At 66.3% G+C, this 56,419-nt stretch carries 54 protein-coding genes and 1 riboswitch (1 of these 55 cut by a window edge); of the genes, 24 read left to right on the top strand and 30 right to left on the bottom strand.

Annotated elements, in window-relative coordinates; translation table 11 throughout:
- Positions 1-232: 232 nt before the first annotated feature.
- The 4 genes from AC59GX_RS12320 to dnaK all read right to left on the bottom strand — a co-directional run bounded on the left by AC59GX_RS12320 (position 233) and on the right by dnaK (position 4,418).
- Entirely contained in the window at positions 233-685 is a 453-nt protein-coding gene (locus tag AC59GX_RS12320) for a TM2 domain-containing protein (protein ID WP_426281630.1), read from the bottom strand.
- 72 nt (positions 686-757) lie between these two features.
- A complete protein-coding gene (locus AC59GX_RS12315) occupies positions 758-1,141 on the bottom strand; it encodes a hypothetical protein (protein WP_497301787.1) in 384 nt (127 codons plus the stop codon).
- A 119-nt stretch (positions 1,142-1,260) separates the two neighbouring features.
- The gene (gene dnaJ / locus AC59GX_RS12310; protein WP_426281633.1) at positions 1,261-2,394 is read right to left on the bottom strand and encodes a molecular chaperone DnaJ; all 1,134 of its coding nucleotides are present in this window, start codon (positions 2,392-2,394) and stop codon (positions 1,261-1,263) included.
- Between the two features lie 116 nt (positions 2,395-2,510).
- Positions 2,511-4,418: a molecular chaperone DnaK gene (dnaK, locus tag AC59GX_RS12305; protein WP_426281634.1), complete on the bottom strand. Its 1,908-nt coding sequence runs from the start codon at positions 4,416-4,418 to the stop codon at positions 2,511-2,513.
- Between the two features lie 168 nt (positions 4,419-4,586).
- Here dnaK and AC59GX_RS12300 point away from each other — a divergent pair, with 168 nt between their 5' ends.
- Positions 4,587-5,024, top strand: a complete 438-nt coding sequence (locus AC59GX_RS12300) for a copper chaperone PCu(A)C (protein ID WP_426281635.1) — start codon at positions 4,587-4,589, stop codon at positions 5,022-5,024.
- Positions 5,021-5,500 (top strand): vgr related protein, encoded by a 480-nt coding sequence (locus tag AC59GX_RS12295; protein ID WP_426281636.1) that lies wholly within the window; start codon positions 5,021-5,023, stop codon positions 5,498-5,500. The genes AC59GX_RS12300 and AC59GX_RS12295 overlap by 4 nt, the downstream gene beginning before the upstream one ends.
- Positions 5,501-5,660: 160 nt before the next feature.
- On the opposite strand, the gene AC59GX_RS12290 is transcribed toward AC59GX_RS12295, so the two are convergent.
- From AC59GX_RS12290 to hrcA, 5 genes are all read right to left on the bottom strand, one after another.
- Positions 5,661-5,900: a hypothetical protein gene (locus tag AC59GX_RS12290; protein ID WP_056065145.1), complete on the bottom strand. Its 240-nt coding sequence runs from the start codon at positions 5,898-5,900 to the stop codon at positions 5,661-5,663.
- A 107-nt stretch (positions 5,901-6,007) separates the two neighbouring features.
- A complete protein-coding gene (locus AC59GX_RS12285; protein ID WP_426281638.1) occupies positions 6,008-7,231 on the bottom strand; it encodes a threonine synthase in 1,224 nt (407 codons plus the stop codon).
- Between the two features lie 129 nt (positions 7,232-7,360).
- Complete coding sequence (locus AC59GX_RS12280; RefSeq protein ID WP_268795438.1) at positions 7,361-7,486, bottom strand: hypothetical protein; 126 nt, start codon at positions 7,484-7,486, stop codon at positions 7,361-7,363.
- Between the two features lie 17 nt (positions 7,487-7,503).
- The gene (gene grpE / locus AC59GX_RS12275) at positions 7,504-8,043 is read right to left on the bottom strand and encodes a nucleotide exchange factor GrpE (protein WP_426281639.1); all 540 of its coding nucleotides are present in this window, start codon (positions 8,041-8,043) and stop codon (positions 7,504-7,506) included.
- A gap of 25 nt (positions 8,044-8,068) precedes the next feature.
- Positions 8,069-9,112, bottom strand: coding sequence for a heat-inducible transcriptional repressor HrcA (gene hrcA, locus AC59GX_RS12270; protein WP_093399755.1), 1,044 nt, complete (start codon positions 9,110-9,112; stop codon positions 8,069-8,071).
- Positions 9,113-9,326: 214 nt separating this feature from the next.
- On the opposite strand from hrcA, the gene rph reads away from it, so the two are divergent.
- Together rph and rdgB are read left to right on the top strand one after the other, a co-directional pair.
- On the top strand, positions 9,327-10,043 hold the full coding sequence (rph, locus tag AC59GX_RS12265) for a ribonuclease PH (protein WP_056055360.1): 717 nt from the start codon (positions 9,327-9,329) through the stop codon (positions 10,041-10,043).
- Positions 10,040-10,675, top strand: a complete 636-nt coding sequence (gene rdgB, locus AC59GX_RS12260) for an RdgB/HAM1 family non-canonical purine NTP pyrophosphatase (protein WP_426281642.1) — start codon at positions 10,040-10,042, stop codon at positions 10,673-10,675. Before rph ends, rdgB begins: the two co-directional genes overlap by 4 nt.
- 110 nt (positions 10,676-10,785) lie before the next feature.
- Here the strand turns inward: rdgB and AC59GX_RS12255 are convergent, their stop codons facing one another.
- The gene (locus AC59GX_RS12255) at positions 10,786-11,583 is read right to left on the bottom strand and encodes an EAL domain-containing protein (protein WP_497301783.1); all 798 of its coding nucleotides are present in this window, start codon (positions 11,581-11,583) and stop codon (positions 10,786-10,788) included.
- A 67-nt stretch (positions 11,584-11,650) separates the two neighbouring features.
- Entirely contained in the window at positions 11,651-12,208 is a 558-nt protein-coding gene (locus AC59GX_RS12250) for a CAP domain-containing protein (RefSeq protein WP_056065155.1), read from the bottom strand.
- 43 nt (positions 12,209-12,251) lie between these two features.
- Here AC59GX_RS12250 and hemW point away from each other — a divergent pair, with 43 nt between their 5' ends.
- Entirely contained in the window at positions 12,252-13,424 is a 1,173-nt protein-coding gene (gene hemW, locus AC59GX_RS12245; RefSeq protein ID WP_426281644.1) for a radical SAM family heme chaperone HemW, read from the top strand.
- A gap of 124 nt (positions 13,425-13,548) precedes the next feature.
- Here hemW and AC59GX_RS12240 read toward each other — a convergent pair whose 3' ends face one another.
- Positions 13,549-14,751, bottom strand: a complete 1,203-nt coding sequence (locus AC59GX_RS12240; protein WP_426281645.1) for a penicillin-binding protein activator — start codon at positions 14,749-14,751, stop codon at positions 13,549-13,551.
- 10 nt (positions 14,752-14,761) lie between these two features.
- Between AC59GX_RS12240 and rsmI the strand changes: the two genes are divergently transcribed.
- The 4 genes from rsmI to AC59GX_RS12220 all read left to right on the top strand — a co-directional run bounded on the left by rsmI (position 14,762) and on the right by AC59GX_RS12220 (position 17,869).
- A complete protein-coding gene (rsmI, locus tag AC59GX_RS12235) occupies positions 14,762-15,607 on the top strand; it encodes a 16S rRNA (cytidine(1402)-2'-O)-methyltransferase (RefSeq protein ID WP_426281646.1) in 846 nt (281 codons plus the stop codon).
- A gap of 141 nt (positions 15,608-15,748) precedes the next feature.
- Positions 15,749-16,054, top strand: a complete 306-nt coding sequence (locus AC59GX_RS12230; RefSeq protein WP_426281857.1) for a YraN family protein — start codon at positions 15,749-15,751, stop codon at positions 16,052-16,054.
- A 64-nt stretch (positions 16,055-16,118) separates the two neighbouring features.
- Positions 16,119-17,072 (top strand): glutathione synthase, encoded by a 954-nt coding sequence (gene gshB / locus AC59GX_RS12225; RefSeq protein WP_426281648.1) that lies wholly within the window; start codon positions 16,119-16,121, stop codon positions 17,070-17,072.
- Between the two features lie 197 nt (positions 17,073-17,269).
- A complete protein-coding gene (locus tag AC59GX_RS12220; RefSeq protein WP_093399762.1) occupies positions 17,270-17,869 on the top strand; it encodes a DedA family protein in 600 nt (199 codons plus the stop codon).
- Here AC59GX_RS12220 and AC59GX_RS12215 read toward each other — a convergent pair.
- The gene (locus AC59GX_RS12215) at positions 17,866-18,741 is read right to left on the bottom strand and encodes a tyrosine recombinase XerC (protein ID WP_426281858.1); all 876 of its coding nucleotides are present in this window, start codon (positions 18,739-18,741) and stop codon (positions 17,866-17,868) included. The genes AC59GX_RS12220 and AC59GX_RS12215 overlap by 4 nt on opposite strands.
- A gap of 107 nt (positions 18,742-18,848) precedes the next feature.
- Between AC59GX_RS12215 and AC59GX_RS12210 the strand changes: the two genes are divergently transcribed.
- From AC59GX_RS12210 to AC59GX_RS12200, 3 genes are all read left to right on the top strand, one after another.
- Complete coding sequence (locus tag AC59GX_RS12210; RefSeq protein WP_426281649.1) at positions 18,849-20,306, top strand: sensor domain-containing diguanylate cyclase; 1,458 nt, start codon at positions 18,849-18,851, stop codon at positions 20,304-20,306.
- Between the two features lie 66 nt (positions 20,307-20,372).
- A complete protein-coding gene (locus tag AC59GX_RS12205; RefSeq protein WP_426281650.1) occupies positions 20,373-22,544 on the top strand; it encodes a primosomal protein N' in 2,172 nt (723 codons plus the stop codon).
- Positions 22,545-22,591: 47 nt separating this feature from the next.
- The gene (locus tag AC59GX_RS12200) at positions 22,592-23,668 is read left to right on the top strand and encodes an acyltransferase family protein (RefSeq protein WP_426281652.1); all 1,077 of its coding nucleotides are present in this window, start codon (positions 22,592-22,594) and stop codon (positions 23,666-23,668) included.
- Positions 23,669-23,674: 6 nt separating this feature from the next.
- Here the strand turns inward: AC59GX_RS12200 and AC59GX_RS12195 are convergent, their stop codons facing one another.
- From AC59GX_RS12195 to AC59GX_RS12175, 5 genes are all read right to left on the bottom strand, one after another.
- Positions 23,675-23,929: an ATP synthase F1 subunit epsilon gene (locus AC59GX_RS12195; protein WP_056488477.1), complete on the bottom strand. Its 255-nt coding sequence runs from the start codon at positions 23,927-23,929 to the stop codon at positions 23,675-23,677.
- Between the two features lie 116 nt (positions 23,930-24,045).
- Positions 24,046-25,527 carry a F0F1 ATP synthase subunit beta gene (atpD, locus tag AC59GX_RS12190; protein ID WP_056488474.1) on the bottom strand — a complete coding sequence of 494 codons (1,482 nt, stop codon included), beginning with the start codon at positions 25,525-25,527 and terminating at the stop codon, positions 24,046-24,048.
- Positions 25,528-25,544: 17 nt separating this feature from the next.
- A complete protein-coding gene (locus AC59GX_RS12185) occupies positions 25,545-26,438 on the bottom strand; it encodes a F0F1 ATP synthase subunit gamma (protein ID WP_426281655.1) in 894 nt (297 codons plus the stop codon).
- A gap of 141 nt (positions 26,439-26,579) precedes the next feature.
- Complete coding sequence (gene atpA / locus AC59GX_RS12180; RefSeq protein WP_055873607.1) at positions 26,580-28,109, bottom strand: F0F1 ATP synthase subunit alpha; 1,530 nt, start codon at positions 28,107-28,109, stop codon at positions 26,580-26,582.
- Positions 28,110-28,113: 4 nt separating this feature from the next.
- Complete coding sequence (locus AC59GX_RS12175; RefSeq protein ID WP_121905252.1) at positions 28,114-28,668, bottom strand: F0F1 ATP synthase subunit delta; 555 nt, start codon at positions 28,666-28,668, stop codon at positions 28,114-28,116.
- Positions 28,669-29,000: 332 nt separating this feature from the next.
- On the opposite strand from AC59GX_RS12175, the gene AC59GX_RS12170 reads away from it, so the two are divergent.
- Positions 29,001-29,678 carry a dienelactone hydrolase family protein gene (locus AC59GX_RS12170; protein WP_426281658.1) on the top strand — a complete coding sequence of 226 codons (678 nt, stop codon included), beginning with the start codon at positions 29,001-29,003 and terminating at the stop codon, positions 29,676-29,678.
- 266 nt (positions 29,679-29,944) lie between these two features.
- Here the strand turns inward: AC59GX_RS12170 and AC59GX_RS12165 are convergent, their stop codons facing one another.
- On the bottom strand, positions 29,945-30,790 hold the full coding sequence (locus AC59GX_RS12165) for an oxidoreductase (protein ID WP_426281660.1): 846 nt from the start codon (positions 30,788-30,790) through the stop codon (positions 29,945-29,947).
- 113 nt (positions 30,791-30,903) lie between these two features.
- Here AC59GX_RS12165 and ada point away from each other — a divergent pair, with 113 nt between their 5' ends.
- A complete protein-coding gene (gene ada / locus AC59GX_RS12160) occupies positions 30,904-31,956 on the top strand; it encodes a bifunctional DNA-binding transcriptional regulator/O6-methylguanine-DNA methyltransferase Ada (protein ID WP_426281662.1) in 1,053 nt (350 codons plus the stop codon).
- Here ada and AC59GX_RS12155 read toward each other — a convergent pair.
- Positions 31,932-33,434 (bottom strand): S1C family serine protease, encoded by a 1,503-nt coding sequence (locus tag AC59GX_RS12155; protein WP_426281859.1) that lies wholly within the window; start codon positions 33,432-33,434, stop codon positions 31,932-31,934. The two genes, ada and AC59GX_RS12155, sit on opposite strands and share 25 nt — an antisense overlap.
- A gap of 144 nt (positions 33,435-33,578) precedes the next feature.
- Here AC59GX_RS12155 and AC59GX_RS12150 point away from each other — a divergent pair, with 144 nt between their 5' ends.
- The 3 genes from AC59GX_RS12150 (at position 33,579) to AC59GX_RS12140 (ending at position 38,335) form a co-directional block, all read left to right on the top strand.
- Positions 33,579-35,123: a TadA family conjugal transfer-associated ATPase gene (locus tag AC59GX_RS12150; RefSeq protein WP_056065184.1), complete on the top strand. Its 1,545-nt coding sequence runs from the start codon at positions 33,579-33,581 to the stop codon at positions 35,121-35,123.
- A gap of 537 nt (positions 35,124-35,660) precedes the next feature.
- Positions 35,661-36,884 (top strand): hypothetical protein, encoded by a 1,224-nt coding sequence (locus AC59GX_RS12145; protein ID WP_426281664.1) that lies wholly within the window; start codon positions 35,661-35,663, stop codon positions 36,882-36,884.
- 8 nt (positions 36,885-36,892) lie between these two features.
- Entirely contained in the window at positions 36,893-38,335 is a 1,443-nt protein-coding gene (locus AC59GX_RS12140; RefSeq protein ID WP_426281666.1) for a glycosyltransferase family protein, read from the top strand.
- 15 nt (positions 38,336-38,350) lie between these two features.
- Here AC59GX_RS12140 and AC59GX_RS12135 read toward each other — a convergent pair whose 3' ends face one another.
- Positions 38,351-38,536 carry a hypothetical protein gene (locus AC59GX_RS12135; protein ID WP_426281668.1) on the bottom strand — a complete coding sequence of 62 codons (186 nt, stop codon included), beginning with the start codon at positions 38,534-38,536 and terminating at the stop codon, positions 38,351-38,353.
- Between the two features lie 3 nt (positions 38,537-38,539).
- Positions 38,540-39,082 carry a polyhydroxyalkanoate synthesis repressor PhaR gene (gene phaR, locus AC59GX_RS12130; protein ID WP_056065197.1) on the bottom strand — a complete coding sequence of 181 codons (543 nt, stop codon included), beginning with the start codon at positions 39,080-39,082 and terminating at the stop codon, positions 38,540-38,542.
- Positions 39,083-39,159: 77 nt separating this feature from the next.
- On the opposite strand from phaR, the gene AC59GX_RS12125 reads away from it, so the two are divergent.
- The 3 genes from AC59GX_RS12125 (at position 39,160) to AC59GX_RS12115 (ending at position 44,705) form a co-directional block, all read left to right on the top strand.
- A complete protein-coding gene (locus tag AC59GX_RS12125) occupies positions 39,160-40,155 on the top strand; it encodes an alpha/beta fold hydrolase (RefSeq protein ID WP_426281671.1) in 996 nt (331 codons plus the stop codon).
- Between the two features lie 33 nt (positions 40,156-40,188).
- A complete protein-coding gene (locus tag AC59GX_RS12120) occupies positions 40,189-41,376 on the top strand; it encodes an acetyl-CoA C-acetyltransferase (RefSeq protein ID WP_426281673.1) in 1,188 nt (395 codons plus the stop codon).
- Positions 41,377-41,615: 239 nt separating this feature from the next.
- Positions 41,616-44,705 (top strand): TonB-dependent receptor domain-containing protein, encoded by a 3,090-nt coding sequence (locus AC59GX_RS12115; protein ID WP_497301777.1) that lies wholly within the window; start codon positions 41,616-41,618, stop codon positions 44,703-44,705.
- A 102-nt stretch (positions 44,706-44,807) separates the two neighbouring features.
- On the opposite strand, the gene alr is transcribed toward AC59GX_RS12115, so the two are convergent.
- The 7 genes from alr to AC59GX_RS12080 form a co-directional block, all read right to left on the bottom strand.
- Positions 44,808-45,833, bottom strand: a complete 1,026-nt coding sequence (alr, locus tag AC59GX_RS12110) for an alanine racemase (protein WP_497302051.1) — start codon at positions 45,831-45,833, stop codon at positions 44,808-44,810.
- A gap of 49 nt (positions 45,834-45,882) precedes the next feature.
- A complete protein-coding gene (locus AC59GX_RS12105; RefSeq protein ID WP_426281677.1) occupies positions 45,883-46,662 on the bottom strand; it encodes an ABC transporter ATP-binding protein in 780 nt (259 codons plus the stop codon).
- Positions 46,653-47,621, bottom strand: a complete 969-nt coding sequence (locus tag AC59GX_RS12100) for a FecCD family ABC transporter permease (RefSeq protein ID WP_426281679.1) — start codon at positions 47,619-47,621, stop codon at positions 46,653-46,655. Before AC59GX_RS12100 ends, AC59GX_RS12105 begins: the two co-directional genes overlap by 10 nt.
- Positions 47,622-47,799: 178 nt before the next feature.
- Complete coding sequence (locus AC59GX_RS12095; protein ID WP_426281681.1) at positions 47,800-48,600, bottom strand: ABC transporter substrate-binding protein; 801 nt, start codon at positions 48,598-48,600, stop codon at positions 47,800-47,802.
- On the bottom strand, positions 48,597-50,495 hold the full coding sequence (locus AC59GX_RS12090; RefSeq protein ID WP_497301775.1) for a TonB-dependent receptor plug domain-containing protein: 1,899 nt from the start codon (positions 50,493-50,495) through the stop codon (positions 48,597-48,599). The genes AC59GX_RS12095 and AC59GX_RS12090 overlap by 4 nt, the downstream gene beginning before the upstream one ends.
- A gap of 117 nt (positions 50,496-50,612) precedes the next feature.
- A riboswitch (cobalamin riboswitch) is annotated at positions 50,613-50,828 on the bottom strand.
- A gap of 415 nt (positions 50,829-51,243) precedes the next feature.
- Positions 51,244-53,307: a TonB-dependent receptor gene (locus tag AC59GX_RS12085; RefSeq protein WP_426281686.1), complete on the bottom strand. Its 2,064-nt coding sequence runs from the start codon at positions 53,305-53,307 to the stop codon at positions 51,244-51,246.
- A gap of 48 nt (positions 53,308-53,355) precedes the next feature.
- Complete coding sequence (locus AC59GX_RS12080; protein WP_426281689.1) at positions 53,356-53,820, bottom strand: DUF4126 domain-containing protein; 465 nt, start codon at positions 53,818-53,820, stop codon at positions 53,356-53,358.
- Here AC59GX_RS12080 and AC59GX_RS12075 point away from each other — a divergent pair.
- From AC59GX_RS12075 to msrB, 3 genes are read left to right on the top strand one after another with little or no spacing between them, the layout of a single operon-like run.
- Positions 53,819-53,998: a hypothetical protein gene (locus tag AC59GX_RS12075; RefSeq protein ID WP_426281692.1), complete on the top strand. Its 180-nt coding sequence runs from the start codon at positions 53,819-53,821 to the stop codon at positions 53,996-53,998. The genes AC59GX_RS12080 and AC59GX_RS12075 overlap by 2 nt on opposite strands.
- Positions 53,982-54,743, top strand: a complete 762-nt coding sequence (gene budC, locus AC59GX_RS12070) for a meso-2,3-butanediol dehydrogenase (RefSeq protein ID WP_426281695.1) — start codon at positions 53,982-53,984, stop codon at positions 54,741-54,743. The genes AC59GX_RS12075 and budC overlap by 17 nt, the downstream gene beginning before the upstream one ends.
- Before the next feature lie 16 nt (positions 54,744-54,759).
- Entirely contained in the window at positions 54,760-55,209 is a 450-nt protein-coding gene (msrB, locus tag AC59GX_RS12065; protein ID WP_107961427.1) for a peptide-methionine (R)-S-oxide reductase MsrB, read from the top strand.
- Positions 55,210-55,268: 59 nt separating this feature from the next.
- Here msrB and AC59GX_RS12060 read toward each other — a convergent pair whose 3' ends face one another.
- Entirely contained in the window at positions 55,269-55,745 is a 477-nt protein-coding gene (locus AC59GX_RS12060; RefSeq protein ID WP_426281699.1) for a hypothetical protein, read from the bottom strand.
- Between the two features lie 211 nt (positions 55,746-55,956).
- Here AC59GX_RS12060 and AC59GX_RS12055 point away from each other — a divergent pair, with 211 nt between their 5' ends.
- Positions 55,957-56,419 carry the 5' portion of an L-dopachrome tautomerase-related protein gene (locus tag AC59GX_RS12055; protein WP_497301772.1) on the top strand. 1,577 nt of this gene lie beyond the right edge of the window, so the window shows 463 of its 2,040 coding nt (coding positions 1-463); it begins with the start codon at positions 55,957-55,959; its stop codon lies off the right edge, out of view.

Genomic DNA, 56,419 nt, shown 5'->3' with positions numbered 1-56,419 from the left:
GTTACAAAATTGCGACAGCACGCAACTATGCCCATATCTCGCTTGCCGGATATTGTTCCGGCATCGGAGACCAATCCATGCGCATGTTCGAAACCGTGACCAGCACCATGCTGGCGATCGCGGCTCAAGCGCTGGTGGTCGGGGTGGTCATCACCGCCTTCTGATCCATCGGCCCGCCCGCCCCCTTCCGAGGGGGCGCGGCTAGGCCGGCAGTTTCAAGACCCGCGAATAATCACCGCTTGCGCGGGTAGCGCGCGGCGAATTCCTCGTCGGACATCATCAGATAGCGGATCATGTCGATCAGCGCCCAGGGCGCGCTGATGATCAACCCGATCACGGTGATGCTCAGCACCAGCATGATGATCCCGGAGCCGGTCCGGCCGAGGTAGAAGCGGTGGATGCCGAGCGTGCCGATCACGAACGCCATGACCGCGGCGACGTATTTGTTGCGGTCGTTGGTCGGGAGAGCCTCGGCCGGCACAGCGCGACGGGGGCCCGGTGCGGTCGGCATCGGGAAGACGCTGAGCGCGCGGTCGTTGGCGGCCTCGAAATCGACTTCCAGGCCGATTGCTGGTTCGCCGCGATGCGCCCAGTCTTCGCGCGCGAACCGATAACGCTGTCCGTCCTGTCCCGCGACGAGTCCTTCGCCCGTGCGGGGATCGACGCCTAAAACCTGTCCGCGCATATCATTCCTCGGTGTTGGTTTCGCATTCTGGCGGATGATGCGAATCAGGCAAGCTCGAACTCACCCTCGGTGTCAGGCGGCAAGCGCGGTTTGACGCCAATGCCTGTCGTCGTCGTTGTCTGCATTCGTCGATCGCTTCTTCCGCGAGCGGATCGCGCGCTTGTGCTTTTGTGCAGCCGGGCGGCGAGTGAATACGCTGAGCCGGCGCGTCATGAAGCTCCGGAAACGCAGGCTGGATGCCGCAGCGGCCAGCGCCATGAGAATGTCGACATAGGCCGAAACCTCGAATGTCGTGATCCAGATCGCGACATCGGGGGCGGCCAGAGTAAGCAGCCTGATACCGTCGCCTTCGCCGACGAGCGTGACCATTGCGGCCGTCAGCATCAGCAGGAACATGACGGCAGCATCGCCCCGCGTGAACCGTGCCAACCGGACTGCAGGCTTGTCGATCAGCACCCGACGCAAGGTTTCGCCGATTGGCGTCCGGGGGGCGGTGGCCATGAGCAGCCAACAGGCGAGCGCGATGAAAAGACATGCCAGCATTGCGCCCCCCTTGGTTCAGTATGTAGCCGGGTTTATTCTCCGGCGAACACGCCCTTCAGCTTGGCGAAGAAGCCTTGGCTGGCCGGGCACTCATCGCCCGTTTCCGTCTCGCGAAACATCTCGAGCAGTTCCTTCTGGCGGTTGCTGAGACGCGTCGGGGTTTCGACGTCGATCTGGACGACGAGGTCGCCGTGGCCGCGGCCTTGCAACACCGGCATGCCGGCACCGCGCTGGCGGAGTTGCTTGCCCGACTGGATGCCCGCCGGGATCTTCACCTCGTGTGTGCGACCGTCCAGGCCAGGGATCGACAGCGACCCGCCGAGCGACGCGACCGTGAAGCTGATCGGCGCGCGTGCGAACAGCGTCGTGCCTTCGCGCTCGAAGAGATTGTGCTTGGTCACGTGGAGGAAGATGTAAAGGTCGCCAGCCGGAGCACCGCGTGCGCCCGCCTCGCCTTCGCCGGACATGCGGATGCGCGTGCCCTCGTCGACGCCGGGGGGAACGTTGATCGACAGCGTCTTGGTCTTCTCGACGCGACCTTCGCCGCGGCAATCCGGGCATGGATCGGAGATGACTTCGCCCGCGCCATTACACACCGGGCAGGCGCGTTCGACTACGAAGAAGCCCTGCTGCGCACGAACCTTGCCGTGGCCGCCGCAATGCTGGCAGGTCTTAGCCCGCGTACCGGCTTTCGCGCCCGAGCCGTCGCAGGTGTCGCAGAGCGCGGAGACGTCGATCGTGATCTCGGTCGTCTTGCCGTGGAAGGCTTCCTCGAGGCTGACTTCCATGTCGTAGCGCAGGTCCGCGCCGCGCCGCGCCGCCGAGCGACCGCCGCCGCGCTGCGCGCCGCCCATGAATTCGCCAAAGACGCTTTCGAAGATATCGCTGAAGCCGCCGAAATCCTGCGCGCCGCCACCGTGACCGCCGCCGCCGCCGTTCTGGAACGCGGCGTGGCCGAAGCGATCATAGGCCGCGCGCTTCTGCGGATCCTTGAGGCATTCGTACGCCTCGCTGACCGCCTTGAACTGCGCTTCGGAATCCTTGCAGCCGGCGTTCTTGTCCGGGTGATATTTCATCGCGAGCTTGCGGTAGGACGACTTGATCGTCCCCGCATCCGCGGTCCGCTCGCATTCGAGCAGTTCGTAATAATCTGTCTGGGTACTCATGATCTCAAGCCCTCTCCCCTCCGGGGAGAGGGTTGGGAGAGGCGCGCCACACGCGGCCCCTCTCGGTACTGCCCCTCACCCCGACCCTCTCCCCGACGGGGAGAGGGGGACGTCGGTTACGCCTTCGGGTTGTCGTCGACTTCCGAGAACTCGGCGTCGACGACATCATCGTCCTTCTTCGCCGCGTCGCCATCAGCCGACGGCGAAGCGTCCGCCTGGGCCTGCTTCTCGTAGATCGCCTGGCCGAGCTTCATCGCGACCTGGGCGAGCGCAGTGCTCTTCTCGGTCATCGCGTCCGCATCGCCGCTCTCGACCGCAGCCTTGGTCGCGTCGATCGCGGCCTGGATCTCGGCCTTCAGCGACTCGTCGACCTTGTCGCCATTGTCGGCAAGCTGACGCTCGGTGGTGTGGACCAGCGACTCGGCGTTGTTCTTCGCCTCGGCGCCCGCACGACGCTTCTTGTCCTCCTCGGCGAAGGTCTCGGCGTCGCGGACCATCTGGTCGATGTCGTTGTCCGAAAGACCACCCGACGCCTGGATGCGGATCTGCTGCTCCTTGCCGGTGCCCTTGTCCTTGGCCGAAACGCTGACGAGGCCGTTGGCATCGATGTCGAACGTGACCTCGATCTGCGGCACGCCGCGCGGTGCGGGCGGGATGCCGACGAGATCGAAATTGCCGAGCATCTTGTTGTCGGCCGCCATCTCGCGCTCGCCCTGGAACACGCGGATCGTCACCGCGCCCTGGTTGTCGTCGGCGGTCGAATAGGTCTGCGACTTCTTGGTCGGGATCGTCGTGTTGCGATCGATCATCCGGGTGAACACGCCACCCAGCGTCTCGATGCCGAGCGACAACGGCGTCACGTCGAGCAGCAGTACGTCCTTGACGTCGCCCTGCAGCACGCCGGCCTGGATCGCGGCGCCCATCGCGACGACCTCGTCCGGGTTGACGCCGGTGTGCGGCTCCTTGCCGAAGAACTGCTTCACGACTTCACGCACGCGCGGCATGCGCGTCATGCCGCCGACCAGCACGACTTCCGAGATGTCCTCGGGCTTCAGGCCGCCGTCTGCGAGCGCCTTGCGGCAAGGCTCGAGCGTACGCTTGACCAGATCCTCGACCATCCGCTCCAGATCGGCGCGGGTGATCGACTTCACCAGATGCTTCGGGCCGTTCTGGTCCGCGGTGATGAAGGGCAGGTTGACCTCGGTCGACTGCGCCGAGCTGAGTTCGATCTTCGCCTTCTCGGCCGCTTCCTTCAGACGCTGGAGCGCCAGCTTGTCCTTGGCGAGGTCGATGCCCTCGGCCTTCTTGAACTCGTCGGCGAGATACTGGACGATCTTGTTGTCGAAATCCTCACCACCCAGGAACGTGTCGCCGTTCGTGGCCTTCACCTCGAACACGCCGTCGCCGATTTCCAGCACCGAGATGTCGAACGTGCCGCCGCCGAGATCGTAGACCGCGATGGTCTTGCCGTCCTGCTTGTCGAGGCCGTAGGCCAGCGCAGCCGCAGTAGGCTCGTTGATGATGCGCAGCACTTCGAGGCCAGCGATCTGGCCGGCATCCTTGGTCGCCTGACGCTGTGCGTCGTTGAAGTAGGCCGGCACGGTGATGACCGCCTGCGTGACCGTCTCGCCGAGATACGATTCGGCGGTTTCCTTCATCTTCTGCAGCGTGAACGCCGAGATCTGCGACGGCGAGTAATCCTTGCCACCCGCCGAGACCCATGCGTCGCCATTCGGGCCGCGCGAGATCTTGTACGGGACCAGCTCGGTGTCCTTCTTGGTGATCGGATCGTCGAAGCGACGGCCGATCAGGCGCTTCACCGCGAAGATGGTGTTGTCGCCGTTCGTCACTGCCTGGCGCTTGGCCGGCTGGCCGACCAGTCGCTCGCCATCCTTGGCGAATGCGACGATCGACGGCGTGGTGCGCGCGCCCTCGGAATTCTCGATGACCTTGGGCTTGCCGCCTTCCATGACGGAAACGCAGCTGTTGGTCGTGCCGAGATCGATACCGATTACTTTAGCCATGAGTTCTGATTAGCCCCTCACTTGAAACGAAAATACGAAACCGGTTCCACCCCGTTACGGCAGTGGAACCTTTCTGATGATGGGCGCGATATAGGTGGCCTCGCGCTTGCCGCAAGATTGTACCGGTCATAGGATGCGCAAGTGGTCGGGCCCGGAGAAAAGTAACCTATGCGTATCGTTTTCGGACTGGGTGTTGCCGCGATGGCACTGGCGTCGTGCTCGCCGCCCAAGGAACTGTCCGTCGACGGGGCCTGGGTGCGGCTCGGCGCGGTGACCGGACGGCCTGCGGCGGCGTACTTCATTGTGCATGGGGGGCCGGTGCCGGCGACGCTGATCTCTGCCACGACCGACGTCGCGATCAGGTCTGAGATGCACGAGACGATGGACAAGGGCGGCATGTCGACGATGACGCCGCTCGCGAAGGTCGAGATTCCGGCGAATACGGACGTAGCCTTCGCGCCGGGTGGGCGGCACGTGATGCTCTTCGACATGAACTCGGGGATCAAGCCCGCCGATCGCGTCACGCTCACGTTCGCGTTTGCCGATGGGACACGCATCATCAACAACGCGACCGTGGTCGCGGCGGGAACTCCGGTAGGGAAGTGACCGGAGCAGGCTCAAGGCGCGGGCTTACCGAGGGAGAGACGGCGCTCGCGGCATCGGTGTTCGGGGGTGCGATCGATTACTCTTCGGTCAGCTTGGCACGTCGCAAATGGGCGTTCTTCCAGCCGCGCGATACGGTGATGGCACCCCGCGGCTGTATCCACTTCCACCCCAAGGGCGACCTGTGGTGCGACGACTTCGCGCATGCGAACCTGACGTTGCAGGGACTGTTCGTCCACGAGATGACGCACATCTGGCAACACCAGCGCGGCGTGTTCCTGCCCTTGGCGCGGCATCCGTGGTGTCGGTACGACTATGCGTTCCGGCCGGGGGTGGCGCTGCATCGCTACGGCATCGAGCAGCAGGGGGAGATCGTGCGCCATGCCTTCCTACTGCGTGCGGGAGCGAAGGTGGCGGGCGCGCCGCCGCTCGCCCAGTACGAGACGGTGCTGCCGTTCACGCCGTCAGCGCTCGCCTAGACAGGATCGCTATTATAGTTGGGACCACGCCAAGCCCACCCCGTCACCCCGGACTTGTTCCGGGGTCCACCGTTCCGCGAACTCAAAGACCGATGAGCATGCGGAACGGTGGATGCCGGAACAAACCCGGCATGACGGAAGGGTTCAAACCGATCCGACCTCAGAGCCAGCTACGACCATCCGGCCCGGCACAGCCGTAAGGCGGCAACTGGCCCGGGAACCGTGCCTGCATCTTGTGGCAGCCCCAGGCGCGCATCGGCCCCGGTGCATAGCCGTTCAACGCGATGCCGACCTCGTCATACGGGCTCGATCCGCGCGCGACGTACATGTACCAGCGACCGCCGAACATCACCGCCGCCGCGATGAGCACGACACAAACGACCTGGACGATTTTTTGCATTGGGAACCCTTTTTGTAAAGAAGGGCGCCCCGTTGCAGACAACATGGATCAATTTCAACCACCGATCTGGTAGATCGCGATCCACTCAATCGGCAGAAATCCGCCGTTTACAGCGCGTCGAAATCGATAGGTCGTGTTCTATCAAGTGCTTGCGGCGCCTCGGGCATCGGATATTTCAGTCCGGTCGCGCAGTTGAAAAGAACGACCTTGTCGTCCTCGTCGACCAGCCTGGTGTTCAGCGCCTGATGATACGCCGCCAGCGTCGCGCCGCCCTCGGGGCATAGCAGCAGCCCATCCTGCTTCGCCGCCGCGTCGACCGCCTTCAGGATAGCCGGATCGCCGACCGCCAATGCCTGCCCGCCGCTCTCGCGAACCGCACGGAGGATCAGGAAGTCGCCGACCGCTTTCGGCACGCGAATCCCCGCCGCGACGGTGCTTGCGTCTTCCCAACGCTCGGCATGCTCCTCGCCCGCTTCGAACGCGCGGACGATCGGCGCGCACCCGCTCGCCTGCACGGCGAACATCTTGGGGCGCTCGGAGCCGATCCAGCCGAGCTTCTCGAGTTCGTCGAACGCCTTCCACATCCCGATCAGCCCGGTGCCGCCGCCGGTCGGGTAGAAGATCGCTTGCGGAAGTTTCCAGCCGAACTGCGCGGCGAGTTCGAGCCCCATCGTCTTCTTGCCCTCGATCCGATAGGGCTCCTTCAACGTCGAGAAATCGAACCAGCGGCCCTCCGCGGCGCCCTTCCCGACGATCGCGCCGCAATCGTCGATCAGCCCGTTGACCCGCCAGACGCGCGCGCCCTGCATCGCGATCTCGCGGACGTTGATCTCGGGGGTGTCGTCGGGGCAGAACACGATCGTCTCGATCCCGCACCGCGTGGCGTAGGCGGCCAGCGCCGCGCCCGCATTGCCGTTGGTCGGCATCGCGATCTTGGTGACGCCCAGTTCCTTCGCCATCGCGACGGCCATGACCAGCCCACGCGCCTTGAAGCTGCCGGTCGGGAGGCGGCCTTCGTCCTTCACGAGCACATTGGGCCCGCCGGACTTGGTCAACGGCACCAGCGGCGTCTCGATTTCGCCGAGGCTGACGATGTTGGACGTGTGGCGGACGGGGAGCAGTTCACGCCACCGCCATAGATCGGTCGGCCGCGCTTCGATCGTATCACGCGAAACCGAGGACCGCACCGCGTCGAGGTCGTAGCGGACGAGCAACGGTCGCCCGGCGCGCGACAGCCCATGAAGCTGATCCGCCTCATACCGCTCGCCGGTAATCGAGCATTCGAGATGCGTGACGAAGGTCTGGCGATCGGTCGTGAGGTTCTGGTTCATTTTTTATCCTGACGAGGCCCAAAACCCCCGTCACCCCGGACCTGTTCCGGGGTCCACCGATCCGCGAACCAAGCGGCCGTGAATGCGCGGCGCGGTGGATGCCGGAACAAGCCCGGCATGACGGAGTGTTTAGATGAACATGAAGACGATACCCGTCAGTACGACAACCACCGCCAGCCAAATGAAAAACTGCTTCCACGTATCCGGGATTGCGGCGCCCAGTCCCTCGATCAGCACTCCGACCAGATCGTGCACGCCGCTCTCCCTACAAGTTACCCGGCCTTGGCGACGCCGACCATGGCGGGACGCAGCAGGCGATCCTTAATCATGTAGCCCGCCTGCATCTCCTGGACGATCGTTCCGGCCGGCTGGTCGCTCGGGACTTCGAGCATCGCCTGGTGCTTGTTCGGGTCGAGCATCTGGCCCTCAGCCGCGATCTTGGTGATGCCGTGGCGCTGGAACACGCTTTCCAGCTCGCGACCGGTCGCTTCGAGCCCGGTGACGAGCCCCTTCATCTTCTCGTCCGCCCGCAGGTCCGCCGGGATTGCCGACAGGCCGCGCGAGAGGTTGTCCGCAACCGAAAGCACGTCGCGCGCGAACGCCGTCGCGGCATAGGCGCGCGCGTCCTGCGCTTCCTTCTCGGCGCGGCGGCGGACGTTCTGGATCTCGGCCTGCGCGTAGAGGACGTTCTGCTTGGCTTCGGCGAGCTGGTTCTCGAGCTCGGCGACGCGGTCGTTCGAGGCCACTTCAGGTGCGGCGTCGGCGGTCTCTTCGCGCAGGTCTGCAGGCGTGTTCTGGTCGATGTCGGACATGGTTTTCCCTATAAATTGGGCCGGCTCAACCCATCAACCGGGCGAGCGTTGCAGCCGTGAAATCCACCATGGGCACGACGCGCGCATAGTTCAACCGCGTCGGGCCGATGACACCGACCACGCCGACCACCCGACCGTCCAATCCGCGGAAGGGCCGAGCGATCACCGAAGACCCTGACAACGCAAACAATTTGGTCTCCGCGCCGATGAAAATCCGGGTCGAATCGCCAGCCCGCGCGCTGTCCAAAAGCGACGCGACTTCCTGCTTTCCCTCGAGATCGTCGAGCAGGTCGCGGACCCGATCGAGATCGGCGGCGGCGGCGGCATCGATCAACCGCCCCTGCCCGCGCACGATCAGCACCGGGCGACGATCGGCATCCTCGCTCCACACCGCGATGCCGCGCTCGACCAGCGTCCGCGCCGCGCCGTCGAGCGCCGCCTGCCCGTCCGCCAGCTCACGCTCGATCCGGGTCCGCGCATCGGCGAGCGTCAGGCCGCCGAGCGTCGCCGACATGTAGTTGCCCGCCTCAATCAGAGCGGACGGCGACATGCCCTTGGGCAGTGCGATCACGCGGTTCTCGACCGAGCCGTCCTCGCTGACCAGCACCGCGAGCGCCTGCTCGGGCGACAGCGCGACGAACGCGATCTGGCGGAGCTTCAGTTCGCGCTTGGGGACCATGACCAGTCCGGCGCAGGCCGACAGCCCGGAGAGCGCGAGCGTGGTCGCGGCGAGCGCCTCCTCGACCGGGCCTCCGACGCCGGCACGTGCCTCGATCGTCTGGCGCTCTTCGAACGAGGGTTCCATTGCCTGCATCATGCCGTCCACGAACAGGCGGAGACCACGGTCTGTCGGCATGCGGCCCGCGCTGGTATGCGGGCTGGCGAGCAGGCCGAGACCTTCGAGTTCGCCCATCACGCCGCGAATCGAGGCGGGCGAGAGGCTGAGACCGGTCAGTTGCGCGATCGTCTTCGACCCCACCGGCGTGCCGCTCGCGAGATAGCTGTCGACGACGGCACGGAAAATGTCGCGCGCGCGATCGGTCAGTTCGGTGACGGGGGGCGTGGCCATACGTCTGATCTAGGGCTGATCGACGGGCGTACAAAGAGGAATGCACCTATCCACCCGTCATCCTGACGAAAGTCAGGACCCAGGGTAACCGAACGGTGTCCTGCGTGGCTCTGGGTCCTGACTTTCGTCAGGATGACGGCGGTGGTTGGGCTGGCGAGCGACCAAACGAAAGGCTAGGCAGCGGGCAACCACTCACTCCCGTTAGGATAAGACTATGCGCCCATCCGGCCGCGCCCCAGACCAGATGCGTGCGATCACGATCGAGCCGCGCTTCACCAAGCATGCCGAGGGCTCCGTCCTGATCGGCTTCGGCGATACCAAGGTGCTCGTCACCGCCAGCGTCGAGGAGAAGGTGCCGCCGTTCATGCGCGGCAAGGGCGAAGGCTGGGTGACCGCCGAATACGGCATGCTCCCACGCGCCACCAACACGCGCAACAACCGCGAGGCCGCCAAGGGCAAGCAGTCGGGCCGCACGCAGGAAATTCAGCGACTGATCGGCCGTAGCCTTCGCGCGGTGGTCGACCTGAAGCTGCTCGGCGAGCGCCAGATCGTGATCGACTGCGACGTGATCCAGGCGGATGGCGGCACGCGCACCGCGTCGATCTCGGGCGGCTGGGTCGCGCTTCGACTCGCCATCGATGGCCTGCTGGCGAGCGGCAAGCTGACCGCCGACCCGCTGACGCAGAAGGTCGCGGCGATCAGCTGCGGGATCTACCAGGGCAATCCGGTGCTCGACCTCGACTATATCGAGGATTCGGGCGCGGATGCGGATGCGAACTTCGTGCTGCTCGAAAACGGCAACATCGCCGAGGCGCAGGCGACTGCGGAGGGCGCGACGTATGACGAGGAGGCGCTGCTCCGCCTGCTGCGTCTCGCGCGGATCGGCTGCACGGATATCTTCGCGGCGCAGGCGAAAGCCGTGGCCAAGTGAGCGGCGAAGGCAAGGAACCGCAGGCGATCCGCAAGCTCCAGCCAGGCAAGCTGGTCATTGCCAGCCACAACAAGGGCAAGGTTCGCGAGATTGCGGCGTTGTTGGAAGGCCGGGGACTCGAAGTCGTCTCCGCCGCCGAGCTCGATCTGCCGGAACCCGTCGAGACGGGCACGACCTTCTTTGCGAACGCCGAGCTGAAGGCACGCTCTGCCGCCGATCTGTCGGGCTATCCCGCGCTCGCGGACGATAGCGGGCTGTGCGTCGACGCGCTGAACGGCGATCCGGGCGTCTACACGGCGGATTGGGCTGAGACGCCGAACGGTCGCGACTGGGTGATGGCGATGCAGAAGGTCGAGGACGCGATCGTTGCCAAAGGCCCCGACGTGGGCCGCGGCGCCCATTTCGTCAGTGTGCTGGCACTGGCTTGGCCCGATGGTCATGTCGAATGGTTCGAGGGGCGTGCCGAGGGGACGCTCGTCTGGCCGCCGCGTGGGGATGTCGGGTTCGGGTATGACCCCGTGTTCGTGCCGCTGGGCTACGACCAGACCTATGCCGAACTCCCGCACGAGACGAAGAACGCGATCAGTCATCGGAACGAGGCGTTCAAGTTGCTGGAAGCGGCAGTGTTCTGAGAGACTTACTTCCCGTTCCCCCGCGAAAGCGGGGGTCCAGGAGCCACGAATGTCACGCTCTTGACCCTGGGCTCCCGCCTTCGCGGGAGAACAGCAGGGACCGACCCTGTCTAAACCGCGATCGCCTGCTTCTCCGGCCATATCACCGCAGGCAGCGCTTCGAACGCGGGTTTTGCCAGCAGATACCCCTGGATATACCGCACGCCGAGACCACGCAGCGCCTCGAACTCGCCACGCGTCTCGACCCCCTCGGCGATCACCGTGATTCCCAGCGCCGTGCACATCCGCAGCATCCCCTCGACGATCATCCGCCGCGGCAGGCTCGTGTCGATGTCGCGGATCAGCTCCATGTCGAGCTTGATGATGCCCGGCTGGAACCGCGCGAGCAGGTTGAGCCCGGCATGCCCTGCACCGAAATCGTCGAGCGCGGTACCGAACCCCATCTTCTGATACGTCGCGATGATGTTCGCGACATGCGCGGGGTCGAGCATCTCCTCGTTCTCGGTGAACTCGAAGATAAGGCGGTCGGTCGGCATGCCGACTGCCGCCGCCGTCTTGAGCGTCAACTGGATGCACGCTGCCGGCGAATAGACAGCGTTCGGGAGGAAGTTGATCGACAGCCGCGCGGGCGTGTCTAGCAGCCCGGCCTTCACCGACGCCTCGATCGCGCGCACCCGGCATTGCTGGTCGAACGCGTAGAGATTCTTGGCATCGACCTGAGCCAGCACGCTCGCCGCCGACTGGCCTTCGGGACCGCGCACGAGCGCTTCGTAGGCGAAGACGGTCTCGGTCTCGACGTCGACGATCGGCTGGAACGCCATCGAGAAGGCGAAGGACAGGCCGGCGCCGTCTCGGCATCCGACGCAGCCAGTTGGCCGAGCGCCATCGGGTTTGGATACTGGTATCATTCGACCAGATTAAGCGACGACCGCTTAAGAAAGTGCCACCAATTTGGGTCTAACCGCTTGCTCCAGATCAATAAGCGCGCTCGCCGAAGACGTTGCCGGGGGGCGAGTAGCGGCACACCAGATAGTCGTCGGTCTTGTTGCTCGCCATCGCGCAGCCGACCTGCGTCGAGCCGCGCCAGACGATCTGCGTATAGTGCGCGACGTCCTCGAACTTGCCGGTGCGGCTGAACCCGGGGGTCGGCTGGTTGATGAAATCGCGCTTCTCGGCGACCCAGTGCCCCATCATCTCGGTATACGCATAGGCATAGCGCGTGCCGGTCCACAAATTCTCGCCTTCGCGCGACATGCCCTGGGGTTGCGGCGCGTGCGCGAATTTGCCGGTGCGCGCGAGTTCCTCGGCATAGGCGCGCGCGGTGGTCGCCAGCGTATCGCTCCAGGTGAGCGGCGCCACGCCGACGGCGGCGCGCGCGGCATTGTGGCCGTCCATCATCGCGGTCTTGAGCAGGCTCGCACCGCGCGGTGCCGGCGCCATCGTATCGCGACGCTCGACGACACGCTCGGGGCCCTGCGCGCAGCCTGCCATCAACAGCGCCCCGGCGATCGCCAAACCCATCCGTGCCGTCATTGCGCTTCCTTCGGCCGCCCCGTGCGACCATATGCGCGAGATAATGCCCGTCTTCGAAACACCAAGCCCCCGGTCCGATTCCCCCGGCGACCTCGCGCTGTACGTCCACTGGCCGTTCTGCGTGTCGAAATGCCCGTATTGCGACTTCAACAGCCACGTCCGCGAGGAGGTGGACCAGGCAGCGTGGCGGGAGGCGCTGCTCACCGACCTTGCGCATGAGGCGCGGGTATTGCCGGGGCGCAAGTTGCAGTCGATCTTCTTCGGGGGCGGCACGCCGTCGCTGATGCCGCCGTCGACGGTCGCGGCGGTGCTGGATGCGGCGGAGAAGGCCTGGGGATTCGCCGAAGGGATCGAGATCACGCTGGAGGCGAATCCGTCTTCGGTGGAGGCGGCGCGGTTTGCGGATCTGGCGCGTGCCGGGGTGAACCGGGTGTCGCTGGGGCTGCAATCGCTCGACGATCAGGCGCTGAAATTTTTGGGGCGTTCGCATGACGTGAACGAGGGACAAGCCGCACTGGCAACCGCGCAGAGCGTGTTTCCGCGCGTCAGTTTCGACCTGATCTATGCGCTTCCCGGCCAACGGCTCAACGATTGGCGCGCAGAACTGGCGCGCGCGTTGAGCCTGGGGACGGAACATCTCTCACTGTATCAGCTGACGATCGAAGCCGGCACACGGTTCGCGACCGAGGCGCTGGCGGGGCGGATCGTGATCCCGGATGGCGATTCGGCCGCCGATCTGTTCGAGGCGACGCGTGCGGATACCGCCGCGGCGGGTCTTCCCGCATACGAGACGTCGAACCATGCGCGGCCGGGGTCGGAGAGCCGCCACAACCTCGCTTACTGGCGGTACCAGGATTATGCTGGGATCGGGCCGGGGGCGCATGGGCGACGCGGCGGGCTGGCGACGGTGCGGCGGAAGAAGCCGGAGAACTGGCTGGCGGCGATCGAGCGTAACGGCCACGGAATGGAGGTGGAGGACCCGCTGACGCCCTCGACCCGCGCGACCGAGGCTTTGCTGATGGGGTTGCGGTTGGCGGAAGGCGTCGATCTGGAGCGGATCACGGCGTTGAACGCGGGCGTGGTGCCGGTGGATCTGGCGGCGGTGGCTCAGCTGGAGGAGCTGGGGCTGATCGTGCACTCCCCGGGCCGATTGCGGGTTACCGAAGCGGGGGCGCTCCTACTCGACGCGATCCTGCCGGAAATCGTCACCGCGTAGGCTGATCTTCGATCATCCCCCTCCCTGGAAGGGAGGGGTTAGGGGTGGGTCGGCCAGTTGGCTATCGGTGCGCCCGCCCCATACCGACCCACCCCCTACCCCTCCCTTTCAGGGAGGGGGAAGCTTACTTCCCGAACCCGGCCGGTGCGGGCGAGACCACCGTGGTCGTGCCGCCGCGGATTTCCTTAACCTCGAGCGCGCGCTCGGCGACGCTGTCCTTGCCGAAGCGGAACGCCCCATCGATGCCGGCGAAGCCATCGCCGTCGCGCAGGCGGTTGACCGGGAACGGCGTACCGGGCTTCCAGTCGCGCGCGATGCGGACCGTCAGCAGCACCGAATCATAACCAAGGCTCGACAGACGGTATGGCCCTGCCCCGAACCGCGCGCGGTATTTGGCGGCATATTGGCGGTACAGCGTGTCCGAAACGCTCGCATACCAGGCGCCGTTGAGCGCTGCCTTGGCGGCGATCGCGGTGTCCGAATTCCAGAGTTCGGTGCCTAGGATACGCGTCGAAGCGCCGCTGCCACGCTTGACCATCGCGGCCGCGGAGGCTGCGTTGGCGCCGCCATCGGCGATCAGGACCGCGTCATAGGGGGCCTTCGCCGCAAGCCGCGTAACTGCGCCTGAGATACCGCCGGGGCCCCGCGCGTAGGTCTGGAGCGAGACGACCTGACCGCCCGCGCCTTCGACTGCGCGAAGGAACGCGGTGGACGCACGCTCGCCGTACAGGCCGTTGGGGACGAGGCCGGCGAAGTTGCTGACGCCGCGCTCCTTGGCGAAATCGACGACGCGCGCGATCGACTGGGTCGGGACATAGCCCATCAGGTACGTGCCGCTGCCCGCCACGCCGAGATCGTTGGAGAAGCTCAGCACCGGGATGTTCGCGGCGCGCGCAATCGGCGCGACCGCACGGACGTCGTCGGCGAGCAGCGGCCCGAGGATCAGCTGAGCGCCCTCGGCGATCGCGCGCTGCGCGGCAGCGGCGGCACCGGTCGCGGTGTCGTAGTTGGTAATCCGGACGCGCTGGTTCTGCGTATCGAGCAGCGCGAGCATCGTCGCGTTGGCGATAGAGGTGCCAACGCCGGCATTGCTGCCCGACAGCGGCACGAGCAGCGCGACCCGGTTACGCTCGGCATCGCGCGGGATGCCGGTCTCGACGCCGATCTCGGGGCGATCGACGGGACGCGTGGTCGGGCGCTGCTGCGTCGGCTCGACTGGACCACGCGGGACGATTGTCTGGCACGCGCCGAGCAGGCACGCCGCGACAAGGGTCGCCCATCGCCCTGCAGTACGTGCGGATTGCCCTATCGTCGTCGCGTCTGCCATGACCGTCCCCATGAACCCTGAAACTCTTCTCGATCCCGGCCTCTACATCGTCGCGACCCCGATCGGCAATCTTGGCGATCTGTCGCCGCGCGCCGCCGACATCCTCCGCCGCGCGGACGTGATCGCGGTCGAGGACAGCCGCGTCACCGCCGGTCTGCTCCGCCACATCGGCACGAAGACGCCGATGGTGCCGTATCACGATCACAGCGCGGAAGGCGTGCGCCCGGCGCTGATCGCGCGTATGGCGACGCAGGCGGTGGCGCTGGTGTCGGACGCGGGGACGCCGCTGATCTCGGATCCGGGGTTCAAGCTGGTGCGTGATGCACGCGCGGCGGGGCATCTGGTGGTGACGATCCCGGGGCCGTGCGCGGCCGTGGCGGCGCTTACGCTGGCGGGGCTGCCGACCGACCGGTTCTTGTTCGTGGGGTTCCTGCCGTCGAAGATGCACGCGCGGGCGGAGGCGATCGCGGAGGTGGCCACGATCCGCGCGACTCTGGTGATGTATGAGTCGGGGCCGCGGCTGGGGGCGTGTTTGGCGACGCTGCTCGAAGGTCTCGGCGACCGAGAGGCGGCGGTGACGCGCGAGATCAGCAAGAAGTTCGAGGAGGCGGTGACGGGGACACTCTCGACGCTCGCCGCGCGTTATGCGGATGCGCCGCCGCGGGGGGAGATCGTGATCGTCGTCGCGCCGCCGGGGGAGGCGCCGCCAGCGAGTGCGGAGGATGGCGATGCTGCGCTGGTGGAGGCGTTGACGCGCCTGTCGACCGGGCAAGCTGCGAGCGAGGTGGCCAAGAAGCTCGGGCTCGACCGCAAGGCGCTGTATGCTCGGGCGCTGGAATTGAAGCCCAAGCCCTGATCTCCCCTCCCGCTTGCGGGAGGGGTCGGGGGAGGGCATGCCATAGACGTGCCGCCCCCGCCCTCCCCTAGCCCCTCCCGCAAGCGGAAGGGGACACACGACCGAAAGGCTGCGGAGGCGACCGGCCGTCGCGGCGAGCGGATGGCAGGGTGGTGGCTCCGCCTCAAGGGCTGGAGCATCCTCGATCGCCGAGTCCGCACGCCCGCCGGCGAGGTCGACCTCGTCGCCCGCAAAGGCAACCTCGTTGCCTTCGTCGAAGTGAAAACCCGCGCGACCGCCGCCGAACTCGACTTCGCGATCGACGAGCGCCGCCTCGCCCGCGTCGCAGCAGCCGCGGAGTATCTGATGCCGCGCTACGCCGGACCCGGCGACGACATCCGCGTCGACGTCATCCTGCTCGCCCCCGGCACCCGCCCGCGCCATATCGAGAATGCCTGGATCGGGTGACGCCGCCCGGTGACTTCGCGCCCGCCCGCGCCTACATGCGCTCGACCGAACAGAAGGAAGACGCATGAGCCTCACCGTCGCCGTCCAGATGGACCCGCTCGACAGCATCAACATCGCCGGCGATTCGACCTTCGCGCTGATGTTGTCTGCGCAGGACCGCGGGCACACGCTCTTCCATTACTCGGCCGAGGATCTGAACTACCGCGACGGCCGGGTCTGGGCGAAGGCGCATCCCGTCACCGTGCAGCGCGTCGTCGGCGATCACTTCAGCGTCGGCGAGCCCGTGAACCTCGACCTCGGCGACGAGGCGGACGTCGTTCTCATGCGCCAGGATCCCCCGTTCGACCTCGGCTACATCACCGCGACGCACCTGCTCGAGCGGATCGCCGACAAGACGCTGGTCGTGAACGATCCCGCGCAGGTGCGGAACGCGCCCGAGAAGGTGTTCGTCCTCGATTACCCGCAGTTCATGCCGCCGACGCTCGTCACCCGCTCGCTCGACGAGGCGCGGAAATTCCTCGCCGAGCACGGCGCGATCGTCATCAAGCCGCTGCACGGCAATGGCGGCAAGGCGATCTTCAAGGTCGAGTCGGACGGCGCGAACCTGTCGGCGCTGATGGAGGTCTTCAACATGACGTGGCGCGAGCCGCACATGGTCCAGGCGTTCCTCCCCGACGTGGCCAAGGGCGACAAGCGCATCGTGCTGATCGACGGCGAAGTCGCGGGCGCGATCAACCGCCTGCCGGGCGAAGGCGAGATCCGCTCGAACCTCGCGGTCGGCGGCTCGGCGGAGAAGTCGGTGCTGACCGACAAGGAGCGCGAGATCTGCGCGGTACTCGGGCCGGAACTGAAGAAGCGCGGGCTGTTGTTCGTCGGGATCGACGTGATCGGCGGCACATGGCTGACGGAGATCAACGTGACCTCCCCGACCGGGATCGTCGCGATCTCGAACTTCGATGGAACGGATCTGGCCGCCATGATCTGGGATGCGATCGAGGCGAAGGTCGCGGCGCGGTAACCGTCCGAATCTGTTCGGCACTTACCCCCTGAAACAGGGGAAGCTTGTTTCCCCGCGAAGGCGGGGACCCAGACTGGGCTCCCGCCTTCGCGGGAGAACAAGGAAGTGCAGACGGTCATTCAACTATTGTCGGTGATCGATCATGCGGAACGGTGGATGCCGGAACACATCCGGCATACCGGCAGTATGTGATACCCATGACTGAATTCATCCTCGATCTCATCGCCTGGGGCGGATATTTCGGTATCTTCCTGTTGATGGCGCTCGAGAATATCGTGCCCCCGGTGCCGTCCGAGGTGATCATGGGCCTCGGTGGCATGGCCGTCGCGCGCGGCGACATGAGCGTCGTGCCGCTGATCGCCTGGGGCACCGCGGGCTCGGTCGTCGGCAATTACTTCTGGTATTATATCGGCCGCAACATCGGCTACGAGCGTTTCCGTCCGTTCATCGAGCGCAACGGCCGCTGGCTGACGATGGAATGGTCGGACGTCGAGAAGATCCACCGGTTCTTCATGAAGCGCGGCGGCTGGGTAATTTTCGTGTTCCGGTTCATGCCGACCTTCCGCACCGTCATCTCGCTCCCCGCGGGAATGACGCGCATGCCGATCTGGCAGTTCGTGATCTGGACCGCGGCGGGCAGCGCGATCTGGAACACCGTGCTCACCTATGCCGGCATCCTGCTCGGCTCGCATTTCGAAGAACTCGATCGCTATGTCGGACCGGTCGCGGTGGCGACGTTCGTCGTCATCATCATCGGTTATGGCTGGCGCGTGCTGACCTGGAAGCCGAAGGGCTAGACGCCGCCATGCGGGTGGGCGTTGCGATAGACGTCCATCAAATGCGCGGCATCGACCTGCGTGTAGACCTGCGTCGAACTCAGGCTCGCATGGCCGAGCAACTCCTGTAGCGCGCGCAGGTCCGCCCCCCGCCCCAGCAGATGAGTCGCGAAACTATGGCGCAGAGCATGCGGCGTCGTCCGATCGCCCAGTCCCAGCCGCGCCCTCGCTGACTGCACCGCCCGGCGGATCATCACCGGCGACAACGCCCCGCCCTTCGCCCCGCGGAACAGCGGTTCGCCGCGCGTAACCGGCCACGGCGTCTGCGCGACATACGCTTCGATCGCCGTACGAACCTGCGGTAACAAGGGCACGACGCGCGTCTTGGCGCGCTTGCCCGTCACCCGGATCGTCTCGCCGAGCGGCAGGATATCGCCCCGCAGCGTCAACGCCTCGCCGATTCGCAAGCCTGCGCCGTACAGCAGCATCAACACCGCCCAGTCGCGCGCGCTGATCCACGGCTCGGCCGCATCGTCCGCCACCTCCTCCGCCAACGCGACCACCTCGGCCGGCGAGATCGGTCGCGGCACGCCCGCCTTCACGCGCGGCCCCCGCATACGCGGCTGCTCCGCGCCTTCGTTCGCCCAGGCGAGAAACCCGCGCACCGCGGACAATTCCCGCGCCGCCGACGCGTTACCCAACCCGGCTTCTCGGCGTTGCGCCAAATACGCTCGCAGGTCTGTCGCGGTTACTCGTGCGAGCGCCCCGCGCGTGATCCGCTCCCCCCAATGTCCGACCAGGAACGCCGTCAGCCGTTCGGCCGACGCCCGATAAGCCCGGATCGTGTGGACCGATCGCCGACGATCGCGCTCGAGGTGCTCCGCCCAGAGCATCGACGGCGGCAGAATTTCCAGCGTCTGGTCTTTATCGGTGGGCATGTGTGGACAGTAACGCCCCGAACAGGCAAAGAAAATTAACCCAGCCGCTATATTCGAGTTTCATGTCGCCTGTCGATCTCATCACAGACAACTTTTCAGACGAAGCACGGCGCGTGGCTGCGCTTCAGGCCTTGGCGTTGCTCGATAGCGAACCCGAGCTTGAATTCGATGCATTGGTCGCGTTGGCCGCAGAAATGCTGGGTTGCCCTAACGCTTTGCTAACACTCGTCGACAGCAATCGGCTCTGGATCAAGGCGGCGAGCGACGGCGAACGCGGTGAGATCTCCCGCGAAATCGGCATGTGCAATTACACGATCCTCGGCAAAGAACCGATGGTCATCGAAGACGTGTCGAGCGATTTTCGATTCGCGGCCAATCCTCGGACGCAACCGCCTGACGGTATTCGGTTTTACGCTGGCGCGCCGGTTAATGCGCGCGACGCGAGCGGTGAATATTATGCGATCGGCTCGATCTGCGTCGTCGATACTGTACCGCGCTCGCTGAACGATGCCGGGCGCAAGGCGCTGACTCATCTGGCGACCCTGGCAGAGGCGATGATCGCCGCGCGGTCCGCTGCACGCGAGGCCATCGCGATTGCGACGACCGCGGATCGCCAAGCGGCTGCGCTGGCCCGTCAGGACCGCGTTTTCCGGCAGGCGGAACGGATGGCGGCGATCGGATCGTGGCGCGTGTCGCTGGCCGACGACAAGCTGCAATGGTCGGACGGCGTCTATCACATTCACGGCCTGCCGATCGGCGACCTGCCCGAGATGCCGGTGGCGATGGAATTCTATCCGCCGCATGCCCGCGACGAGATGAACGCATCGCTTCGGCGGACGATCGAAACCGGTGCGCCGTTCGATATCGAAGTCGATTTCAAGAACGCGCAGGGTGAACAGCGCCGTGTCCGCGTGCTCGGCGAGTGCGAGACCGTCGACGGCCAGACCATAGCGTTGGTCGGCGTCTTCCAGGACGTAACGGAACGCCACGCGCTCGAGGTCAATTTGCGACGCTCGGCGAATACCGATTCGCTGACCGGCATCGCCAATCGGGCGGCGTTCGATCGTACGCTCGATGCAGCCATGACGCGGTCGCATGCCGACGGCACGCCGTTGTTGCTCGCGCTGGTCGATCTCGACGGGTTCAAGGCGATCAACGACACACTTGGCCATACCGCGGGCGACGACGTGTTGCGCGGCGTCGGCCGGATCCTGAAGGCTCCCTGGCTCAAGAACAGCTTTGCCGCCCGCGTCGGTGGTGACGAATTCGCGATCCTGATCGAGGATCCCGGCATGGCCGCGAACCCTGGCTATATCTCTGCCCGGCTGGAGGAAGCGTTACGCTTTCCGATCGCGCTGAACGGCCTCGCGATGGTCAGCGCGGGCACGGTCGGCATCACCGCTTTGGACCGCGACTGCCTTTCGGTGCGCGATTTCATCCACCGCGCCGATACGATCCTGTACCAGGCGAAGCGCGCGCGTGTCGGCGAACGACGCCGTCCGAACCGCGACGCTGCGTAAGGCGGCATCGACCGACCCGACGTAAGCGGTTCACGCGGAGTCGATCTGTCCCCATATACCGACACGATGTCGTCCCGCGCCCGTGTCCTGATCCTCAACGCCGCCCTCGGGCCGCTCGACTACCGCGTGCCCGCCGGCATGAGCGTCGAGCCGGGCTCGATCGTGGTCGCCCCCCTCGGACCGCGCCAGCTGCTTGGCGTGGTGTGGGAGGCGGAGCGGATGCCATCCGATGCGGAGGTCGGCGACAACCGGTTGCGCAACCTGCTCGCGGTCGCCGACGTACCGCCGCTGGGAGCGCCGCTACGGCGACTGGTCGAGTGGACCGCGGACTATTACCTCGCGCCCGCGGCGTCGGTGTTGCGGATGACGCTGGCGTCCACCTCGGCGCTGGAGGGGGCACGAACCGCTGTCGAGTATCGTTCTACCGGGGTCGTGCCCCCTCGCCTGACGCCACAGCGCGAGCAGGCGCTGGAGCGGATCGGTGACCGCCAAGGCCTCATCCGCGAACTAGCAACGCTGGCGGAGGTCAGCGACGCGGTGATCCGCGGGCTGGTGAAGGTCGGCGCGATCGAGGCGGTCGAGGTCAGCATCGACGTCCCCTACCCCGTACCCGATCCGCAGCATCATGAGCCGACTTTGTCAGAGGACCAGCGGGCAGCAGCCGATGTCCTGGTCGCTGGCGTCGCAGAGCACGCGTTCCACCCGACGTTGCTCGACGGCGTTACGGGCTCGGGGAAGACCGAGGTGTATTTCGAGGCGGTGGCCCAGGCGATCCGCGACGGCCGCCAGACGCTTGTCCTGCTCCCCGAGATCGCGCTGACCGAACCCTTCCTGAAGCGCTTCCACGACCGCTTCGGCTGCGAGCCGATCGCGTGGCATTCGGGGCTTCGATCGACCCAGCGGCGGCGCGCGTGGCGCGCGATCGCGAGCGGCGAGGCGCTGGTGACGGTCGGCGCGCGGTCGGCGCTGTTCTTGCCCTACCACGACCTCGGGCTGATCGTGGTCGACGAGGCGCACGAGACCAGCTTCAAGCAGGAAGAGGGCGTGCATTATCACGCGCGCGACGTGGCGGTGATGCGCGGCAAGTTCGAGGGGTGCCCGGTCATCCTCGCCTCCGCAACACCGGCGATCGAGACTCGGCAACAGGTCGCGACCGGGCGCTACGCGGAGCTGAAGCTGCCCGGCCGGTTCGGCGCGGCGGAGATGCCGACGATCGAGCCGATCGACTTGATCAAGGAACCGCCGGAACGCGGCCGCTGGCTGGCCCCGCGCCTCGTCAAGGCGATGCAGGAGACGCTGGAACGGCGCGAGCAGTCGCTGCTGTTTCTCAACCGGCGGGGCTACGCACCGCTGACGCTGTGCCGGACGTGCGGGCACCGGTTCCAATGTCCGAACTGCACTGCCTGGATGGTCGAGCACCGCCTCACGCGCCGCCTCGCCTGCCACCATTGCGGCCATGCCGAGCCGACGCCGCGCGTGTGTCCCGAGTGCAAGGGCGAGGATACGCTGGTCGCCTGCGGGCCGGGTGTGGAGCGGATCGCCGACGAGGTGACGGCGCTCTTCCCAGAGGCGAAGACGGCCGTCGTTACGTCCGACACGATCTGGTCGCCGGCCAAGGCGGCGGAGTTCGTCGGGCGGATGGAAGCCGGTGATATCGACATCGTCGTCGGCACGCAGCTCGTGACGAAGGGGTATCACTTTCCAAACCTCACCCTGGTCGGCGTCGTGGATGCGGATCTAGGCCTCGACGGTGGCGATCTGCGGGCGGCGGAGCGCACGTTCCAGCAGATCCGGCAGGTGTCGGGGCGCGCCGGGCGTGGCGAGAAGCCGGGGCACGTGTTCATCCAGACGCATAGTCCAGGGGCACAGGTGATGCAGGCGCTCATCACCGGCGATGCCGACGCGTTCTACGCCGCGGAAACGGACGCGCGAAAGGATGCAGGCGCGCCGCCGTTCGGTCGGTACGCAGCGATCGTGGTGTCGTCGGAGGACCAGTCCTGCGCGCACGAGACGGCCAAGCTCGTCGGGCGGAGCGCACCTGAAGTCGACGGCATGCACGTCTACGGCCCCGCCCCCGCCCCGCTGGCGATGCTGCGCGGCCGGCATCGCTACCGGCTGCTCGTCCATGCGCGGCGCGCGCTGGATGTGCAGGACGTCATACGGGACTGGCTGGGGAAACTGGAATGGCCATCCAAAGCGCGCGTGACGGTGGACGTCGACCCGTATAATTTCCTCTGATCGTGCGGGCAACGCGGCCTTAACGCTCGGCCCGGTATGCGTGCCGGATGACGCCGTCCCGCATCGCACCCATCCAGTGGCTTCGCGCACTCGCAGCCACGCTCGTGTTGCTGATGCACGCGTCCGACATGATCGATTCCGGGCCGGTCGCGCTAACCGGCAAGTTCGTACCGTCGGTCCCCAATCTCTCGATGTTCGGCGCGAGCGGGGTCGATCTGTTCTTCGTCATCAGCGGGTTCGTCATGGCGCAGTCGCTGGCGACCGCGGACGCTGATTCGTGGCGGTTCCTGGCAAAGCGATGGTTGCGGATCGTACCGTTGTTCGCGTGCGTCAGCGCAGTCTACATGCTGATCATGCACGACCCCTTGACCGTGCCGGCGGCGTGGATGTCGATCACCGTGCTGCCCGTTCTCGACGGAGCGGGCTACCATGTTCCCGCGCTGTATCCCGGCTGGACGCTCGGGTTCGAATTCGCGTTCTACGCCATCGTGGCGGTTGCCATGCGGGCGCCGCAGCGCCGTGTTGAAATGCTGCTAGCCCTCACGGTGGCGCTGGCGGTGATCGGCAGCGTCGTTCATCCCGGCTGGGCACCTTTGAGGCTGCTGCTGAACCCGCTCCTGCTCGAATTTGCGCTCGGCGTAGGTGTGTGGATGGCTTGGCGCAGCGGGATCAGCGCACGCTATGCGACGCCTGCGCTCGTCATCGGGACCGTGCTGCTCGTGGTCGGGATCGCCTTCGGACTGGGCGTGCCGCTATCGCTTCAGATCGAGGTTGCCGTTGCCGGTACCTCGGGCCTCGCGCGGACCTGGACGTGGGGCATTCCCTGGGCACTGGTGGTAGTCGGGGTGATCGACACATCGGCGGACGGACGGTTCGAACGGATTGTCGCGCGCGTGGGCGATGCGTCCTATTCGACGTACCTGACCCATCCCTGCCTGATCGCGCTGCTGTGGATGGTCGGAGGCTATGCCCCAACCATGTCACCCTATCTGTTCGCGCTGGCGTTCATCGTCGCATCGACGATGCTGGGATTGGCGGTGCATCGGTGGATCGAGCGGCCGCTGCTGGCGCGGTTGCAGCGTCGGCCGTCGGTATCGATCGGGCGAGCACCGGCGCTCGCCTGACAGGCGTTACTCGCCAGCATGTTCGGCGAGGACGGTCAGGCCCTTGGCGTTGACCTCGGCGAAACCGCCCTTGATCGCGATGATCTCGGGGGTGCCATTCTGCGTGCGGAAGATCTGGACACCGCCGTCGCGGACCGTCGACATGAAGGGGGCGTGGCCTTCGAGGACGCCGAAATCGCCTTCGGTGCCGGGGACGACGACCATGTAGACCTCCTCCGAGCGGACGAGCTTTTCTGGCGTGACGAGTTCGAAATGCAGCATGTCTATCTTCTCACTCCCTCCCCTTCAGGGGAGGGTCGGGGTGGGGGAGTGCGGCAGGCGCGACGCGCGCGGTCAGGCCCCACCCCAACCCTCCCCTAAAGGGGAGGGAGCTAAGCTTAAGCCTCGGAAGCCATCTTCTCGGCCTTGGCGACGGCTTCGTCGATGCCGCCGACCATGTAGAACGCCGCCTCGGGGAGGTGATCATACTCGCCCTCGACCACGGCCTTGAACGACCGGACCGTATCCTCGAGCTGGACGAACTTGCCGCTGATGCCGGTGAAGACCTCGGCGACGTGGAACGGCTGGCTCAGGAACTTCTGGATCTTCCGCGCACGCTGGACGGTGAGCTTATCCTCTTCGCTCAGCTCGTCCATGCCGAGAATCGCGATGATGTCCTGCAGCGACTTGTACTTCTGCAGCGTCGACTGGACGGCGCGTGCAGTGTCGTAATGCTCCTGGCCGACGACGCGTGGCTCGAGCAAACGCGAGGTCGAATCGAGCGGATCGACGGCCGGGTAGATGCCCAGCTCCGAGATCGCGCGGTTGAGGTTGGTCGTCGCATCGAGATGCGCGAACGACGTCGCCGGGGCCGGATCGGTGAGATCGTCTGCGGGAACGTACACGGCCTGCACCGAGGTGATCGAGCCCTTGTTGGTCGACGTGATGCGCTCCTGCAGCGCGCCCATGTCGGTCGACAGCGTCGGCTGATAGCCCACCGCCGACGGGATACGGCCGAGCAATGCCGAAACCTCTGCGCCCGCCTGCGTGAAGCGGAAGATGTTGTCGACGAAGAACAGCACGTCCTGGCCTTCGACGTCGCGGAAATACTCTGCGATCGTCAGGCCCGACAGCGCGACACGGGCACGCGCGCCTGGCGGCTCGTTCATCTGGCCGAACACGAGCGCGACCTTCGAGCCTTCCGACTGCGGATTGCCGTCGGCATCCTTGGCGATGACGCCCGCGTCGAGGAACTCGTGGTACAAATCGTTGCCCTCGCGGGTACGCTCGCCGACGCCCGCGAACACCGAGGTGCCGCCATGGCCCTTGGCGATGTTGTTGATCAGTTCCTGGATCAGCACGGTCTTGCCGACGCCGGCGCCGCCGAACAGGCCGATCTTGCCGCCCTTCGCATAGGGTGCGAGCAGGTCGATGACCTTGATGCCGGTGACCAGGATCGCGCTCTCGGTCGACTGGTCGACGAACAGCGGCGCCGAGGCATGGATCGGGGCGGTCGTCTCTGCGCCGACGGGACCACGCTCGTCGATCGGCTCGCCGATGACGTTGAGGATGCGGCCGAGCGTCTTGGGGCCGACCGGTACGCGGATCTGCGAGCCGGTGTCGGTGACGGTCTGGCCGCGGGTCAGGCCCTCGGTTGCGTCCATCGCGATCGTGCGAACGGTGTTCTCGCCGAGATGCTGCGCGACTTCGAGGACGAGCCGGTTGCCGTTATTGTCGGTTTCGAGCGCCGACAGAATCGCGGGCAAATTGTCGGGGAAATGCACGTCGACGACCGCACCGATGACCTGCGAGATGCGGCCGGTGTTGTTGGTGGCCTTGGGGGCGAGCGTGGTTCCGAGGGTCTCTGGGGCGGTTGCCATTGTCTGCTTCCTTGGACTTACTTGAGCGCTTCGGCGCCCGAGATGATTTCGACCAGCTCGGTCGTGATCGCGGCTTGGCGGGTACGGTTATACTGGATCGAGAGGCGCGTGATCATGTCGCCAGCGTTGCGCGTGGCGTTGTCCATCGCGTTCATCCGCGAGCCCTGCTCCGACGCCGCGTTTTCGAGCAGCGCGCGGAAAATCTGGATCGCGACGTTGCGCGGCAGGAGATCGGCGAGGATCGCTTCCTCGTCGGGCTCATACTCGACCACGGCTTCGGCGGGCGCACCCGGCTTGGCTTCCGCCCCGGGGATCGCCGAGAGCGGAATCGGGATGATCTGGATGCCGGTCGGGACCTGCACCAGCGCCGAGACGAACTTCGCGTAGAACAGATGCGCAACGTCGAACTGACCTTCGCCGAAGCGCTTGATCAGGTCCTCGGACACGGCCTGCGCGTCGCTGAACGCGAGCCGTTTGATCTGCCCCATCTCGTGATCGGCGATGATGTCGTTCGGATAGAAGCGCTTGATCACGCGCCCCTTCTTGCCGGCGACATAGAACTTCACGGTCTTGCCGGCCGCGATCAGTTCCTCGGCCTTGCGACGCGCCGCGCGGACGATGTTGGTGTTGAACGCGCCCGCGAGGCCACGCTCGGACGTCGCGATGACGATCAGGTGGACCTGGTCCTTGCCAGTGCCCGCGAGCAGCGGCGACGCGCCCGGCGCGATGCCGACGCGCCCCGCCAGGCTCGCCATCACCGCTTCGAGACGCTCGGCATACGGACGCCCGGCAACCGCCGCGTCCTGCGCACGGCGCAGCTTCGCAGCGGCGACCATCTTCATCGCCTTGGTGATCTTCTGCGTCGACTTCACCGAGCCGATGCGGATCTTGAGGGCCTTAAGTGATGCCATTCTAGTTCGTCACCGTCCCTAAACCGTCATGCCGGACTTGTTCCGGCATCCACTCCTCCACCAGTCCTACGGGATCTGAGGCACGGTGGACCCCGGAACAAGTCCGGGGTGACGGTGTGTGTATGTCGTTTTCTACGCAGCTCAGGCGAAAGTCTTCGCGAACGCTTCGAGCGCTGCCTTCAGCTTGTCCTTCGCCTCGTTACCCAGGTCGCGGGTATCGCGGATCAGCTTCAGCACGTCGGCATGGTTCGCACGCATGTCGGCCAGCAGCGCCTGCTCGTAGCGGGTCACGTCGGCGACCGGCACCTTGTCGAGATAGCCGCTGGTACCGGCGAAGATCGACACCGTCTGCTCTTCGAACGGCAACGGCGAGAACTGGGCCTGCTTGAGCAGCTCGGTCAGTCGCGCACCACGGTTGAGCAGCTTCTGCGTCGACGCATCGAGATCCGACCCGAACTGCGCGAACGCCGCCATCTCGCGGTACTGCGCCAGCTCGAGCTTGATCGAGCCCGACACCTTCTTCATCGCCTTGGTCTGTGCCGCCGAACCGACGCGCGACACCGACAGGCCGACGTTGATCGCCGGGCGCACGCCCGAGAAGAACAGGTCGGTCTCGAGGAAGATCTGGCCGTCGGTGATCGAGATCACGTTGGTCGGGATGTACGCCGAAACGTCGCCCGCCTGCGTCTCGATGATCGGCAGTGCGGTCAGCGAGCCGCCGCCATTCGCGTCCGACATCTTCGCCGCACGCTCGAGCAGGCGGCTGTGGAGATAGAACACGTCGCCCGGATACGCCTCACGGCCGGGAGGGCGACGCAGCAGCAGCGACATCTGGCGATACGCGACCGCCTGCTTCGAGAGATCGTCGTAGCAGATCAGCGCGTGCATGCCGCGATCGCGGAAATACTCGCCCATCGCGACGCCGGTGTAGGGCGCGAGATACTGCAGCGGTGCGGGGTCCGACGCGGTCGCGGCGATGACGATGGTGTATTCCATCGCGCCATTCTCTTCGAGCGTCTTGACCAGCTGTGCGACGGTCGAGCGCTTCTGGCCGATCGCGACATAGACGCAATACAGCTTCTTCGACTCGTCGTCGCCGGCGTTGGCGATCTTCTGGTTGATGAACGCGTCGATCGCGACGGCGGACTTGCCGGTCTGGCGATCGCCGATGATCAGCTCGCGCTGGCCGCGGCCGACGGGAACGAGTGCATCGATCGCCTTGAGCCCGGTCTGGACCGGCTCGCTGACCGACTGGCGCGGGATGATGCCCGGCGCCTTCACTTCGACGCGGCTGCGCTCGGTGGTGTGGATCGGGCCCTTGCCGTCGATCGGGTTGCCGAGGCCATCGACCACGCGGCCGAGCAGCTCCTTGCCGATCGGCACGTCGACGATCGTGCCGGTGCGCTTGACGATGTCGCCTTCCTTGATCTCGGAATCGCTCCCGAAGATCACGACGCCGACGTTATCGGCCTCGAGGTTGAGCGCCATGCCCTGCACGCCGTTCGAGAATTCGACCATCTCACCGGCCTGGACGTTGTCGAGGCCAAAGATGCGCGCGATGCCGTCACCGACGCTCAGCACCTGGCCGGTCTCGCTGACCTGGGCCTCGGTGCCGAAATTGGCGATCTGATCCTTGATGATCTTCGAGATTTCTGCGGCGCGGATATCCATTAGCTTAGCCCTTCATCGCGTGCGCGAGAGTGTTGAGACGCGTCTTGATCGACGAATCGATCATCTGGCTGCCGACGCGGACGACGAGTCCACCCAGCAACGATGGGTCGACGCTGAGGTCGACGGAAACTTCACGGCCGACCCGCTGGCGGAGCTGATGCTTTAGCTCGATCACCTGCTCGTCGGTCAGCGGATGCGCAGACGTCACCTCGGCGGCGATCTCGCCGCGATGCTGCGCGGCAAGTGTCCGGAATGCCTTGATGATCTTCGGCAGCGCGCCGAGCCGGTGGTTCTCGGCGAGGACACCGAGGAAGCTCTTGGTGGTCGCATCGACACCGAGCTCGTCGGCGACCGCTGAGACAGCCTTCACGGCCGCGCCACGCGACACCATCGGGCTGGACGTCAGCGTGCGGAAGTCCTCCGACTGCGCGAGCGCGTCACGCACGTTCGCCAGGCTCGACTCGACCGCGTCGATCGTCTTCGCGTCACGCGCGAGTTCGAACAGGGCCAGCGCGTAACGCCCGCCTAAGCTCGCTTGAATACCGCCGGATGTCTCCACGGACCTGTCAATCCTCGCCTGAAACCGAAATAGTGCCGTCCCACAGGGGAAGAGGGCGCGAAAGCACCTCTCATGGGACGCGGCGCGGGTAGCATCGGGTTCGCGGATTGGCAACCCGGCGGGAAGGTCGTGGGGACGGGTTTGTGACTGTTCTGTCATTGATCAGGGGTTGAAAGGCCACGATTCCTCTCCTCTCCGTCATCCGCGCGCAGGCGGGGATCCTTATCTCCCGGAATCGGCGCTTTCCCCGCACGGCCTGCCACTATGGGTTCCCGCCTCCGCGGGAATGACGGTATTGGCAGGCGTTACGACCAATCGACGAGGACGAGAGAATGACCGGCACGATGGAAACGATGACGATGTCCGACGGCGCGACCGTCGCGGTCTATCACGCGCAGCCGACCGGCGAGCGCCGCGGCGGCCTCGTGCTGGTGCAGGAGATCTTCGGCGTGACCGACCATATCCGCGACCTCTGCGACGAGTACGCGGCCGATGGCTACGAGGTCCTGGCCCCCGCGCTGTTCGACCGCGAGCATCCCGGCTTCGAGGCGGACTATTCCGGCGAAGGCCTAGCGCGCGGCGTCGAACTCGCGCGGCAACTTCACCCGTTCGACCTGTCGCTGAAGGACGTCCAGACCTGCATCGACACGCTCGCCCCCGCCGGGCCGGTGTTCGTGGTCGGCTATTGCTATGGCGGCTCGGTCGCGTGGTTCGCCTCGACCAAGCTCACCGGCGTCGCGGCGGCGAGCGGCTATTATGGCAGCATGATCCCGGCGGCGGCGGACGAGGAACCGAAGGTGCCGGTGATCCTCCACTTCGGTCGCCACGACCATGGTATCCCGATGGAGGGGGTCGAGCAGGTCATCGCCAAGGATTGGCCGAACGCGACGGTGTATGTCTACGAGGCAGGGCACGGGTTCAATTCGGACCGGCGGAAGGATTACCACGAGCCGAGCGCGGATTTGGCGAAACAGCGGACGCTGGACCTGTTCCGCGCCAACGGGGGCTGATCGGCCCCTTCCCATTTGCACCACCCCGGCGAAGGCCGGGGCCCAATTGGAAAGGTGGCAATAATTGAGGGATGCGTTCCGTTAGCAACGTCCCCCAATTGGACCCCGGCCTTCGCCGGGGTGGCGGCTTTGGTAGAAGGCCTCACGCAGGCTAGCGCTGTAGACGTGAAGCCAACCTCTGCTCCCTTGTTCTCCCGCGAAGGCGGGAGCCCAGTCTGGGTCCCCGCCTTCGCGGGGAAACAACTCTCTCTCGCGCTGCTCCGAGATTATTCCTCCGGAAAATCCGCCCCAAGGCTATCCGCCTTGTGCGCCTCAATCTCCTTCAGCCGCTCAGCCAGCTTCTTCGTCACAGCATCATACCCCCAGGCCCCCAGCACCAGATGCCGCGGCGGGTTCGCATCCTCGGTCAGCGCAATCATAGCTTCACCGGCCCGCACCGGGTCACCCGCCTGCGTCCCGCTAACCTCCCGAGTACCATCCAGCCGCTTGCCCGCCGTATCGGCGTAGTCCGCGATCTTCACCGGCGTCTGCTTCAGCGAACGCCCGGCCCAATCCGTCCGGAACGGCCCCGGCTCGACGCACGTCACGTCGATCCCAAGCGGCTTGACCTCGGCAAGCAACGCATCCGACCAACCCTCCACCGCATGCTTCGACGCGGCATAATACCCCGAGCCCGGAAACCCGACCTGACCCGCGACCGACGTAATATTGATGATGTTGCCGCTCTTCTGCGCACGCATCACCGGCAGCACCGCCCGCGTCAGCGCGAACAACCCGAACACGTTCGCATCGAACTGCGCACGGATTTCGGACTCGACGCCCTCCTCGACCGATGCCTGATAGCCGTAGCCCGCATTGTTCACGAGCACGTCGATCCGACCGAACTTGGCCTTGGCTTGCGCGACCGCATCGTCGATCTGCGCCTGCTCCGTCACGTCGAGCGACAGCGCGAGCACACGATCCTCGGCGCCCTCCGCCAGATCGGCGACGCGATCCGCATCCCGCGCGGTCACCACCGCACGCCAACCGCGCGCGAGCACGAGCTTGGCGAGTTCGCGACCGAAACCGGTCGAGCAGCCGGAAATGAACCAGACGGGCGTGTCGGAGGCCATGAGACATCTTTCGTTAGGGGGTATGCACAAGAGAACGGCCGGGTCGGCGATTGGCTCCGCTTTGACCGCAAGCCACGGGATGCACGCGCGGCAACAGGGCCTATAACCACGCGATGACCACCGCCCCTGCCCTCGACGACGACATCGCCTGGACCGCGTTCGAAGCCCGCGACCGCGCGTGGGACGGCCGGTTTATCGTCGGCGTGAAGACCACCGGCATCTACTGCAAGCCGAGCTGCCCCGCGCGGCACCCCAAGCGCGAGAACGTCACCTTCCACCCCAACGCGCCAAGCGCCCGCGCCGCCGGGTTTCGCGCATGCCTGCGCTGCACCCCGGACGAAGTCGGCCGCGACCGCATCGCCGTCGCCGCAGCCATTGTACTGCTCGAAGCCGCCGAAGATCGCCTTGCGCTGGACGAGGTCGCCGCCAGAGTCGGCTACGCGCCGCATCATTTCCACCGCCTGTTCAAGCGCGCCACCGGCGTTACCCCCGCCGCCTATGCCCGCGCTTTGCGCACCGGGCGGGCGCGCGACGCCTTATCGGAGGACTCGACCGTGACCGAAGCAATCTATGACGCCGGCTATTCCGCTCCCAGCCGCTTCTACGAAGCCGACGCCAAACGGCTCGGCATGGCCCCCAGCGCGTGGGCGCGCGGCGGCGAAGGCGTCACGATCCGCTGGACCATCGCCGACACGAGCCTCGGCGCCCTGTTCGTCGCCGCCACCGACAAAGGCCTGTGCCGCGTGTCGTTCGACGAAGACGCGGACGAACTCCGCCGCCGCTTCCCCAGCGCCACGATCGAGCCGGGCGACGAAGCCCTCGCGGACCTGGCAGCGCACGTCGTCGCGGCCGTCGAATCCCCCGACCGCGACCAAGACCTCCCACTCGACGTCCGAGGCACCGCGTTCCAGGAAGCGATCTGGCAAGCCCTACGCACCATCCCGATCGGCGAAACCCGCACTTACAGTGAACTCGCAGCGCTCGCCGGCCGTCCTGCCGCAGTCCGCGCCGCCGGCACCGCGTGCGGCCAGAATCCAGTGTCGATCGTCATCCCCTGCCACCGCGCGCAGCGGATCGGTGGCGCGCTCGGTGGCTACGCCTACGGGCTGGACCGCAAGCGCGCGCTACTCGCCTCCGAAGCTCAGCGCGCCGACTTGCAGGAATAGACCAGCTTCTCGTTCGGCAACGGTGGCAACACCGCACGCACCGCAGCCTGCTGCCCCGCAAGCCGACTCAACGCCGCCTCATCCATGTTGCACACGTTCGGCACGACGCCGCGCGCGGTCCGCGCTGCCTCCATCCCCGCCGCCGACATCAGATAGCGCGTGTTCGAATAGACGCGCGTCGCCGGGTCGAACGATAGCACGGAGACGGTCTGCTCGACGTCGGGCACCAGCACGCGGTCCCAGCGGCCATTCGCTCCTACATATTGCGTCTTGCCGTTCACACACCCCTTCGCGCCCCAGTCGATCGGCACGTCCTCGCTGGACGAGATCGTAATCCGGCTGCGCTCCGGGATCAGCGTGCACATCAGCTTGCCGAGCGCCGCATCGGGCGTCGATATCCGCGTCTTGGGCAGCGCGGACAGCGGCACGTCGACCTCACCCGACGGGCGCAGCACGAACACGACAATCGCAACCAGCACGCTCAGGCCGCCGATACCCAGCGCCCACACCGCCTGCCGCCGCTGCCCCCGCGATTCGAGCAGCCCTGCACTTCCGATCACCAGCGCCCCTGCCACCAGTAGCAGCCCGGCAAGCGCCATGACGTTCTCGCGAGCCCGCCCGGCCTCGGTCCGCGCCTTCTCCAGTGCGACCTCGCGAGTCATCGCATCCTGCGTCGCCGCATCGCGCTTGGCCGACGCCGCATCGGCGGTCGCCTTCGCATCCGCGTCGGCGTCCTGCCGCAAGCGATCCTCGATCGAGGTACACCCCGTCCCGATCGATGCGTAAGGCTGTTTCGCATCGTGGAGAAAGCCAGCCAGCTCGGTATCCGCAATCGCGAACCCGAACGTCGAATCGCCCTCTTCGCCGCGCGTGATCGCCGAGTTAACCCCGATCACCCGCCCGCATCGATCGAGCAACGGCCCGCCCGAATTGCCGCGCGCGATACTCGCCGTGTGCAGCAGAACCTCGACGCTACTCAGCACGCGGCGACCGGAGAGCACGCCCTCCGACCGCACCGGCGTCATCGGCCGGATATAGTCCGCCGCCGACCGCGCCGTTGCCAAGTCGACGTTCCCCGGGAAGCCGAGCGACACCACCGGATCGCCCTCGGTCATCGGCCCGGTATAGAGCGCGCTCGGCGGCAGGCGCGCGCCGGTGAACTCGATCAGCGCCAAGTCACGCTGCGAATCATACGCGATCACCTTGCCCTGATAGGATTTGCTCCCCTCTGTCGGGACGATCCCGACGACGACGTTGTCGGGGTAGCGTTCGGCGAGATCGACGACGTGCGCGTTGGTGACGATCCGGTTGGGCGCGATCGCAAAGCCGCTGCCGTGCCCGAAGCCGACCACCTGATCGTCGACCACCGCGATCGTCACGACGCGCACGACGCCACGCCCGGTGGCGGCGATGTCGTCCGCAGATGCGGAGCTCGCCAACCCGAAGGTGAGCGCGAGAAGAAGCAGCAGGCGGATCATGTGCCTGCCTTCGGGGAGTTCGCGGCGGCGATCAACCCTGACCATCGCACCGCGCGACAGCGGCCCTTTCACGCGCCTGTTTTGGTTAGCAAATTATCAAGCCTTCGCGCCTAACCCGGTCGGCATTCATCCAGGGATACAGGCATGAGCGCATTCGGGCGTCGTAATGGCATCAGCGGGGGGCAGTCGGCCCGTCCCGCATTCGGCGTCGCGCGTCCGATGCAGGGAAGCTCGGGCAGCAATCCCGTGGCGCGCGCGGAACCCGAGGGCGGCGCGCAATTTCCGCCGATCGATTCGCTGCCGATGCCGGGGGAGACCGACGGATTCAGCTCGGGCATGATGCCCGCCGGCCAGCTGGACGCGATGCAGCGCCTGTCCGATCGCCAGAATGCGAGCGGGGAAGCGGGCAACAGCCGAACCGAGGGCTTCGAACAGTCGATCCACAAGATCAAGGAACAGGTCCTGCCGCGCCTGCTCGAACGCGTCGACCCGGAAGCCGCGGCAACGCTCAACAAGGACGAGCTGGCCGAGGAATTCCGCCCGATCATCGGTGAAGTGCTCGCCGAGCTGAAGCTGACGCTCAATCGCCGCGAACAGTTCGCGCTGGAAAAAGTGCTGGTCGACGAGCTGCTCGGGCTCGGACCGTTGGAAGAGCTGCTGGCCGATCCGAACATCACCGACATCATGGTGAACGGGCCCGACCAGACCTATGTCGAGCGCAAGGGCAAGCTCGAACTCGCGCCGATCCAGTTCCGCGACGAGGAGCATCTGTTCCAGATCGCGCAGCGGATCGTCAATTCGGTCGGCCGTCGCGTCGACCAGACCTCGCCGCTCGCTGATGCGCGTTTGAAGGACGGCTCCCGCGTCAACGTGATCGTGCCGCCGCTGTCGCTGCGTGGCACCGCGATCTCGATCCGTAAGTTTTCCGCCAAACCGATCACGCTCGACATGATGGCGGGGTTCGGCTCGATGTCGCCGAAGATGGCCACCGCGCTGAAAATCGCGGGGGCGTCGCGGTTCAACGTCGTGATTTCGGGCGGTACCGGTTCAGGCAAGACAACGATGCTCAACGCGCTGTCGAAGATGATCGACCCGGGCGAGCGCGTGCTGACGATCGAGGACGCCGCCGAGCTCCGCCTGCAACAGCCACACTGGCTCCCGCTCGAAACGCGCCCGGCCAATCTGGAAGGCCAGGGCGAAATCTCGATCCGCGATCTCGTCAAGAATGCGCTGCGTATGCGGCCGGACCGGATCATCCTTGGCGAAATTCGTGGCTCGGAGTGTTTCGACATGCTCGCGGCCATGAACACCGGTCACGATGGCTCGATGTGTACGCTCCACGCCAACTCCCCGCGCGAGGCGCTCGCCCGTATGGAGAACATGGTGATGATGTCCGACATCAAGGTGCCGAAGGAAGCCATCTCGCGCCAGATCGCCGATTCGGTCGAGCTGATCATCCAGGTGAAGCGCCTCCGCGACGGCTCGCGCCGCGTGACCAACATCACCGAGGTGATCGGCATGGAAGGCCCGGTGATCGTCACGCAGGAGCTGTTCAAGTTCGAGTATATGGACGAGTCGGCGGACGGTAAGATCCTGGGCGAGTACCGGTCGATGGGGCTGCGACCGTATACTCTGGAGAAGGCGAAGCAGTTCGGGTTCGACCAGGCGTATCTGGAGGCGTGCCTGTAGGGGAGTCGCCGATTGCACCCACTTCCTCGACTGTTACCGTCCCTGTTAAGCCGATCACCTGGGCGTAGGCCACCACCCCGGCGGAGGCCGGGGCCCAGTTGGAAAGGTGGCAATGACGGAGCGCGGTCCGCTGTCATCACCGTCCCCCAACTGGGCCCCGGCCTTCGCCGGGGTGGCGGCCGTTGCGAGCGTTGAGTGCATCCCGAACTGTTCTAGGCTGGTCTCGGCACGCTAGTTCGCCGGGCTGATTGCGAGACTGGTTCAAGCCACTGCACGCCCCTTCTACCGTTCCCTCGCGAACGCGGGGGGCCAGGAGTCACGAACGCCCCCGCCTGTGACCCTGGACTCCCGCGTTCGCGGAAGAACAATTATTGTTTCGCCAGGCCAGGCTTAACTGGATCAAGATAAAGCGCACCGTGCCAAGCGGATACTGTCTCGCAGGCAAGCACGCCGCATCGCTATCCACCCCGTCTCCGCCCCGCCCCGGCGAAGCCCCCGCTTGTACCCGTCCCCCGACCCGCTAGGGGACAGCGCCACATGCGTCGTGCCCTGCTCACCCTCGTCCCGCTGATCGCGGTCCTCTTCGTCTCAGCGCGCGAGCCCTCGAAATCCGCTCCGGCAACCGCGACCTCCCCCGCCGCACGCGAGCGCGGCGTGTACCATCTCGCGGCGGACGCCGAAGCGCGCTGGATCGCGTTCGACCTCACCCCCGGCAACCAGATCCGCTTCAAGATGCAGCTCGACGGCCGCGACGTGACCGCGATCCTCGACACCGGCGTCAGCTACACGCTGCTCGCCAAGGCCTCTTCTGCGGTCGATCCCGCCAAGCTGGTCGCGGGTGGCAGCGCAACCGCGATCGGCGGGTCGGTCGCACTCGGCTGGATGCCGACGCGCTTGGTCGCGCTCGGCGGCCTCGCGCGGACCGGTGGCGGCGTGACAGTCGCCGACCTACCCGCGATCGCCACCGGCAGCGCCTCCGCGGTCGACCTGCTGGTCGGTGCCGACATGCTCGCCGGCCATGCGCTCGACATCGATTACGCCGCCAAGCGCTTCCGCCTGCTCCGCTCCGGCCGGCTCCCGTTCAAGGGCGAGAGCGCACCGCTGCGCGTCTCCGCCGAGCGCAGCGTCTACGAAAGCGCGCTCACGCTGGGCGGCCGGCGCCTCGCGCCGATCGTGGTCGATACCGGCGACGGCTCGTCGATCACCGTCACGGCGGCGGGATGGCAGGCGGCAAACCTGAAGGCGTTGCGCACCACCAGCGCGATCGCGTTCGGGCTCGCTGGCCCGGCGGTCAGCGGCCTTGCGATCGTTCCCGAGATTGGCGTCGGCGAGATGATCGCGCGCGAGGCAGAGGTCCGGATCGAGCCGGCCGGCGGCTTCTCGCAGGCGATCGGCACCGCCGGGCGGATCGGCTCCGGCTTCCTTCAGAACTACCGCGTCCTGCTCGATCCCGGCGCGCGGCGGATGGTGCTCAGCCGAGGTCCCAAGGCCGACCTGCCGCCGCCGCGTTCGACCAGTGGCCTGCTCATCGGCATCGAGAAGGACCGGCTGAAAGTCCTTCACGTGATGCGTGGCGGCCCGGCGGCGGGATCGGGCTGGAAGGACGGCGACCTGATCTGCGCGATCAACGGCACACCCGTCACCAGCGGCTATCCGACGAGCCCGATCGCATCATGGACGGCGGGCATGCCCGGCCGCGTCGTGACGCTCGGACTGTGCGACGGCACCATACGCAAGCTCGAATTGACGCATTTTTATTAGGACTGCCCATGTTTAGCCTGCGTCACCGATCGGGGCAGGCAATTCTGCTGCTCCTCGTCGCCTTCGCGCTCCGTAGTCCGTTCTTCGGCAATCCGGTGATCCATAGCGACGAGCAATTCTACCTGCTCGTCGGCGATCGCCTGCTGCACGGCGCATGGCCATTCGTCGACATCTTCGATCGCAAGCCGGTCGGCCTGTTCCTGATCTTCGCCGGCATCCGCAGCGTCGGCGGCGATGGCGTGCTGATGTACCAGCTTGCCGCGACGCTCGTCGCCACCGCCACGGCATTCCTGGTCGCGCGGATCGTCAGCCGCCTGTCTTCTGATGATGCGAACCCGTTGGCGAGCGTCGGCGCGGCGCTGATCTATCTCGTCTGGATCATCGTGTTCGACGGGGCGGGCGGGCAGTCGGCAATATGGGGCAATGCCTTGATGGCGGCCGCCGCGCTGCTGGTGCTCGATACGACGCGCGGCCACCGGCATATCTCCTTGCGCGGTGCCGGTGCGATGCTGCTGATCGGCCTGGCGATGCAAATCAAGTACACTGCCATGTTCGAAGGGATATTCTTCGGCCTGACGCTGGTGTGGGCCGCGTATCGCGAGGGGCGGTCGATCGGTCGCCTAGCGGCCGATGCCGCCTTGTGGATCGGCGCAGCGCTGTTCCCGACCGCGCTTGCCTGGATAGTCTATGCCGCGGCGGGCCACGGCGACGCCTTCGTCTTTGCCAATTTCCTGTCGATCTTCGGTCAGCAGGACGACGACACGCTCAGCTCCAACCTGCTGAAGCTGTTGGGCGGCGTGGGCATGAGTCTGCCGCTCGCCTGGCTTGCGTGGCGTGGCCGTCGCACGGGAAGCTTCGCGCTCGGATGGCTTGCGGCGGCGGTGATCGCGATCCTCATCATGCACACGTTCGAGCTGCTCTACCTGCTGCCCCTCGCGCTGCCGCTGTCGGTCGCGGCCGGCACGGGGCTGAGCGGCCCGACCGTTCGCACGACCATGGTCCGCCTTGCCGCCGTACTGGTGTTTGGCGCACTGGCGGCGACCGTCATGACGAGTATCCGCATCGGACGGCGTGGCAATGCCCACCAGATCGCGCAACTCGTCCAGATGATCGGCCAGCAACCCCGCAGCTGTATGTTCGCCTATGGCAGCGAACCGATCCTATATTTCCTGACCCGGTCCTGCCTGCCGACGCCCTATATCTTCCGCAGTCATCTGGGCCAGACGGCCGAGTCGCACGGCACGGGGATCGATCCGGTCGTGGAAGTCGCGCGGTTGCTCGCAGCGCGTCCTGGCGTGATCGTCGTACGCGCGCCCAAGCCCAGCACGAACCTCGCGACCCAGGCGCTGGTACTGCGCGCGATCGCCACGCGGTATCGACTGGTCGGCTCGGTGAAGATCGGCGGGTTGCCGCAGAGCGTCTATCGCCTGCGCACCGACGCTGCCCGTTGACGAGGCGCGGTTACCTCAGGTCTTGAACGCGAGGCCGATCGTCACCGCGAGTCCGATCAGCGCCAGCATCTGGACGGTCGGCCAGTCGACCCAGCCCACCGAATCCGGATCGCGCCGACGGCGGCGTCTACGTTCGCCTAGCCCCGCCACAACAGCAAGCGCGGCGAGACCTGCGCTCAAACTCCACAGAACCGGGGCCATCGTTCAGCCGAGCTTCTCGACCTTTTCCTGCAACTTGGCGAGTTCGTTGCGCAGCGCAGCGATCTCGTCGTCCTTGCTGGCGGCGGGTGCAGGCGCAGGTGCGGGCGGCGTCATCGCCTGTGTTGCGGCGTCGAACATCTCGAGGTTGCGCTTGGCGATGTCGGCGAAGGGCGAGTTCGCGAACGCGCCTTCGACTGCGGACTTGAACTGGTCGTGGTTGCGACGGAAGCTGTCCATCGACGCCTCCAGATAGCCGGGCACCATCGTCTGCATCGAATCGCCGTACATCGAGATCAGCTGGCGCAGGAAGTTCACCGGCATCATCGTCTCGCCGCGGCTCTCCTCCTCCATGATGATCTGCGTCAGGACGTTGTGCGTGATGTCCTCGTCGGTCTTCGCATCGACCACCTTGAAGTCGCGGCCCTCGCGAGTCATCGTCGCGAGATGATCGAGCGTGATGTAGGATGACGACTCGGTGTTATAGAGCCGCCGGTTGGCGTACTTCTTGATGATGACGATTCCGTCGGCAGCCTTTTGCTTCTTCATGGATCCCCCGTCTTATGTTTGAAACGGAAGCTACAGTCTTTGATGACGCACCGCAACAAGGTCCGAGGCCCTTACCCTTGTTCCTTTCCGTGCTGCGCAACGAGACTGCAGCATCGCCGGAACGCATGGCCCGCGCGCTAGCGGGATTGCGCGCCTATCAGGCCGCAATGCGAGAGGAACGCCCCGTTCCGCGGCCTGCGATCCACCGCGCGGGCCGGGTCGCGTTGCGCGATTATGGCGGCGAAGGGCGTCCCGTCGTGTTCGTCCCATCGTTGATAAACCCGCCCGATATCCTCGATCATTCGCCCGAGTCTTCGCTGGTGCAATGGATCGCCCAGCAAGGATTCCACGTTTGGCTGGTCGACTGGGGATCACCCGGCGACGCGGACCGCGACCTCGATCTGGCGGCGCATGTCGAGCGGTTGCTGGTTCCGCTGTTCCAGTCACTCCCCGAGCCACCGGTGTTGGTCGGCTATTGCCTCGGCGGCACGCTCGCACTGGGCGCCGCTGCGATCACGCCCACCGCCGGTGTCGCGACGATCGCCGCCCCGTGGCACTTCGCCGGTTATGGCGAAGGCCGTCCCACGCTCGCCGCGACCTGGGCCGCGGTCCAGCCCGCCGCCGCGATGCTCGGCCTGCTCCCGATGGAAGTGCTCCAAGCGGGCTTCTGGCAACTCGACCCTGCGCGTACGATCGCCAAATACGAAGCGTTCGCCGACCTCCCCCCCGACAGCGACGCGGCCCGCGCGTTCGTCCGGCTCGAGGACTGGGCCAACGCAGGCGCCCCCCTCCCCTACGCCGCCGCCGCCTCGCTGTTCGAGGACTGCATCGCCAACGACCTGCCCGGCAAAGGCCGCTGGGAGATCGCCGGCACCCCGATCGACCCGCTCACACTAGCCTGCCCCACGGTCGAGTTCGTATCGCTCAGCGACCGCATCGTCCCCGCCGCCACCGCGATCGGCCTCGCCGACCGCCGCGACCTCGGCGCAGGCCATGTCGGCATGATCGTCGGCCGCTCTGCGCGCGCGCGCCTTTGGGAACCGCTCGCCAACTGGATCGCCGCGCTCGGCTGACCTACATGGGGTCCAACCATAGAGGATCCCGACATGACCGACCTGAACCCCCACGACGTCGTCATCACCGCCGCCAAGCGCACCCCCGTCGGCAGCTTCCTCGGCGCGTTCGCGAGCGTACCCGCGCACGAACTCGGCCGCATCGCGATTGAAGCAGCGCTCGGACAGGCGGGCGTGGCGGGCGAAGACGTCTCCGAAGTCATCCTCGGCCAGGTCCTCACCGCCGCCCAGGGCCAGAACCCCGCCCGCCAGGCCTCGATGGCCGCCGGCGTGCCGAAGGAAATCCCCGCCTGGGGCGTCAACCAAGTCTGCGGCTCGGGCCTCCGCGCGGTCGCACTCGCGGCACAGGCGATCCAGACCGGCGACGCGACCATCGTCGTCGCGGGCGGCCAGGAATCGATGTCGCTCTCCGCGCACGCGCAGTCGATCCGCGGCGGCCAGAAGATGGGTAATCTCAGCCTCGTCGACACGATGGTCAGCGACGGCCTGACCGACGTCTTCAACGGCTATCACATGGGCATCACCGCCGAGAACCTCGCCGAGCAATACCAGGTCACGCGCAGCGAGCAGGACGCCTTCTCGGTCGCCTCGCAGAACAAGGCCGAGGCCGCGCGCGGCTCAGGCCGCTTCAAGGACGAGATCGCGCCGGTCACCATCAAGGGCCGCAAGGGCGACACGGTGGTGGCCGATGACGAATACATCCGCGCTGGCGCGACGATCGAGAGCGTCTCCGGTGTGAAGCCCGCGTTCAAGAAGGACGGCACGGTAACGGCGGCTAACGCCAGCGGCCTAAACGATGGCGCCGCCGCCCTCGTCATGATGCGCCGCGACGAAGCCGAACGCCGCGGCTCGACCATCCTCGCGACGATCAAGAGCTGGGCCTCCGCCGGCGTCGACCCGTCGATCATGGGCATCGGCCCCGTCCCCGCCACAAGGCGCGCGCTGGAGAAGGCCGGCTGGACGCTAGCCGACCTCGACCTGATCGAGGCGAACGAAGCCTTCGCCGCCCAGGCACTGTCCGTCGGCAAGGAACTCGGCTGGGACGCATCGAAGGTCAACGTCAACGGCGGCGCGATCGCGATCGGCCACCCCATCGGCGCCAGCGGCGCCCGCGTCCTGACGACGCTGATCTACGAAATGCAAAAGCGTGACGCGAAGCGCGGGCTGGCGACGCTGTGCATCGGCGGCGGCATGGGCATTGCGATGTGTCTGGAACGCTGACGTACTTTCGAAGGTAACTTTATGTCGGGGTGATACGCCATATGACCATATTGTGACGATTTTGTCACAATTGGTTACAAACGGAACGACGGGCTGGTCTGAACCTTAACGCAGGCTTGCCACTAGTCGCCATTCGCGGTTGTAAGGTCCTCATAACGGCGAAAGTGCCGGTAAACGGGGGACTTTAGTTGAACAGAGCGTATCACCTTCTATCCGCGACGATCCTGGCAACGGGCGCGATGACGCTACCGAATTCCGTAGCTGCGCAGACCGCGCCATCCGCTACGGATGGCACCGCCATGGAAACCGGCACTCAGGTCGCGGCCGAGGCCGCTGCCGCGCCGGAAAACGAAACGATCGTCGTCACGGGATCGCGCATTGCCCGTCCCAATCTCGATTCGCCGTCGCCGATCACGTCGCTCAGCATTCAGGAACTGACCCAGACCGGCGAAGTCTCGCTCGGCGATACGCTGAACAAGTTGCCGTCGCTGCGCGCGACGTTCAGTGGCTCGAATTCGACTCGGTTCATCGGCACGGCCGGTATCAATGCGCTCGACCTGCGCGGTCTAGGCACGAACCGGACTCTGGTCCTGGTGAATGGCCGCCGTCACGTCACCTCGACTCCCGGCGAAAGCCGCGTCGACATCAACACCATTCCCGTCGATCTGATCGAACGCGTCGATGTCGTAACAGGCGGCAATTCGGCGGTCTACGGGTCCGATGCGGTCGCTGGCGCCGTGAACTTTGTCTTGAAGCGGGACTATGAAGGCTTCCGCCTTCGCGGCCAGAGCGGTGTGACGTCGCGCGCCGATCGCCCATCGTATTTTGGCAGCCTGACGGCCGGCAAGAACTTTGCCGATGGTCGTGGCAACATTGCAGTCTCGGCCGAATACAGCGAGTCCGACGCGCTCTATTTCACCGATCGCACCCGGTACAGCACGACCGGCCGTCGCCAATTCAATCTGACCGAAAACGTCTTGAACGAGCCGGGTAGCGGCAATGGCGTTCCCGACACCACCTTCCTGACCAACGTCCGCAACATCGCCATATCCGAAGGTGGCGCGATCACGTCGGCCTGCCCTGCCGCAGTGGCCGGCAACGCGGCCGTCACTGCCCGTCGTGCTTTCAACTGCACCGGCGAGAACAGCAACACGGGCGCGGCACTCGGTCGGGTGTTCGTGTTCGACAATTCGGGCAACCTCGTACCGAACAACGTCATCAAGGACTTCCGTCCGTTTGGTTCAGGCAATGCGATCGGCGGCCTGGGTTCCTCGCAGCGCCTGACCGGTCAGTTGCAGCCCGGCATCAAGCGCTATTCGGCGAACGTCCTGGCGCATTACGACGTCTCGGACGCGTTCCGTCCGTTCGTCGAGGCAAAATATGTCCGCGTCGACGCAATCCAGGAAGGCCAGCCGACGTTCCTGCAGGGCACGCTGCCCGCGATCTACAACGTCAACAATCCGTTCCTAACGGCTCAGGCACGCTCGGTGCTCGCGCAGACGCTGGCGCCTGGTGCCACCACGTTCCAGGCGCAGCGCATCAACGTCGATTTCGGTGCCCGTGGCGAAAACCATCGTCGCGAAACCTATCGTATCGTTGCCGGCGTCGAGGGCACGTTCAACACCGATTGGCGCTATGAGGCCGCCTTCAATTACGGCCATCTGGACACGTTCTATGCGACCCAGGGCAACGTAAACGTCCAGAAGTTCAAGAACTCGCAGGATGCGGTCCGCAACGCCGGTGGCAATATCGTCTGCGGCATCAACGCCGATGCAAGCACAGCCAATGACGACGCGAGCTGCGTTCCCGTCAACCTGTTCGGCCAGGGTGCACCCAGCGCCTCGGCATTGAACTATTTCGTTGTGAACTCGACCCGCCGCCAGCAGGCCGACCAGTATGATGCGACCGCGTTCGTGTCGGGCGACCTTTCGCAGCTGTTCGAACTGCCGGGCGGCCCGGTCGCATTCTCGATCGGCGGCGAATATCGCCGGGAGACAGCCTATTCGGCATTCGACGACGTCACGCGGAGCGGTGCGACCTTCCTCAACGCCATTCCGATCTTCGACCCGCCGGCGCAGGTCGTAAAGGAAGCGTACGGTGAAATCCGTATTCCGCTGCTGAAGGACGTTCCATTCTTCCAGGAACTGACGATCGATGGCGCAGGTCGCGTTTCGGACTATAACATCGGCGCAACCGGCACCGTGTATTCCTACAATGCCGGCCTGACCTGGTCGCCGGTACGCGATATCCGTCTCCGTGGCAGCTATGCCCGTTCGGTTCGTGCACCGACCCAGGGGGATCTGTTCTCGGCACCGAGCCAGACCTTCCTCAATGGCCTGATTGACCCCTGCAGCCAGAATAATATCCGCAACGGCCCGAACCGTGCGGCTAACTGCGCAGCCGCAGGCGTTCCGACGACCCAGACGTTCAACGGTATCACGGAGCCTTTCACCAACGTTCCGACCTCCGGCATCAGCGGTCTGAACGGCAGCAATCCCAATCTGCGCGAGGAAACCGCAGACAGCTTTACTGGCGGTTTCATCCTCCAGCCCAGCATCATCCCGGGCCTTACGCTGTCGGTCGATTACTACAACATCAAGATCACCAACGTGATCTTCGCGCTGGCGCCACAGACGATCATCAACCAGTGCTACGACAGCCCCAGCGGCATCAACAATCAGTATTGCGCGGCATTGACGCGTAATCCCAACGGCACCTTCGCCGGTCAGACCGGCGTCACCAACGGTGGCGCGCAGATCTCCTTCCCGGCGACCGGGCAGTCGTTCCTGTCGGGTCCATTCAACTTTGCCAAGCAGAAGACATCCGGTGTCGATGCCGATCTGAGCTATAGCCATAACGTTGGCGGTGCGAAGGTAACGTTGCGTGGTATCGTCAGCTACCTGATCAACCGCGACAACTATACCGACATCAACACCCCAAGCTTCATCGACCAGCAGAAGTTCGAAGTCGGAGATCCGGAATGGTCGGGTTCGTTCACGGCCAATGTCGACTTCGGTGTGTTCGACCTTAACTACAACTTCCGTTACGTCGGCAAGCAGACAGTCGCCGCCGAGTATGAGACACAGAACTCGGTCCAGGGTCGCCCGGCTCGGGATCCCGACGCGTTCCCGTTCACCTTCTACCCGGATGTGACCTACCACAACATCCGCGTCGGTGCGGACGTCACGGACAAGTTCCGCTTCTATGCCGGCATGGACAACGTGTTCGACCGCCAGCCCCCCTACGACATCACCGGCACGACCGGCGCGCAGGGCATCTACGAGAACGTCGGCCGCTTCATGTACGCAGGCTTCGAAGCCAAGTTCTGATCCGCCGATCTACCAACTGAAAAGGCCGCTCCTTACGGGGCGGCCTTTTTTTTGCTTGGAGCAAGTCCTGATGCCGGCCTGCGGTGCCGCATGATGCGCTTGTTAACGCCAAACTCGCGAATAGCGTCCGCCAAGACTGGTCAACAGTTCGTATTGCGACATCCCCGATACCGCGGCTGCATCGGGCAGCGCGAAATCGAGCGCGAGCCATGTCCCTTCGTGCACTGCTGGTACACTCGTCACGTCGATGGCCACGAGATCCATCGATACGCGACCGATAACGGGCATCGCGATGCCGCCCGCCGATGCGGTTCCACAGTTCGAAAATCCGCGGAAATAGCCGTCGGCATAGCCTAGATTGAGGATCGCCACCTCGGTGTCGGCCGGCGCCGTCCAGGTCGCGTTATAGCCTACCGTTTGTCCCGCGCGTACGCGGCGGCACTGGAGGATTTGCGCTTCGATCGTGACCACGAACTTGATCGCATCCGCCAGGCCGGCGCGGGGGACCCCGCCATATAGCGCCAGCCCAGGCCGTGTCAGGTCGAACGCATAGCCGTTGAGCGCGATGCCGGCGGAGTTGGCGAGACTCATGCGCTTTGCCGCCGTCGCGCCCGCAAGCGCAGCGAACCGGTCCCGCTGCTCCGCGTTCATCGGTACATCCTCGTCGGCGCAGGCGAGATGGCTCATCAGCGTTTCGATCTGGAGGCCATCGAGCAGACCGGCCGCAATATCGTCCACCGACACGCCCAGGCGGTTGATGCCGGTGTCGACCATGACGTCGCATGCGCCACCGCCAGCCCCTTTCCAGCGCGCAACTTGTGTCGGGGTGTTGAGGACCGGGCGGGCGAAGCCGGCGGCCGCGGCGGGCATGTCTTCTTCGCGGACGCCGTGGAGGACGGAGACGGTCAGGCCCAGCGGCGCGAGTTCGGCGGCTTCCTGCCAGTTCGAGACGAAGAAGTCGCGGCAACCTGCGTCTGCCAGGCGGTTTGCGACTTCGATCGCGCCGAGACCGTAGCCGTTCGCCTTCACCGCGGCGCCGCACGCTGCGGTGCCGCTCATGCGGTCGAGCGTGCGCCAGTTCTGGACGAGAGCGTCGCCGTCTAGGCGCAGGCGGAGGGGGGCAGGAATATCGATCACCCGGCGCGGGATAGTGCCACGGGCGCGGCGCGTCGACCGTCTATGCTGCTTCGATGCGTCCGACCGGCACGAGCAGGCGGCGGCCATCGTCTTCTAGGGAGGTAACGCGGACCCCAAATACGCGGCCGAGCGTGTCGGCGGTCATGACCTCCGCGACGGGACCAAACGCGACGACGCGGCCATCGGCGAGCAGCAGCGCGTCGTCGGCCGCGCGCTGTGCCTGGACGAGGTCATGGAGGACGATCGCCACCCCTGCCCCGCCGAGCGCATAGCCTCGCAGGCGGGCGAGCAGGTCGATCTGGTGCGACGGGTCGAGGCTCGCGAGCGGTTCGTCGGCGAGCAGCCAACCTGGCTCGCCCGCCAGCACGCGTGCGAGCAGGACACGCGCCCGTTCGCCGCCGGAGAGTTCGCCGACCGGGCGATCCGCGAGATGCTCGGTCTCGGTATCGTGCATCGCGCGGTCGACGGCGGCATGATCTTCGAGCGATGGAGCAGCATGCGCGCCGAGGTGCGGCAGGCGGCCAAGCGCGACGACATCGCGCGCGACGATGTTCCAGTGCACCGTTGCGTCCTGCGGGAGATAGCCGATCGCGCGCGCTCGAGCGCTCGGGTCCATCGCGGCGACGTCCTGCGCGTCGAGGCGGACGCTGCCGGTGCTGCGGTCGACGAGCGCCGCGGCGGCTTTGACGAGCGTGCTCTTGCCAGCGCCGTTGGGGCCAAGGATCGCGGTGACGCGGCCGGGACGGAGGTGTACGGATACGTCGCTCAGGACAGCGCGCTTACCGAGCTTCACGCCCAAAGAGTCGATGATCAGATCCATGCGCGGCCTCGTTCCCTGACCAGCAATCCCAGGAAGAACGGCGCGCCGATCATCGCCATCGCAACGCCGAGCCGGATTTCGCCAGCGCCGGGTGTGAGACGGACGAGGCTGTCGGCAGCGAGTACGAGCGCTGCGCCGCCAAGTGCCGAGGGTAACAGCAAGGCGCTCGGGCGGTGGCCGAAGATCGGGCGTAGGAGGTGCGGCACGACGAGCCCGACGAAGCCGATCACGCCGGTCACCGCGACGCCCGCGCCGACAACTAGGCCGGTGCCCAGCACGACGAGCAACCGGACGCGACCCATCCGTATCCCGAGCGACCTTGCCGCCGCCTCGCCCAGTGCCAGCGCGTCGAGCGAGCGGCCTGTGAGCAACAGCAGCACCGCACCGACCACCATCGGCGGCAGCGCGAGCGTCACGTCGTCCCAGCCGCGATCAGTCAACGCGCCCATGATCCAGTCGATCACCTCGGCGACCGCATAGGGGTTCGGCGCGATCGAGATCAGGAACGCGGTCAGCGCGCCGGCAAGACTCGACAGCACCGTGCCCGCGAGGATGAAGGTGATCGCGCTCGGCGACCGCCATGTCAGCGCCGCGAGCAGCGCGACCGCACCGCCTGCGCCCAGCATCGCGGCGACGAAGATCGCGGGGCCGGAGCCGAGCCCGAACACGATTGCCGCGACCGCCGCCAGCGCCGCGACCGACGACACGCCGACGACTGCGGGGTCGGCGAGCGGGTTGCGGAGATAGCCTTGCAGCACCGCTCCCGACAGGCCGAGCGTGGCGCCGAGCGCAAGCCCCAGCACCGCGCGCGGCAGGCGGAGTTCGAGGATGATCCACCAGCGCGGGTCGCTCGAGAACCACGCGTCTAGCGGCACCCAGACCTTGCCGCAGCCGAGCGACAGGCTGAACAGGAGGACGACCAGGACGGCCAATACGGCAAGTTTCAGCGTGCGGGTCATCAGAGCGCCTCTTCGCCCGTACCGACCACCGCCACCACCCCGGCGAAGGCCGGGGCCCAATTGGGGGACAGTCGTGACAGCGCGCGGCAGGTCATTACTTCGGTCATCCCAATTGGGCCCCGGCCTCCGCCGGGGAGGAGCACGGGCGGTGAGCCGTTCGCGATTCTAAGCGCTCGCATCACAGCCCCGCCCGGATCGCGGCGAGGCGTTCGAGCGCAGGCGGGATGGTAGGCCCGCCGCAATTGATCAGGACGCGCGGGAAGACGGCTTGCGGCGTGTTCGGCAGCAGGCGGTGGCGCAGCGCGGTGCCGCGGCTTTCGCGTTCGGAAGCGATCACGACGGCGGGGGGCTGCGTCACGATCGTCTCGGCTGACAGCGTGCCGGTATGCGTCAAGCCGTAGCTCGCGGCGGCGTTTCGGAAGCCGACGCGCGTCATCATGTCGTTCAGCAACGTGCTCCCCCCCGTCGCGAGATCGCCGCTGATATAGAGCAACGCGCTCGGCGACCGTCCATCCTTGTGGCTCCAGCGGGCCACCGCGCGGTCGATCTCGGCATTGATCCGCGCGCCGCCCATCGGCGCTCCGGCAGCATCGGCGATCTGCGTGACCTGCGCCTGGCTCTCCGCGATCGAGTCGGGAATGCCGACGAGCAGCGTCTTCAGACCGGCCCGCGCGTACGCCGCCTGAGTCGCGGGCGGCGTGTAGGTGCTGGCGATGACGAGATCGGGGTGGAGCGCGATCACCTCCTCGGCGGTCCCCGCGATGCCGCGAAACCGGCGCGCGACGGCGAGCGGGATCGATGTCGCGGACGGATCTTGCGAATAGTGGCTGATCCCGGCGATCCGCGCGGGCGGCAGGATCCGGACCAGCACCGAATCCACGCACGGATTGGTCGAGACGATCCCCCCGCCACCGCCCGCTCCGGGGGATTGCGCGCAGCCCCCGAGCAGGAGCGCGAGGAGGATCGCCCCGCGCCTCACTTCAGCCGCAACCGTACGCCGCCATACGCCGCGCGACCGTAATTGCCGTAGCCCGCGACCGTCTCGTACCGCGAGTCGGTGAGGTTATCGACGCGGCCGTACAGTGCAATCTGGTCGGTGATCGGCATTTCCACGCGGACGCCCGCCAGCGCATAGCCGTCGAGTCGCACGGTGTTGGCGGCGTCGTCGAAGCTGTCGCCGACCATCGTCACGGTGCCGCCGACCGACAGCCCGAACGCGAACCGGTAATCGGCGTCGACGCTCGCGGTCTGCTTGGGACGGCGCGCGAGATCGTTGCCGAAATCGCTGCCGATCGAGCGGTTCTCGGTGTCGATATAGCTGTAGTTCGCGGTCAGCGTCAGCGCGTCGACCGGGCGCAGCGCCAAGGTGAACTCGACGCCGTCCGCCTCGGCGCGGGCGATATTGTCGTAGACGCCGAACGGGCGGTCGACGCAGATCGAACCGGCGGTCGTCTGCTCCGCCGGACTGCAGTCGCGGAAGTCGATCTGGTTGCGCGTACGCCGGTTGAAATAGGTCACCGCGACGCGCGCGCGGTTGTCGAGGAACGCCTGTTCGACACCGACGTCGAAGTTGCGCGCGGTCTCCGGATCGAGGCCGCGATTCCCGTAGTCGGAGAAGAGCTGGTACAAGGTCGGCGCCTTGAAGCCTTCGCCATAGCTCGCGCGGACGGTGGTTCCGGTCCGCAACGCCAGCGCGGCGTTCGCGCCGAACGTCGTGTGGCTGCCGAAATCGTCGTGGTCGTCGTTACGGACGCCGCCGGTGATCGTGAGGACGTCGAGCGGCTTGACGATCAGCTGGCCGTAGACGCTGGTGATGCCGGTATCCGCGAAGGTGAAGCCGTCGTTGAAGCGGCTGTTCTCGCGCTCGACGCCTGCGACGACGCGCACTTGGTCGAGGGGGCGGAAGTCGCCCTGATACTCGTAGCGTTCGCTGCGGCCGCGACCGATGAACGACGGATCGCTGCCGAAGCTCGGGTCGTAATTGTCGCGGTTGATGTCGGCGATCGTGAAGGCCACGCGGTTGTTGAACCGACCGTCGGCGAAGTTCGCATGGAGCCCCGCGTAACCATAGGCTTCGCGCGTCTTCGAATATTCGGCGGTGTCGGCGAGCACGTAATCAGGGGCCGGGAAGCCGTCGATCGCGACGCGACTGTCGGCGAAATAGCCGCGCAGGTCGAGGCCGATGCCCGGCGCGAACTCGACGCCGACCCGCCCGGTTGCGCCATATTGGCGATAGCCGTCGCGCTCGGTGCCGCTGGCCGCCGACGAGATGCCGTCGGTGCGCAGATATCCGCCGGTCAGCGATCCGGACACCTGACCCGACTTGCCCGACACGCCCGCGCTCGCGAACACGCTGTCGGCATAGCCATATTCGGCGTTGGCGCGCGCCTGGACGCCTTCGGTCGGTGCGGCGGTGATGATGTTGACGACGCCGCCGATCGCCTGGCTGCCCCATGGCACCGAGTTAGGACCGCGCAATATTTCGATCCGCTCGACCGAACTCGACAGGAGGTTGCCGAAGTTGAAGCCGCCGCCGGTCGACGAGGGATCGTTGACGCGCACGCCGTCGATCACGACGAGCGTCTGATCCGCCTCGGCACCGCGGATGCGGACGCTGGTCAGCGCGCCGACCGTGCCGTTACGCGTGACGGTGACGCCAGGCGTGGTCGCGAGCAGGTCGGAGACGATGGTGGTCTGGCGGCGCTCGATCTCGGCGCGGTCGATCACGGTCACGGCCTGGCCGATCTCGCTCAGCGGTTGCGCAGCGCGGGTCGCGGTGACGACGATTTCGGGGGCGTCTGGGTTGGATATGGTCTGAGAATAGGCGGGCGATGCGATCGCCGCGGCACTCAGGAGAAGGAAGAATTTCGTCATTCGGCTGCGTCCTAACCAGAACCGCCAGCGACCATTCGCCGGGCGGCCAGACGTCTCTCGCTCGAGGAAACCCGGCTGGACCGGAGCACTCGTCCGCGCCGGACACCCGCCCGCGCAGTGGATCGACCGTGACAGGCAGGTCTCCTGGCTTCCGGGTCGCCGCGCCCACCCCACCTTCCCAGGCCGAGACCCAGTGGCATATCGGGGTGGCCGCTATCCGGTCACAGTTGCGGGTACAGCGCCGGTCTTGCGGATTTGGATCGTGACGACCCGGCCCGCGCACCGACTTCCCTTTTGATCCCGTTGCGGGGAACCCTTCACGTACGCGGCATTAGTCGTGCGCCAGGCACGGGTCAACGCGGGGCCTGCTGATCCTCCCCCGCCAGGGGGAGGTGGCTGGCGCTTGCCAGACGGAGGGGGCGGACACGGAAACGGGGGTGATCGCATGCCTCCCCCTCCGTCACCTTCGGTGCCACCTCCCCCTTGCGGGGGAGGATCGTAAGCTCCCTCACCGTCCACCGCACCACCCCGGCGGAGGCCGGGGCCCAGTTGGGGAATGTCACTAACTAAGCGCGGTCCGTCGTTACTGCGACCTTGCCAACTGGGCCCCGGCCTCCGCCGGGGTGGTGGCGTGTTAGTCGGGACGTCGCTTTCCCTCCCTTGTTCTCCCGCGAAGGCGGGAGTCCAGTCTGGGTCCCCGCCTTCGCGGGGAAACATGATGCCTTCGTTTTCCTTAGCAGAAAGAATATCACCGCCCGCCGTAGCGCAGCCCGACCCAGATCGTCCGCGGGGTGGCGCGCTCGACGATGTTCGCGCCGCTGACCCCTGCCTCGACCCGCTCGTTGAGGAAATTCTCGGCCCGAAACTCGGCAACCAGCGACCGCAGGATCGGCAACGCTGCATACGCATCGAGCGTCGTCGCAGCCCCAAGCACGCGCGTATTCTGGTCGTCGTCGAACTGCTGGCCGATATGCCGCACCGTCAGTGACAGCGTCGCCGCGTCGCGTCGCCAGTCGACCGTCCCAGAAACCTGGTCGCGAGGGGTCTGCGCCGGTCGCACGCCGTCCAGCGCAGCCGTGATCCCCGATCCCTCGACCTTTGAGTTCGTGTGCGACCACGACGCCTGAACACCAAACGGACCCGGCCGATACGCCGCATTCAACTCGAACCCATGCGCGCGGATCGCGTCGAGGTTCTGGCGAACGCGGTAGGTCGTCACCCCCGGCAACACCTGCGTCGGCGTGGTCGTCGTGACGTTCGCCACCGCATCCTTCAGCCGGTTGTAGAAATACGTCGCGGCGATGCTCACGCCCGGCGCAGGCGTCAGCGTCACCCCGCCCTCGACCCCGGTCAGCCGCTCCGGCGACAACAGCGCATTCGCCGCGGTCGCATCGTTGCCGACGCGAAACGGCCGATACAGCTCGTTGAGCGTCGGCAGCCGCCACCCGCGATACCCGGCCGCGCGCAGCGTGATCGCCTCCACCGGCTGATACGCTACGCCCGCCCGGCCGGTCGTCTCGCTGCCATCGCGGTCCGCATATCGAAGATTGGTCAACGCCGCGCCGCCGGCCAGCGGCCGTTCGGACAGATAGCCGCCGTCGATCGACCACCAGTCAACCCGGCCGCCAAGACTGAACGTGAAGTCGCCAGCAACCAAGCTCCCATCGGCAAACACGCCGGTTGTCGTCGTGCTCCCGCCGGCCTCGCGCCGCCGCGTCGGCACGGTGTTGACGAACGTATACAGCTCCTGCGTCTTGCCGCTGACATCGCGAACATCCGCGCCCAGACGCAGCGTGATGCTCTCGCCCAGCGGCGGAGCGATCTCGATCCGTCCGCCAAGCCCGGTGGCGGGCGTATTATACTGGTTCAGCGACTGGATCGCGGTCGTCCGCGCGGCGTTGATGCTGTTGAAGCTGCTCGCGAACGCGCGCGTTTGCAGATACGCCAGCGCCGAATACCCCCAGCGCCCGCGCCCGATGAGCCGGACGCTCGCGTCCGCGCCTTCGCTCTTGTTGTCGGTAAAGTCGCTCCCCCGGTCGCGCCGATCGGTGAACGCGCTCGCATTCATCTGCAATTCGGTCTTCGAGCCGATCCCGACGACGGTCCGCAGCGCGCCCGACGCCTGCTCGTACGGCGCGGCGCGATCGACGATTCCCCGGCTTTCCTCGACGGTCGGCGTGAAGCCGTCCCCGCGCGCATAGGCTCCGGACAAGGTCGCAAACCCAGACCCGTGCACCAGTGCCGCAGAGCCCTGTGCATCGACCGAATCCCGGCTGCCATACGCGACACTGCCCTGGAAAGGCGCCGCCTGGTCCGGCGTCGCGCTCTCGAGCTCGACCGTCCCCGCCAACGCCCCCGGCCCCTGATACCCGCTCCCGCCGCCGCGCGTCACGCGAATGCGCCCGAGCCGCCCCGTCGCATACGCCGGAAACGCGACCCAGCCGCCGAACGGATCCGCCTGCGGCACGCCGTCGAAGATCAGCAGCGCGCGACTGGAGGCATTGCCGCCGATCCCGCGCAGCGAAATCCCCTGGCTGGTCGGGTTGGCGCTGCGCGAGTCCGACCGACGAAACTGCTGGAGCCCCGCGACGTCGGCCAGCACGCTCTCCAGCCGATTGCTCGCATTCGCCTGGATCCGCGCACGATCGATAGTGACGACGTCGTACGCACGATCGCCGGGCGCATCGGCCAGCCCGCGCCCGGTGACGACGATGTCAGCCTGCTGGTCGCTAGGCGCGACAGTCGTCTGCGCGACCGCACCCCCGGACGAAATCAATACGAAGGCAAGCGTAGAGAGCGAGATACGGATCATCGCCGCCGCATGGCAGCTTTTCGGCCCGCCCGGAATACACGTCCGGCGTCAGGCCGCGCCAAGCTTCGCCGCGTTGCGCGCAATCGCCGCCGCGCCGCCAAGAACCACCGCATCCTCGACGAAACCCGTCGGCGTCTGGCCGTACTGCGACATCGCCGCCATCCGCGCACGCCAGCCCGGATAGGACGCGGCCACCGCCGTCAGTCCGCCGACCGCTGCACCGATCCACCGCTGCCGCCGCGGGACGAGCGACGCGCCCGCGATAGCCGACGTGACGAACCGCGCGGCCAGGCCGATCGCGACGATCCGGTCGGGCGCGGTCTTCTGCTTGTCCCCCGCCATCTCGCCGATCGCGAGCGCCAGCGCACCCGCCGCGACGACGGGATGCGACAGCAGCTTCGGCGCACCATTGTCGGCGGGCAATTCGTCACGAGCGGCAGCGATGGCGACCGCGGCGAGCGGCGTCATCGCGCGCTGGCCACCGACGAGGCCCATCAGGAAGGATGCGAGCATGATGATCTCCGGTAAAAGCAGGTTCGAGCGCATCAACGCACGCGAGACCGGCCAGGGTCCGCCGTTGGGACTGACCGGCGATCTCCTTGATTCAGCAAGGAAACCGGTACGCGCGTCGGTCGTTCATCGCGTTATCTCCCAAAGCTTCAGGACACAGATCGATGAGATTCGATGGTAAGATCGTAGTGATCACCGGCGCCGCCTCCGGCATCGGCGAAGGCGCCGCGCGTCGTTTCGCCGCGGAGGGCGCGACGCTCGTACTCGGCGACAAGGACGCGGACGGCCTCGCGAAGGTCGCCGCCAGCCTCGACGGCACGACCGTCGAAACGCTCGAAACCGACGTCTCTGACATGGCCGCCTGCGAGGCGCTGGTGGCGCATGCGATCGACAAGTTCGGCCGAATCGACGTGCTCGTCAACGACGCCGGCGTGGACCATCTCGGCAAGCTCGACGAGGGCGACCTCTCCGAATTCACCAAGGTCATCGAAACCGACCTCTACGGCGTCGTCCACATGAGCCGCGCCGCGATCGCCACGTTGCGCGCAAACAAGGGCTGCATCGTCAACGTTTCGTCCGTATCGGGCCTCGGCGGCGACTGGAACCACAGCTTCTACTGCGCCGCCAAGGGCGCGGTGACCAACTTCACCCGCGCGCTCGCGATGGACGAGGCGAAGCACGGCGTCCGTGTCAACGCGGTCAACCCGTCGCTGACCTACACCGCGCTGACCGCGGGCATGAAGGACCAGCCCGACCTTATCGCGAAGTTCGAGGAACGCATCCCGATGGCACGCGGCGCACAGCCCGAAGACATCGTCGGCGCCATCGCGTTTTTGGCTAGCGCCGACGCGCACTATATAACCGGGGTCAACCTGCCGGTCGACGGCGGCCTGTCCGCCTCGAACGGCCAACCGGCGCTCTCCTGAGCGCGAGAGGATCACCATGACCGACTACAAGAAGACCGACGAGGCGATCGCCAAGCTCACACCCGAGCAGTTCCACGTCACGCAGCAGAGCGGCACCGAGCGGCCCGGCACCGGCGAGTATCTCAACACGCGCGAGCCCGGTCTCTACGTCGACATCGTCTCGGGCGAGCCGCTGTTCGCGTCCGCGGACAAGTTCGATTCGCATTGCGGCTGGCCGAGCTTCACCAAGCCGATCACGCCCGAGCACGTCGCCGAACTCCACGATCGCAGCCACGGCATGGTCCGCACCGAGATCCGTTCGGCAGGCGCCGACAGCCATCTCGGCCACGTGTTCGAGGATGGCCCGCAGGACAAGGGCGGCCTGCGCTACTGCATCAACTCGGCGTCGCTGCGGTTCGTCCCGCGCGCCGAGATGGAAGCCAACGGGTATGCCGCCTACCTGCCGCAGGTCGACGCGGCAGGCTGACGATAGCGCATGATGGTGTGCCGCACGGGCACACCGTCACGCCCTAAAGAGACTTCCGTTCAGCGCCGGGTCGCGAGCTTCGCGCCCAGCGCCGTGACCAGCCCGAACGCCGCATGGTTCACGCTGTGCATGCCGATCGTCTTCGCACCGGCCTGCCACTCCGGCGGCTTCACGCCAAGCAACGGCCCCGTAATCCAGTGCATCGCCGCATAGAATGCCGCACCGAACATCAGGCCCGAGCCGATGACCGACGCTTCCTCGTCGACGGTCGCGGCGTAGACCGCACCCGCCGCCGCAGACAGCAACAGGTGACCGCCCTGCGTGACCGCTTGCTCGCGCGACGACGGCAGGGCATCCGCGGCAGGCGTGTCGATGCCCAGCTTCTCAGCGGTCTTGCGTTCGAGCGTGACGATCTCGGACGGTTCGCCGCTCTTGCGCTCGCCCGCCATCAGCAGCGCGGTAATGCCCAGCCCGGCCACCACGCCACCTGCGACCGCACCGGCCATCCGTCGTGAATCCGCCCTACTTAAATCCATCGTCGTGCTCCTGAAGTTCTGCGATCCACAACGCGCGGATCGCAATTCGGCCCACCACGTCGCGCCGCCCGATCATCTTTGCGGATCATTGGCTTAGCCGCCGGAACAGCAGCCTCCCGAGACTGTTTCGATACCAGGACCCTTTCGCGTCGGCCCGCTCCACCATGAGCTTCCACAACGAGTCCGACGCCCCGATCCGACGAGGACCATCATGCCGATCCAGACCACCGACGATCTCGAACTCGCCTACGCCGATACCGGGCCGCGCGACGGCCAGCCGGTCCTGCTGATCCACGGCTGGCCCGACGACGCATCGACCTGGGACGAGGTCGTCCCCGCGCTCAACGCAGCCGGGTTGCGGACCATCGTGCCAACCTTGCGCGGCTTCGGCGAAACCCGGTTCGTGCGTGATGCACCGCGCACCGGCAACAGCGCGATCCTGGCGATGGACATGATCGCGCTGATGGACGGGCTAGGGATCGAGACGTTCATGGTCGCCGGGCACGACTGGGGCTCGAACACCGCGGAGGCGCTCGCGGTTGGCTGGCCAGGCCGTGTCGAGCGGATGGCGATGCTCGCCACCCCGCCCCGGCTCGGCGGCATGCCGACCCCGCCGTTCGAGCAGGCACAGCGCCAATGGTATCACTGGTTCATGGCCACCGCGCGCGGTGCGC

This window comes from Sphingomonas sp. 320_CC (genome assembly GCF_059691795.1).
Note: the sequence above shows the minus strand (reverse complement) of the source record. Positions and strands in the feature narration are given on the sequence as shown.

Coding starts and splice junctions, on each gene's coding strand:
- rph (WP_056055360.1), top strand. CDS start 9,327: ATGCGCCCATCCGGCCGCGCCCCAGACCAGATGCGTGCGATCACGATC.
- AC59GX_RS12155 (WP_426281859.1), bottom strand. CDS start 33,434: ATGATCCGCCTGCTGCTTCTTCTCGCGCTCACCTTCGGGTTGGCGAGC.
- AC59GX_RS12320 (WP_426281630.1), bottom strand. CDS start 685: ATGCGCGGACAGGTTTTAGGCGTCGATCCCCGCACGGGCGAAGGACTC.
- AC59GX_RS12290 (WP_056065145.1), bottom strand. CDS start 5,900: ATGCAAAAAATCGTCCAGGTCGTTTGTGTCGTGCTCATCGCGGCGGCG.
- AC59GX_RS12105 (WP_426281677.1), bottom strand. CDS start 46,662: ATGGATCTGATCATCGACTCTTTGGGCGTGAAGCTCGGTAAGCGCGCT.
- AC59GX_RS12185 (WP_426281655.1), bottom strand. CDS start 26,438: ATGGCATCACTTAAGGCCCTCAAGATCCGCATCGGCTCGGTGAAGTCG.
- hrcA (WP_093399755.1), bottom strand. CDS start 9,112: ATGGCCACGCCCCCCGTCACCGAACTGACCGATCGCGCGCGCGACATT.
- rsmI (WP_426281646.1), top strand. CDS start 14,762: ATGAACCCTGAAACTCTTCTCGATCCCGGCCTCTACATCGTCGCGACC.
- AC59GX_RS12210 (WP_426281649.1), top strand. CDS start 18,849: ATGTCGCCTGTCGATCTCATCACAGACAACTTTTCAGACGAAGCACGG.
- AC59GX_RS12230 (WP_426281857.1), top strand. CDS start 15,749: ATGGCAGGGTGGTGGCTCCGCCTCAAGGGCTGGAGCATCCTCGATCGC.
- gshB (WP_426281648.1), top strand. CDS start 16,119: ATGAGCCTCACCGTCGCCGTCCAGATGGACCCGCTCGACAGCATCAAC.
- dnaK (WP_426281634.1), bottom strand. CDS start 4,418: ATGGCTAAAGTAATCGGTATCGATCTCGGCACGACCAACAGCTGCGTT.
- grpE (WP_426281639.1), bottom strand. CDS start 8,043: ATGTCCGACATCGACCAGAACACGCCTGCAGACCTGCGCGAAGAGACC.
- AC59GX_RS12060 (WP_426281699.1), bottom strand. CDS start 55,745: ATGGATTTAAGTAGGGCGGATTCACGACGGATGGCCGGTGCGGTCGCA.
- AC59GX_RS12075 (WP_426281692.1), top strand. CDS start 53,819: ATGATGATCTCCGGTAAAAGCAGGTTCGAGCGCATCAACGCACGCGAG.
- atpA (WP_055873607.1), bottom strand. CDS start 28,109: ATGGATATCCGCGCCGCAGAAATCTCGAAGATCATCAAGGATCAGATC.
- AC59GX_RS12255 (WP_497301783.1), bottom strand. CDS start 11,583: ATGATACCAGTATCCAAACCCGATGGCGCTCGGCCAACTGGCTGCGTC.
- atpD (WP_056488474.1), bottom strand. CDS start 25,527: ATGGCAACCGCCCCAGAGACCCTCGGAACCACGCTCGCCCCCAAGGCC.
- AC59GX_RS12115 (WP_497301777.1), top strand. CDS start 41,616: ATGACGCTACCGAATTCCGTAGCTGCGCAGACCGCGCCATCCGCTACG.
- AC59GX_RS12195 (WP_056488477.1), bottom strand. CDS start 23,929: ATGCTGCATTTCGAACTCGTCACGCCAGAAAAGCTCGTCCGCTCGGAG.
- AC59GX_RS12085 (WP_426281686.1), bottom strand. CDS start 53,307: ATGATCCGTATCTCGCTCTCTACGCTTGCCTTCGTATTGATTTCGTCC.
- AC59GX_RS12120 (WP_426281673.1), top strand. CDS start 40,189: ATGACCGACCTGAACCCCCACGACGTCGTCATCACCGCCGCCAAGCGC.
- AC59GX_RS12090 (WP_497301775.1), bottom strand. CDS start 50,495: ATGACGAAATTCTTCCTTCTCCTGAGTGCCGCGGCGATCGCATCGCCC.
- AC59GX_RS12220 (WP_093399762.1), top strand. CDS start 17,270: ATGACTGAATTCATCCTCGATCTCATCGCCTGGGGCGGATATTTCGGT.
- AC59GX_RS12205 (WP_426281650.1), top strand. CDS start 20,373: ATGTCGTCCCGCGCCCGTGTCCTGATCCTCAACGCCGCCCTCGGGCCG.
- AC59GX_RS12200 (WP_426281652.1), top strand. CDS start 22,592: ATGACGCCGTCCCGCATCGCACCCATCCAGTGGCTTCGCGCACTCGCA.
- AC59GX_RS12300 (WP_426281635.1), top strand. CDS start 4,587: ATGCGTATCGTTTTCGGACTGGGTGTTGCCGCGATGGCACTGGCGTCG.
- AC59GX_RS12150 (WP_056065184.1), top strand. CDS start 33,579: ATGAGCGCATTCGGGCGTCGTAATGGCATCAGCGGGGGGCAGTCGGCC.
- msrB (WP_107961427.1), top strand. CDS start 54,760: ATGACCGACTACAAGAAGACCGACGAGGCGATCGCCAAGCTCACACCC.
- AC59GX_RS12135 (WP_426281668.1), bottom strand. CDS start 38,536: ATGGCCCCGGTTCTGTGGAGTTTGAGCGCAGGTCTCGCCGCGCTTGCT.
- AC59GX_RS12215 (WP_426281858.1), bottom strand. CDS start 18,741: ATGCTCTGGGCGGAGCACCTCGAGCGCGATCGTCGGCGATCGGTCCAC.
- AC59GX_RS12080 (WP_426281689.1), bottom strand. CDS start 53,820: ATGCTCGCATCCTTCCTGATGGGCCTCGTCGGTGGCCAGCGCGCGATG.
- AC59GX_RS12170 (WP_426281658.1), top strand. CDS start 29,001: ATGACCGGCACGATGGAAACGATGACGATGTCCGACGGCGCGACCGTC.
- phaR (WP_056065197.1), bottom strand. CDS start 39,082: ATGAAGAAGCAAAAGGCTGCCGACGGAATCGTCATCATCAAGAAGTAC.
- AC59GX_RS12285 (WP_426281638.1), bottom strand. CDS start 7,231: ATGAACCAGAACCTCACGACCGATCGCCAGACCTTCGTCACGCATCTC.
- dnaJ (WP_426281633.1), bottom strand. CDS start 2,394: ATGAGTACCCAGACAGATTATTACGAACTGCTCGAATGCGAGCGGACC.
- AC59GX_RS12240 (WP_426281645.1), bottom strand. CDS start 14,751: ATGGCAGACGCGACGACGATAGGGCAATCCGCACGTACTGCAGGGCGA.
- AC59GX_RS12250 (WP_056065155.1), bottom strand. CDS start 12,208: ATGACGGCACGGATGGGTTTGGCGATCGCCGGGGCGCTGTTGATGGCA.
- budC (WP_426281695.1), top strand. CDS start 53,982: ATGAGATTCGATGGTAAGATCGTAGTGATCACCGGCGCCGCCTCCGGC.
- AC59GX_RS12145 (WP_426281664.1), top strand. CDS start 35,661: ATGCGTCGTGCCCTGCTCACCCTCGTCCCGCTGATCGCGGTCCTCTTC.
- hemW (WP_426281644.1), top strand. CDS start 12,252: ATGCCCGTCTTCGAAACACCAAGCCCCCGGTCCGATTCCCCCGGCGAC.
- AC59GX_RS12100 (WP_426281679.1), bottom strand. CDS start 47,621: ATGACCCGCACGCTGAAACTTGCCGTATTGGCCGTCCTGGTCGTCCTC.
- AC59GX_RS12165 (WP_426281660.1), bottom strand. CDS start 30,790: ATGGCCTCCGACACGCCCGTCTGGTTCATTTCCGGCTGCTCGACCGGT.
- AC59GX_RS12140 (WP_426281666.1), top strand. CDS start 36,893: ATGTTTAGCCTGCGTCACCGATCGGGGCAGGCAATTCTGCTGCTCCTC.
- ada (WP_426281662.1), top strand. CDS start 30,904: ATGACCACCGCCCCTGCCCTCGACGACGACATCGCCTGGACCGCGTTC.